The 49,251-nt window shown below is 60.1% G+C and carries 39 protein-coding genes and 1 tRNA gene; 24 read left to right on the plus strand and 16 right to left on the minus strand.

What is annotated here, in order from left to right; translation table 11 throughout:
- Positions 1-184 precede the first annotated feature (184 nt).
- On the plus strand, positions 185-508 hold the full coding sequence (locus HMPREF2894_RS03685; RefSeq protein WP_005507186.1) for a type II toxin-antitoxin system VapB family antitoxin: 324 nt from the start codon (positions 185-187) through the stop codon (positions 506-508).
- Between the two features lie 143 nt (positions 509-651).
- Here HMPREF2894_RS03685 and HMPREF2894_RS03690 read toward each other — a convergent pair whose 3' ends face one another.
- Together HMPREF2894_RS03690 and HMPREF2894_RS03695 are read right to left on the minus strand one after the other, a co-directional pair.
- Positions 652-1,347 carry a TetR/AcrR family transcriptional regulator gene (locus HMPREF2894_RS03690; RefSeq protein WP_005509262.1) on the minus strand — a complete coding sequence of 232 codons (696 nt, stop codon included), beginning with the start codon at positions 1,345-1,347 and terminating at the stop codon, positions 652-654.
- A gap of 109 nt (positions 1,348-1,456) precedes the next feature.
- Entirely contained in the window at positions 1,457-2,509 is a 1,053-nt protein-coding gene (locus tag HMPREF2894_RS03695) for an alpha/beta hydrolase family protein (RefSeq protein ID WP_070677853.1), read from the minus strand.
- 234 nt (positions 2,510-2,743) lie between these two features.
- On the opposite strand from HMPREF2894_RS03695, the gene HMPREF2894_RS03700 reads away from it, so the two are divergent.
- The 6 genes from HMPREF2894_RS03700 to HMPREF2894_RS03730 all read left to right on the plus strand — a co-directional run bounded on the left by HMPREF2894_RS03700 (position 2,744) and on the right by HMPREF2894_RS03730 (position 9,797).
- Positions 2,744-3,472: a queuosine precursor transporter gene (locus tag HMPREF2894_RS03700; protein ID WP_049327351.1), complete on the plus strand. Its 729-nt coding sequence runs from the start codon at positions 2,744-2,746 to the stop codon at positions 3,470-3,472.
- Positions 3,473-3,579: 107 nt separating this feature from the next.
- Positions 3,580-5,034, plus strand: a complete 1,455-nt coding sequence (locus HMPREF2894_RS03705) for an amino acid permease (RefSeq protein WP_070677855.1) — start codon at positions 3,580-3,582, stop codon at positions 5,032-5,034.
- Positions 5,035-5,266: 232 nt separating this feature from the next.
- Positions 5,267-6,772, plus strand: a complete 1,506-nt coding sequence (locus HMPREF2894_RS03710) for an amino acid permease (protein ID WP_070677857.1) — start codon at positions 5,267-5,269, stop codon at positions 6,770-6,772.
- A 346-nt stretch (positions 6,773-7,118) separates the two neighbouring features.
- Positions 7,119-7,631: an acyl-CoA thioesterase gene (locus HMPREF2894_RS03720; protein WP_049340311.1), complete on the plus strand. Its 513-nt coding sequence runs from the start codon at positions 7,119-7,121 to the stop codon at positions 7,629-7,631.
- Positions 7,632-7,742: 111 nt separating this feature from the next.
- Entirely contained in the window at positions 7,743-8,876 is a 1,134-nt protein-coding gene (locus tag HMPREF2894_RS03725) for a phosphoglycerol transferase (protein ID WP_070677859.1), read from the plus strand.
- A gap of 213 nt (positions 8,877-9,089) precedes the next feature.
- Positions 9,090-9,797, plus strand: a complete 708-nt coding sequence (locus HMPREF2894_RS03730) for a hypothetical protein (RefSeq protein ID WP_070599291.1) — start codon at positions 9,090-9,092, stop codon at positions 9,795-9,797.
- Between the two features lie 122 nt (positions 9,798-9,919).
- On the opposite strand, the gene HMPREF2894_RS03735 is transcribed toward HMPREF2894_RS03730, so the two are convergent.
- From HMPREF2894_RS03735 to HMPREF2894_RS03755, 5 genes are all read right to left on the minus strand, one after another.
- On the minus strand, positions 9,920-10,429 hold the full coding sequence (locus tag HMPREF2894_RS03735; protein ID WP_070677862.1) for an SRPBCC family protein: 510 nt from the start codon (positions 10,427-10,429) through the stop codon (positions 9,920-9,922).
- Between the two features lie 32 nt (positions 10,430-10,461).
- Positions 10,462-11,772 (minus strand): tRNA guanosine(34) transglycosylase Tgt, encoded by a 1,311-nt coding sequence (tgt, locus tag HMPREF2894_RS03740; RefSeq protein ID WP_070677864.1) that lies wholly within the window; start codon positions 11,770-11,772, stop codon positions 10,462-10,464.
- A 114-nt stretch (positions 11,773-11,886) separates the two neighbouring features.
- Positions 11,887-12,825 (minus strand): Dyp-type peroxidase, encoded by a 939-nt coding sequence (locus HMPREF2894_RS03745; RefSeq protein WP_070677866.1) that lies wholly within the window; start codon positions 12,823-12,825, stop codon positions 11,887-11,889.
- Positions 12,826-12,959: 134 nt separating this feature from the next.
- On the minus strand, positions 12,960-14,222 hold the full coding sequence (locus HMPREF2894_RS03750) for a glycoside hydrolase family 76 protein (protein WP_070677868.1): 1,263 nt from the start codon (positions 14,220-14,222) through the stop codon (positions 12,960-12,962).
- A gap of 162 nt (positions 14,223-14,384) precedes the next feature.
- A complete protein-coding gene (locus tag HMPREF2894_RS03755) occupies positions 14,385-15,491 on the minus strand; it encodes a pseudouridine synthase (protein ID WP_070677870.1) in 1,107 nt (368 codons plus the stop codon).
- 559 nt (positions 15,492-16,050) lie between these two features.
- Here HMPREF2894_RS03755 and HMPREF2894_RS03760 point away from each other — a divergent pair.
- Positions 16,051-16,635, plus strand: coding sequence for a TetR/AcrR family transcriptional regulator (locus HMPREF2894_RS03760; RefSeq protein ID WP_049327335.1), 585 nt, complete (start codon positions 16,051-16,053; stop codon positions 16,633-16,635).
- Between the two features lie 284 nt (positions 16,636-16,919).
- On the opposite strand, the gene HMPREF2894_RS03765 is transcribed toward HMPREF2894_RS03760, so the two are convergent.
- The gene (locus tag HMPREF2894_RS03765; protein WP_070677874.1) at positions 16,920-22,424 is read right to left on the minus strand and encodes a DEAD/DEAH box helicase; all 5,505 of its coding nucleotides are present in this window, start codon (positions 22,422-22,424) and stop codon (positions 16,920-16,922) included.
- A gap of 147 nt (positions 22,425-22,571) precedes the next feature.
- Between HMPREF2894_RS03765 and HMPREF2894_RS03770 the strand changes: the two genes are divergently transcribed.
- Positions 22,572-23,159: a malonic semialdehyde reductase gene (locus tag HMPREF2894_RS03770; RefSeq protein WP_070677876.1), complete on the plus strand. Its 588-nt coding sequence runs from the start codon at positions 22,572-22,574 to the stop codon at positions 23,157-23,159.
- Positions 23,160-23,311: 152 nt separating this feature from the next.
- On the opposite strand, the gene HMPREF2894_RS03775 is transcribed toward HMPREF2894_RS03770, so the two are convergent.
- The 5 genes from HMPREF2894_RS03775 to HMPREF2894_RS03795 form a co-directional block, all read right to left on the minus strand.
- Positions 23,312-24,244 carry a DUF4232 domain-containing protein gene (locus HMPREF2894_RS03775; protein WP_049350511.1) on the minus strand — a complete coding sequence of 311 codons (933 nt, stop codon included), beginning with the start codon at positions 24,242-24,244 and terminating at the stop codon, positions 23,312-23,314.
- 2 nt (positions 24,245-24,246) lie between these two features.
- Complete coding sequence (locus HMPREF2894_RS03780; RefSeq protein ID WP_005509285.1) at positions 24,247-24,567, minus strand: 2Fe-2S iron-sulfur cluster-binding protein; 321 nt, start codon at positions 24,565-24,567, stop codon at positions 24,247-24,249.
- A 293-nt stretch (positions 24,568-24,860) separates the two neighbouring features.
- Positions 24,861-26,126, minus strand: a complete 1,266-nt coding sequence (locus HMPREF2894_RS03785) for a cell wall biosynthesis glycosyltransferase (protein WP_070593010.1) — start codon at positions 26,124-26,126, stop codon at positions 24,861-24,863.
- The gene (locus tag HMPREF2894_RS03790; protein ID WP_049340329.1) at positions 26,126-27,712 is read right to left on the minus strand and encodes a DNA repair protein; all 1,587 of its coding nucleotides are present in this window, start codon (positions 27,710-27,712) and stop codon (positions 26,126-26,128) included. Before HMPREF2894_RS03790 ends, HMPREF2894_RS03785 begins: the two co-directional genes overlap by 1 nt.
- A gap of 376 nt (positions 27,713-28,088) precedes the next feature.
- A tRNA-Arg gene (locus HMPREF2894_RS03795) sits at positions 28,089-28,164 on the minus strand.
- 500 nt (positions 28,165-28,664) lie between these two features.
- Between HMPREF2894_RS03795 and HMPREF2894_RS03800 the strand changes: the two genes are divergently transcribed.
- From HMPREF2894_RS03800 to HMPREF2894_RS03810, 3 genes are all read left to right on the plus strand, one after another.
- Positions 28,665-30,515 (plus strand): phosphoenolpyruvate carboxykinase (GTP), encoded by a 1,851-nt coding sequence (locus HMPREF2894_RS03800; protein WP_070677878.1) that lies wholly within the window; start codon positions 28,665-28,667, stop codon positions 30,513-30,515.
- A 384-nt stretch (positions 30,516-30,899) separates the two neighbouring features.
- Positions 30,900-31,370, plus strand: coding sequence for an RrF2 family transcriptional regulator (locus HMPREF2894_RS03805; RefSeq protein ID WP_049354493.1), 471 nt, complete (start codon positions 30,900-30,902; stop codon positions 31,368-31,370).
- A gap of 646 nt (positions 31,371-32,016) precedes the next feature.
- Positions 32,017-33,198 (plus strand): FAD-binding oxidoreductase, encoded by a 1,182-nt coding sequence (locus tag HMPREF2894_RS03810; RefSeq protein WP_070677880.1) that lies wholly within the window; start codon positions 32,017-32,019, stop codon positions 33,196-33,198.
- A gap of 155 nt (positions 33,199-33,353) precedes the next feature.
- Here the strand turns inward: HMPREF2894_RS03810 and HMPREF2894_RS03815 are convergent, their stop codons facing one another.
- Positions 33,354-34,760, minus strand: coding sequence for a phosphomannomutase/phosphoglucomutase (locus HMPREF2894_RS03815; protein ID WP_070677881.1), 1,407 nt, complete (start codon positions 34,758-34,760; stop codon positions 33,354-33,356).
- Positions 34,761-34,897: 137 nt separating this feature from the next.
- On the opposite strand from HMPREF2894_RS03815, the gene manA reads away from it, so the two are divergent.
- The 3 genes from manA (at position 34,898) to HMPREF2894_RS03830 (ending at position 37,997) form a co-directional block, all read left to right on the plus strand.
- Positions 34,898-36,085 (plus strand): mannose-6-phosphate isomerase, class I, encoded by a 1,188-nt coding sequence (gene manA, locus HMPREF2894_RS03820; RefSeq protein ID WP_070677883.1) that lies wholly within the window; start codon positions 34,898-34,900, stop codon positions 36,083-36,085.
- Between the two features lie 277 nt (positions 36,086-36,362).
- On the plus strand, positions 36,363-36,632 hold the full coding sequence (locus HMPREF2894_RS03825; protein WP_005507158.1) for an ACT domain-containing protein: 270 nt from the start codon (positions 36,363-36,365) through the stop codon (positions 36,630-36,632).
- 9 nt (positions 36,633-36,641) lie between these two features.
- The gene (locus HMPREF2894_RS03830; protein WP_049354497.1) at positions 36,642-37,997 is read left to right on the plus strand and encodes a PFL family protein; all 1,356 of its coding nucleotides are present in this window, start codon (positions 36,642-36,644) and stop codon (positions 37,995-37,997) included.
- 114 nt (positions 37,998-38,111) lie between these two features.
- On the opposite strand, the gene HMPREF2894_RS03835 is transcribed toward HMPREF2894_RS03830, so the two are convergent.
- Positions 38,112-39,251: a DNA polymerase III subunit delta' gene (locus HMPREF2894_RS03835; protein ID WP_070677885.1), complete on the minus strand. Its 1,140-nt coding sequence runs from the start codon at positions 39,249-39,251 to the stop codon at positions 38,112-38,114.
- The gene (tmk, locus tag HMPREF2894_RS03840; protein ID WP_080974195.1) at positions 39,248-39,964 is read right to left on the minus strand and encodes a dTMP kinase; all 717 of its coding nucleotides are present in this window, start codon (positions 39,962-39,964) and stop codon (positions 39,248-39,250) included. The genes HMPREF2894_RS03835 and tmk overlap by 4 nt, the downstream gene beginning before the upstream one ends.
- A 159-nt stretch (positions 39,965-40,123) precedes the next feature.
- On the opposite strand from tmk, the gene HMPREF2894_RS03845 reads away from it, so the two are divergent.
- The 9 genes from HMPREF2894_RS03845 to rlmB all read left to right on the plus strand — a co-directional run bounded on the left by HMPREF2894_RS03845 (position 40,124) and on the right by rlmB (position 48,584).
- Entirely contained in the window at positions 40,124-41,326 is a 1,203-nt protein-coding gene (locus HMPREF2894_RS03845) for a trans-sulfuration enzyme family protein (protein ID WP_070677887.1), read from the plus strand.
- Positions 41,327-41,374: 48 nt separating this feature from the next.
- Positions 41,375-41,692, plus strand: a complete 318-nt coding sequence (locus HMPREF2894_RS03850; protein ID WP_005509299.1) for a DUF2516 family protein — start codon at positions 41,375-41,377, stop codon at positions 41,690-41,692.
- Between the two features lie 221 nt (positions 41,693-41,913).
- A complete protein-coding gene (locus HMPREF2894_RS03855; RefSeq protein ID WP_005507152.1) occupies positions 41,914-42,651 on the plus strand; it encodes a phosphoglyceromutase in 738 nt (245 codons plus the stop codon).
- Positions 42,652-42,818: 167 nt separating this feature from the next.
- Positions 42,819-43,961, plus strand: a complete 1,143-nt coding sequence (locus tag HMPREF2894_RS03860; RefSeq protein ID WP_246823468.1) for a sensor histidine kinase — start codon at positions 42,819-42,821, stop codon at positions 43,959-43,961.
- Positions 43,962-44,002: 41 nt separating this feature from the next.
- Positions 44,003-44,686: a response regulator transcription factor gene (locus HMPREF2894_RS03865; RefSeq protein WP_005507150.1), complete on the plus strand. Its 684-nt coding sequence runs from the start codon at positions 44,003-44,005 to the stop codon at positions 44,684-44,686.
- Between the two features lie 15 nt (positions 44,687-44,701).
- Positions 44,702-45,445, plus strand: coding sequence for a 2-C-methyl-D-erythritol 4-phosphate cytidylyltransferase (ispD, locus tag HMPREF2894_RS03870; RefSeq protein WP_070677889.1), 744 nt, complete (start codon positions 44,702-44,704; stop codon positions 45,443-45,445).
- A gap of 73 nt (positions 45,446-45,518) precedes the next feature.
- Positions 45,519-46,001: a 2-C-methyl-D-erythritol 2,4-cyclodiphosphate synthase gene (gene ispF, locus HMPREF2894_RS03875; protein ID WP_044150778.1), complete on the plus strand. Its 483-nt coding sequence runs from the start codon at positions 45,519-45,521 to the stop codon at positions 45,999-46,001.
- Between the two features lie 82 nt (positions 46,002-46,083).
- The gene (cysS, locus tag HMPREF2894_RS03880) at positions 46,084-47,502 is read left to right on the plus strand and encodes a cysteine--tRNA ligase (protein ID WP_049358237.1); all 1,419 of its coding nucleotides are present in this window, start codon (positions 46,084-46,086) and stop codon (positions 47,500-47,502) included.
- A 95-nt stretch (positions 47,503-47,597) separates the two neighbouring features.
- Positions 47,598-48,584, plus strand: a complete 987-nt coding sequence (gene rlmB / locus HMPREF2894_RS03885) for a 23S rRNA (guanosine(2251)-2'-O)-methyltransferase RlmB (RefSeq protein WP_005507146.1) — start codon at positions 47,598-47,600, stop codon at positions 48,582-48,584.
- Positions 48,585-49,251: the final 667 nt, after the last annotated feature.

Below are 49,251 nucleotides of genomic sequence, written 5' to 3' on the forward strand. Positions count from 1 at the left end.
GGCGCACGCCTGGAACGCGTGTTGGGTTAACACCCTCGGAGGTTCAAATCCTCCATCCTCCGCCACCGATCCCCGGTCTTAGAATCTAAGACCGGGGATTTTTTATACCCCTTGGTACTATTTCTTCAGAACCCCACGGTTCCGGGCGCCATCGGAGCGCCCCATACCTGCAGAAAGCACCACCATGATCTTCAAAAAAGTAGGCGACAGCCGCCCCTACCCCCAGCACGGCATGACCCATGCCGACTGGGGAGGAATCCCGCCGCAGCAGGTACGCCTCGACACCCTCATCACCACCCAAAAAACCCTCAACCTCGAGACCCTACTCGCCGAAGACTCCACCTTCTACGGCGACCTCTTCCCTCACGTCGTCAAATGGGGAGGCGAACTCTACCTCGAAGACGGCGTGCACCGCGCACTGCGTAACGCCCTGCACCGCCGCGCCGTCATGTATGCGCGCGTACTGGACCTGGACTCAATCTCCCCGGCGCTGCTGCCCGGCGCGTAAAAACCTACTCGCGTAAAAACCTAACCGCGTAAACGCCTACCCGAATACAGAAAATGCCGCGGACCGATGCAAAGAAGCATCAGGTCCGCGGCATTTTTGTGACGTATAACTGAGCTACGTTCCGCTACGCAGAGATACCACGCTTAGGACGCAACCTTCAGGCCCGCCTCCTGCACCGGGGATTGCTCCGGCAGGGACTCCTCGGAATCCAGGCGAACCGGGTTGCCCTCGGCGTCAAAACGCGCGCCCAGGCCCATCTGAATAAAACGGATAGTATTCAGAATCTGGCGCTCACGGGTTTCCTCATCCGGTGCGTCCTCGGCGCGACCGGCGCTTGAGGAGAGGGAGCCGTGCACGAGCATCGCCAGTTCGCGAATGTCGTTCTTCGGAATGTAGTTCTCGGCAATGGCGGCAGAAAGAATATGCGCGAGCACCATCTGCAGCTCGTGAACGTGCTTGCCGAGCTTCGCGTAGGACTCGGGGGAGAGCATGGAGCGCATCGCAGGGCCCGGAGGCAGGTGGCGGCGCGCCAGGTCGTTGATTTGCAAGCGAATGTAGACCGCGAGCTGGTCAATCGGGTTTTCGATGCCCTCCAGGCCGACGCGCAGCTCGTTGAGGAAGCGTTCGGTCTCGTCCAGGGCGTAGGCGACCAGTAGTTCGCCCATGTCGGCAAAGTAGTTGTAGACCGCGGTGCGACCGATGCCGGCGTTCTTGGCGACGTCGGTCATGGTCAGGCCGGAGAGGCCGCGGTTGTAGAGGATCTCGCCGAAGGAGTTGAGGATGGCGCGCTTGGTGTTTTCGCGCTGGGCGGCGTTGGTTGCTGCAGAAATACGAGGCATAGTGACACTCTACCCTAAATCGTCAGCAAATGACGAATTTATCGAATGTGTCACCAAGAAATTTGCGCAATCCATGCGAATTTTCTCAAATATGACAGAACGACCGGCACTACAAGAAGCCTAAACGCGTAGCCGCCGCCAAATCAGCACCCACCAACGACGCAATCGGATACCCCGTATGGCCACGCCCCGGAGTCACCTGCAACAAAGTCCGCGCACCCAACCCCTCGTAGAACGCACTACCCTCCTGCACCGCAATCCGCGCCGACCAGCTACCCTCCGCACTGGTCGCCATACGCCGACGACCCGACGGCGAACGACCATCCAACACACCCACATGCCAGCTCATCACCAGATGCGCATGCGAAGAAGGATTCAGAGCAGCCCGCTCACGCACCCGCGCGGGCACGCCGTCAGCGCCGCCGCCGCCGATGAAGGTCGCGCCACCTCCACGAATCCACTCAATATCGTGTGACAGCAGCTCGTAGCTGAGGAACTCGGCGCCACCCGAATAGCCCGCAAGCCAGATACGGCTCGTATCCACCCCGTACGCCAGGGCAATCTCCTCAATGAGGACGCGAACCATCCTGCCGTTTGAGCGGGCGCGAACCCACCAGTTGTAGGTCAGCGGAGGCGCATAAGAATCACCATCGGTCAGGCGCGGCTCCCGCAGACTACCCGGCGACAGCACCGGCACCGACAGCATATTGAACTCAGCCGCCACCTGCGCCAGCTCGGCACGCAGGGGGGAAGTTCGGCGCAACAGGCGGCTACCGGCACGCGAGAGATGATCACCATCAAAATAGAACAGCACACCGGGCGCAGACTCAGAATCGGTCAGAAGATACAGGTTATCGACCCGATAGTAGATATTGCGCCCGCGATGCGTAAACGATCGGTAACCGAGCAGCTCAGACGAAGCCAGAAGCACTGGCTCTAGCAGGGAAGCTCCGGTGCGCACAGCCTGCGCCGCATAGGTGAACAGCGGATGCAGACGCGGAATATGCGCGCTCAGCCGCCGCTGGTTACGGTGCCGCCGCCTCCGCACCTGCTGTGAAGAACCCCGTACCGACCGCCGAAGCGAGGCGCGTAGCGCACGCCCCGCCCCCAGCAGGGATACCACCTGCTCAGTGCGGTGAATTCCGTGGCCCAGATTCTTCATACATTTATTGTAAATGTGCGGTCAGGAAGGCTGGCGGGGTGGTCATGAGCGTCCACACTCTTGAACGAAGCCCGTAAACCTGCCGCCGCCACGGCATATAGGTACTATTAGATAGGCTCGGGTGGCAGGCGAGCCAGTGAGTAGCGCCCTGCATAGTGCACTCACCCACCACACGTGAGGGCTCGTACCTTGCGTGAAGAAACACATCGCATGAAGAAAGACTTGGGGAAAGTAATGGCTAAACCCGTTAGCGAATCTAAGGCTCAGACGAGCACCGTCAAGGTGCCCTGGGCTGGTCGCCGCGGCTACTTTGATCTGCTGCTGGGCGCGTCCTGCGTCATCCTGATCATTTCGAATATTGGTGCAACTAAGGGCGTGGAGTTCGGTCCCCTGCCCTTCGAACTGCCCCTCATTGGTAACACCATCGTCACCGACGGTGGTTTCTTCCTTTTCCCTCTCGCCTACGTTATTGGCGACCTTCTTTCTGAGGTGTACGGCTTCAAGCGTGCCCGCCGCGCGATTGTGGCCTCCTTCGCCTCAGCCGCTTTTGCTGCCCTGTGTTTCCTGCTGATCGTGCACCTGCCCGCTGCGAGCTTCTACACCGGCCAGGAGGCGTTCGCGCAGGTTCTCGGCCCGGTCTGGCAGATTTTTGTGGGCTCCCTGCTCGGTTACCTCTTCGGTCAGACCCTGAACGCCTGGGTCATGGTGGCAATGAAGAAGGCAAGCAAGGGCCGTTTCCTGTGGCTGCGTATGATTGTCTCCACCCTGGTTGGTGAGCTGCTCGACACCGTCATCTTCTGCTCCATTGCGGCACCGGTGCTTGGTATCGACACCATGGAAGCATTCATCAACTACGTACTGATCGGCTATATCTATAAGTGCCTGGTCGAGGTGATCCTCATGCCGATCAGCTACCCGATTATTGGTTGGTTCAAGCGTCACGAACTCGAGTACGTGGCATAAGCTAACCTCCTGACAGCTGATGTGCAGAGCCGCCCGGCCTAACGACTGGGCGGCATTGCCATTTCAGCTTTATTCAATACACAGCATGTCTAAGAAAGAGATACGTTATGTCTAAACTGCAGGGGAGCACCCCCGAGCAGTCGGAGAAGAACGACTCGTTGAATCGTTCCCTCTCCCACGGCCAGTTGACCATGATTGCGATGGGCTTGGCGCTGGGTACGGGCCTGTTCCTGGGCTCCTCCTCCGCCATTAAAATTGCGGGCCCTGGCGCAATCCTCTCTTACGCTATTGGTTCGATGATTGCGGCAACCATTGCTGCGTGCGCGGGCGAAATGTCCGTGCGTCACCCCGTCCAGGGCGGTTTCGGCACCATTGCGAGCCGATACCTGAACCCCTTTAGCGGCTACCTGACTCGCTGGGCGTATTGGGCGTGCACCGTGCCGCTGGCTGGTGCTGAGCTGGTGGCGGTTGGCCACTACATGGCGTACTGGTTCCCGGACGTTCCCCTGGCTGTGTTCGTCGCTCTCTTCGGTGCGATTATTCTGGTGCTGAACCTGGTGAGCGTGAAGTCCTTCGGCGCCCTGGAGTTCCTGCTCTCTTCGATTAAGGTTTCTGCCGTCATCGTGTTCATGGTGATTGGTGTGCTGCTGGTGTTCGTGGGTCTGCCCGGTCACGCTGCGGCGGGTACCGCAAACCTCGTGAACGACGGCGGCTTCCTGCCCAACGGCCCGGCATCCATCTGGATTTCGATGGCTGTTGTCATGTTCTCCTTCGGCGGTGTGGAAATGATTTCCCTCTCCGCAGCGGAGGCGAAGGACCCGGCACGCTCGGTGGCAACCAGCGTGAAGGCAATGATCTGGCGCCTGTCCACTTTCTACGTGGTGTCCATGGCAATTATTCTGTGCCTGGTGCCCTGGCAGACCGCCGCACAGAACTCGGAGCTGACCGAGTCGCCGTTCGTGCTGGTCTTCTCTGAACTGGGTATCCCCTTCGCGGCGGACATCATGAACTTCGTGGTGCTCGTTGCTGCGCTCTCTGGCGCTAATGCCTCCCTGTACGCGGCAACCCGCCTGCTGCACGCCCTGGGCTCTGACCGCATGGCTCCCGCAGTGGCTGCCCGCACCTCCTCGCGCGGCGTGCCGGTCGTGGCTCTGCTCATCTCCTTCACCGGCGTGGTCGTGGCAACCGTGATGGCTGTTGCCAAGATCGGCGACATCTTCGCTCTGCTCATGGCGCTGGTGACCCTGTGCATCCTGATTGTGTGGATCATGATTCTGCTGACCTACCAGGCGTACAAGAAGGACCAAAAGGACGCCTCCTCCTTCACCGTGCTGGGTGGCCGCGTCACCGCAGGTCTGGCTCTGGCGGGTGTCCTGGCGACCCTGGCGGCAATGTTCATGCTGCCCGGCTCGGGCGTTCAGGAATCCATCATGGTCGGTATCGTCTTCTTCGTGCTGATTTCTATTGGCTACGCCATCTCGTCGAAGGTTCAGGGCGGTTATGAGCGCCCCGACCTGGACGCTATGCACGCCGACGAGAACACCAGCACGGCACAGCACTAAATAGCGTGAAAGCCTCGCGAGGCTAAAACATAAAAGGCACCGGATGGGGGAGCACCCCCGTTCGGTGCCTTTTCGCTTCTGTACTCTAGACGGCGCCGTTCTGAGCGATGTGAGTGTGCCCGTAGAATAGTTAACTATTCGTACCCGTCAACGCGGCTAGAAGCCGCAGAAGCCGGGTGCGAGCACACATTGCACATCACGCCCCTAAGGCGTACTGACGGAAGGCACCTTCGTGTCCCACAACGACGATACCCGCAGCCACGCTGCAGCGGGGACCGCCGGATCGCGCACCCTGAAGCGTTCTCTGTCCCACGGACAGATGACCATGATCGTGATGGGTTCCGCGCTCGGTACGGGCCTCTTCTTGGGTTCGGGCACCGCCATTGCGATGGCTGGTCCCGCGGTCATTCTCACCTACGCTATTGGTTCTGCGCTCGCTTCGGTGATTGGCGCGGCAACCGGTGAAATGGCGGTTCGCTACCCTGTCCGCGGCGGTTTTGGCACTATCGCTACCCGCTACCTGGGCCCCTTCGCGGGCTTTTTGACTCGCATCGCATACTGGACGGCGACTGTTCTGATTGCTGGCGTTGAGCTGGTGTCGGTAGCGACTTACCTGAATTATTGGTGGCCGCAGCTTCCGCTGTGGGCGGGTATTGCCGCGTTTGGTGTGGCGCTGATTGTGCTGAACCTGACCAGCGTGAAGTCTTTTGGCATGCTGGAGTTCTTCCTGTCTTCGATTAAGGTCATTTCGATTATTGCCTTCCTGCTGGTGGGCCTGTGCCTGATTTTCTTCGGCCTGCCCGGTCACGCCGCGGTGGGTACCGCAAACCTCTTCAACGACGGCGGCTTCATGCCGAACGGCCTCCAGTCGGTGTGGCTGTCGCTGGCTGTGGTGATGTTCTCCTTTGGCGGTATTGAGATGATTTCAATCTCTGCTGCGGAGGCGAAGGACCCCTCCCGTTCGGTGCGTTCCTCGGCGAAGGCGATGATGGTTCGTTTGGCGACCTTCTACGTGCTGGCGGTTCTAATTGTTGTGGCTGTTATTCCGTGGCGTTCGGCATCGGGTCTGGGCGACGCTGTGGATGCTTCCCCGTTCGTTCTGGTCTTTGAACAGCTTGGCATTCAGGGCGTGGCGCACTTCGTGAACTTTGTGGTGCTGATTGCGGCACTGTCGAGCGCGAACGCAAACCTGTACGCGGGTGCGCGTCTGCTACACTCCCTGGCGGCTGACGGCATGGCGCCTCGCCAGCTGGCTCAGGTGAACCGTGCTGGCGTTCCGGCTCGCGCCGTGTGGGCGTCGACCAGCGGCATGGTTATTGCTATTCTGCTGGCGCTGTACAGCCCGAAGGAAGCGTTCCTCTCCATGATTTTTGTGATCATGGTGTGCGCGCTGACCGTGTGGGTTCTGATTCTGTTCGCCTACATCGTGTACAAGCGTGTTGAGCCTGCTGCCAATGGTTTCCGCCTGTGGGGTGGCCAGTTCACCGCGGCGGTTGGCGTTCTGCTGCTCTTCGCGGTGTGGGTTGCGCTCTTCATGGTGCGCGGTTCTATGGTTCCGGCAATTGTGGGCGTGGGCTACTTTGTGGTTCTGAGCCTGCTGTACTTTGCTCGTATCCGCCACACTCACATGATTGATGAGCAGACCTTTGTTGAGGCTCAGCAGGCAACTGCCGAGTATGACGCCATGAAGTACGACGCTGATCATGCCCTGGAGACTGCGGCTAAGCTGGGCCGTTAAGGTTCTGTAGCTGCCGGGAGAGCCGGTGCTGGGGCCTGCAGAGACTCCAACACAGTAATAAACGAAAAATACGGAAAATTTCTGGAATTCCTCGTAATAAAACCGTAAAAATGCAGTTGGCCCTCAGAGTGGGGTCTATCATAGACAGTGAACCGTATGATCTTGTATGCGTTCAAATGTCTGTGTGTTGGATGAGGCTCGAAAGCATCGTAGCTTTCGAGCCTCATCGCTTTAACTACCAAATATATTTCTAGCCCCCGAATCATCATCAGCTGATTCATTTGCTGTACCTTGCGGATTCGTACGAATAGCCCCCTCAAAGCGGCGGGGGAGTAGAGTTAAAACCATGCAAAGCCACGAAAAGAACCGCGAAAACACCCCCGCCCCTGAGGCCGGTACCACCGACGAACTGCTGGTGCACGTACCCGCACGCTGGGGCGATATGGACGCCTACGGGCACGTCAACAACGTTGCCATCCTCTCGGTCATGGAAGAAGCCCGCGTGGCGCTCTTCGGCCCACCGCCCTCCTCCGGGCAGAAGCCCACCGTGGCACCGCAGCCTCCGATTCCGCTTTTCGACCTGGTTGCCGAGGGTGTGCAGGCACTCATTGCCGAGCACGGCATCCGCTACCTGGCTCAGCTGCCCTACACTGGTGAGCCCGTGCCAGTGCGCCTGAGCGTGGAGAAGGTCAGCGCCGCATCCGTGCGTATTGGCTACTCGATTCTCTCCCCGGTGGACGGCCGCGAGTGCGTGCGTGCCTTTACCGTGCTGGCGTTCTGGGATTCGGTTGTGGGTCGTTTGACCCGTCTGAGCCCCGAGCAGCGTGAGCTGTTGAGCTCCTACCTGCCGCAGAAATAGGGGTAGATACCGGCGCTCCGCTGTAATAAACCGGTCTTGAACGGGGTCAAGCGTATGCTTTAAATACCTTCTGCAAAGGGTGCAAAAGGTTCATTCCCGGGAGAGATAACAATGTCGTTCCACCACACTCAGGCAGGCCCTGCCGGTTGGGGTCGCCGCACGATGCGCGCCACCGGATGCGCCGCCGCCCTGCTCCTTGCCCTGACTGGCTGCTTTGGCGGTTCTCAGAGCGAAAACTCCTCGTCGAACCCCAGCGCCTCCGGCACGGCTAACCACTCGAAGTACCCGCTACCGTCCTCGACGGCATCGCCGACGAAGAGCGCTGAGCCGGCAAAGAGTACCGAGCCGACGGTCACCGAAACCCAGGTGCCCGCCCCCGCAGAGAGCACCGAGGCGAAGGCGTCCGAATCCTCCGCACCCGCTGAGGCGAAGGAAACCCCCACCGCGGCAGCGACTCCTACCGGTGACACTCCTCGCGCGCCCGAAAAGGTGGAGGCTGAGCGCGCCTCCGCCGGCGAGCGCTGCGGACACATCGGACGTAAGGGCTACCTGAAGACCGGCGCGGAAATCATGGTGCTGCGCGGTACCGTGGACTGCGCCCACGCCCTGGACGTGCTGACCGAATACGTCACCACCCCGCGTGCCGACGACAACCTGACCCAGCACCAGGTGGCGAAGGTTCAGGATGCCACCTGCTACTGGAACCCGCAGTACGAGATGGCTGAGAACCGTCGCGAGGATCGCGGCGCCCCCGAGTGCACCATCGGTGAGGATGTCGCCTTTGTGGCTCGCCTGGACAATCCGGATGCTCCCCAGATTCCCTTCCTCATGGAGCCCTCCTACTACGATTCCGGTGCCGGCTACTACCGTTTCAAGAGCGATGACGAGCGCACCCTCTGCGAGCTGAACCCCGCGGACGGAACCCTGGTGTGCGAGCGCCGCACCGGCGAGCAGACCGGCAACGGTAACGGTGCTGTCGGCCGCACTTTTGCCGGTCCGGTGGAGGTGACTCGCATGAACTTCCTGACCGGCGCCAGCGAGGTGAATACCGTGAATGAGTCCTCGGCTCTGCACGCGGAAACCACCACCGCAAACACGAAGATAATGCACGCCTTGGATGTGGTGATCTTGCCCGTTGCTGAGGGCAAGCAGCTGACCTGCTTGGGCGAGATTGAGACTGGCTCGATGACCTGCCATGACGGGAACGGCCGCACTATTACGGTGGGCGGCAGGCACGAAGGCTAAACACCCGCGCCAGAGGCAATGAGTTGTCAGTGAGCTGTCAATGAGTTGTGAAGAGCTAAGGAGGGGCTCCCCGCAATCCCGGGGCGCCCCTCCTTTCGTGCTCTTGGGGCTACCTCGCGAGTTCTTGAGATGTCATATCCGTATAGCTAGCTCACAGGTAGCGTCTTTAGAATACTGGTTAGGAACCCGAACCGATGACGCAGAAAGGTCACCATGCATCCGGCACAGAAGCACTCTACCCAGACTTCTACCCAGGCTCGTTCTACTACGCTCCGCACCGCTAAGCGCTACAGCCCCGTAGCGCTCGGTGCCACGCTGTTGCTGGCGCTGTCGGCATGCTCCGGAGGCGCTACCACCGCCTCCCCGAGCGCCACCGCGACCCTTAGCCCCAGCGCTACGAGCGCGAAGGCGACCCCTTCGCCCACCCGCACCGCAACGGTCACTGAAAGCACCCCGACTGCCGGTACCGTGCACACCCCCACCGCGGCGGCTACCGTGAGCCCCGGAACCATCACCACCGCAAGTCCCGCGGCGACCGCGCAGGCGAGCGCGGCGTCGAGCCCTTCCGCATCGGCTAAGGCGAATACTTCGGCGAAGGCGTCGAGCACCGCGAGCCTGTCCAGCTCGGATGTTCAGTCTGCGGGCGGTAGCTGCGGCAGCATGGACGCTACTGGCTACCTGAAGCACAACGCTACGGTTCAGGTGACCTCGGGTGCGGTGGATTGCCTGTTTGCGCGTGAGCTGATCCGCCAGTTTGTGGTGCAGAACCCCGCCGAGGTGACCGATAAGGCGAATGGTGAGCGTACCGTCATGTCGGCGCGCTGCTACTGGAAGCCGGGCGACGGCGCGGATCGTGCGACCCCCGAGTGTGTGTCCCTGGATGGTGGCAGCACCGTCATTACCGTGAAGCTGACCAACTAGTTTACGATTCCCACCCGGCAAGGCACGGGTATTAAACACAAGCGCCGCGTTGACGTATCATTCGTCAACGCGGCGCTTTAGTATTCCCACCCGCAGGCGGGCAGAATCAGAGCTGGTGCGAGTTAGAACTCTCCGCGGGCACGGGTGGCGAGCACGTCATCCAGGCGGGCGAAGGTCGAACGCCAGGTGGTGCGCACCTCCTCGTGGACCGAGGCGGGCATGGGACCAATCTCAATGACGATGCGGGTACCGGAACCCACGCCGTCGGCGGTAATCACGGTTTCGGGGAAGAAACGGTGACGCTGGTACACCAGCACGCTACCGGGGTTGCCCAGGTGGTCGGGCAGCTGCTCGGCGTATTCGAGCTCCTTGAACGGTTCAATGCTCAAAAAGCGGCTCTGCAGAATGCAGGACACCGAGGGGTCAACCTCGTTGATCATGGACAGGCGCTGCATACCGCCGACGACGGGCTCCACGACAACGTCGGTGGGGCGCACGTGCCAGCCGGCGGGGCCGTACCAGCGGACCAGCAGTTCGGGGTCCAGGTAGGCGCCGAAGACGTCCTCGGCCGGGGCTGCGATCTCGTGGTCGAAGACGAGAAGCTCCTCATCGGGAACATGAGTGATGCTCATAGGGTTCTCCTTAAACGGGTTGAAGAGCGGGTTTAGGGCTTCTTGCCGGAGTAGTAGTTGCCGAGGAACTCGTCACGGTACTCGAAGTAGGTGCCGTCCTTGATGGCTTCGCGGGCGTCGTCCACCATGCGCACGATGAAACGCTCATTGTGGATGGAGGCGAGGGTCGCCGCCAGACGCTCGTCCGCCTTGAAGAGGTGACGCAGGTAGGCGCGGGTGTAGTGGGTGCAGGTGTAGCAATCGCAGCCCTCGTAGATGGGCGAGAAGTCCGCCTTGAAGCGCGCGTTGGTGATGTTGTAGCGGCCGGTGGGGGAGTAGACGGCGGCGTTGCGTGCCACGCGGGTGGGGGAGACGCAGTCGAAGGTGTCTACACCGTTCTCGATGCCGACGAAGATGTCGTCGGGTTCGGAGATGCCGAGCAGGTGGCGGGGCTTGGATTCGGGCAGCTCTTCGGCGCACCAGCGCACGATGGTACCGAGGTTTTCCTTCTCGAGTGCACCACCGATGCCGAAGCCGTCGAAGGGCATGGAGCCGAGATCCTGGCATGCCTTGCGGCGCAGGTCTTCGTACTGGGCGCCCTGAATCACGCCGAACAGTGCCTGGTAGGGCTTGCCCACGCGCTCTGCGGTGAGACGCTGGTGCTCAGCGATGCAGCGCAGCGCCCACAGACGGGTGCGTTCGAGCGCCTCCTCCTGGTAGCCGCGGGAGTTGTAGAGGGTGGTCAGCTCGTCGAAGGCGAACATGACGTCGGCACCAATCTGGTGCTGAACCTGCATGGACACCTCGGGAGTGAAGCGGTGAATCGAGCCGTCAATATGCGACTTGAAGTTCACGCCGTCGTCGTCAATGTGGGCGAGGCGTTCCTTGCCCTTCGCCACGTCGTCGTCGCCGAGGGGGCGGCCGTCGGCGCCCTTAGCATCCGCGACGGTACCCATATCGATCACCTTCTTGAAGCCCGAACCCAGGCTCATCACCTGGAATCCGCCGGAGTCGGTGAAGGTGGGGCCGTCCCAGTTCATGAACGCACCCAGGCCGCCTGCCGCGTCGAGGATTTCGGGGCCGGGCTGCAGGTACAGGTGATAGGCGTTGGAGAGCAGAGCCTGAGCGCCGAGCTCCTTCATGGATTCGGGTAGGACCGCCTTGACGGTTGCCTTGGTGCCCACGGGGGTGAAGGCGGGGGTCTGGATCTGTCCGTGCGGGGTGGTGATGACACCGGCGCGTCCGCGGAACTGTCCGCCGTTGGCTTCTACACGTTCAGCGCTGGGGGAGGCGGTGTCCGCCAGGCGGCTGGTGATGGTGAAGCCAAAGTCCTCGGTGGGGAAAGAATTATCTAGAACGCTCATTCTTCTCTCGATTGTTTGCTTTCCGTCTGAATGTCTACACCCTAGCCTACCGGAAAACCCCGCCTCTCTTGCCAGAGGCGGGGTTCACGAGAATTCAGCTGAGGGCAGCTGATCTTAGCCTGCGAAGTCGCCGAGCATATCCACGGTCGGCACGAAGAAGAGGGTGCCGGTCACCGCGGTGCTGAAATCCAGCAGGCGGTCGTAGTTGGCGCCATCCACTCCCATGAACATGTTCTTCAGCATCTTCCGGACGGTCGAGAAGGTGCTGGCGTAGCAGATGAAGTAGGTGCCCAGCTCGTTGTTACCCACGGTGCCGAAGGGCATGTTGTCGCGAATAACCTTGAAGTCGTCACCGATATTGGCGATAGCGGAGTGCGAGTTGGCGGGCTTCTCGTCCTCGCTCATCTCGATGTCGTCGTGCTTGGAGCGGCCGATGACCTTCTCCTGCTCGGCAACGGGCAGGGCGTTCCACGCGGTCATGTCGTGGATGTACTTCTGCACGAACTGGTAGCTGCCGCCCCTGTACATGGGGTCGCTGTCACCGATGATGCCGAAGTATTCGCGTGCCGCGGGGGTCTGCGGGTTTTCGGTGCCGTCGACAAAACCGATGATGGAGCGGCCGTCCCAGTAGCGGAAGCCGTGCACCTCATCCAGTACCTCAGCAATATCGCGCAGTGCCGCGGTAATAGCGGACGCCATATCGTAGGCGACGGACGGCTGAGTCGCGCGGATATGGAAGTGCAAATCGCCGGGAGTGGACACAGCGGTGTGCTTATGGCCCCTAATCTCCTCGAACTCCACGAGCTCTTGCGGCAGCGGCTTGGGCAGATCCAGGGTCAGCCACGCGCTGTGGCTGATACCCAGCACAACGCTGGCGTTCTCGGGAGAGTAGCGGTTCGCGGCGGTGTGGTTGAGGTTAATAACGAGCCCGCAGAGGTTCTGGAACCCCTCAACGAGCGCATCCTGGCTGATGTCTTCCTTGAACTTCCACACCATGAAAATGGTGTTAGCGTTCGGGCTGGCAGTGACCTGTTGTGATTCTGGTGCAAACATAAAACTCACCGTACGCCCGTGTGTACGCCCCCGCAATGAATCCAGCCCTAACCTTCTGCGCTGCTGGGAGAACGCACCGCTGGGAGAAGATTAGGGCTGGGGATAAAGAACAGCAGGGTTTTAGAAGCCGTACTTTAGAAACTGTGGGAGGCGAGGTACCGCGCATGCGCCAGACGCGCCGCCGTCTCAAAAATAGTCCACGCCTGCACCTGAGCGGACAGCTCCACCGGCGCGCCGGGCTTCACAACCTTGCTCATCGGCTCGGTGAATCGCGGGGAGAACTGCACGAGCGCCTTACCGCGAATCTCATTCGGGTCAATGCCGTACTCATTCATCGGCAGGTCGGGGTCGAACTCGCGGCGGCCCTCCCACAGGGCGCGTGCGGTCGAGTACACCAGGGTCGAGGCGAGCGCTCGCGCCTCATCACTAAGCAGCGGCGAGGATGCCGCCATGCCCAGGTAGCGCACGAGAATGCCGGTGAACAGGCCGCCGTCGCCGTCGCCGTGAGAGATGAGGATGCGGCGGCGCGCACCGGAGAGGAACTCCACCTCTTCGGTCATGTGCTTGACGATGCCGACGATGAGGCGCTCGGCGCGTTCTGCGGGGTCCACCTCGCAGGGCACACCGGATGCGGCGAGGCTCAGCAGGGCGCCCAGGGCGGTTCCCTGGTTGTAGGTGAATTCGCCGCGCTCGTACTCGTACTCGTCGCCGCGCACGTTCACGCCATCAATATAGAGCGAACGTTCTGCATCCCAGAGGGTTTCGTTCATCCAATCCATGAGCGCGGCGGCAGTCTTCGGGTCGCCCGCACGCACATACGCCAGAGCAGTCGGCGCGGTCGCCGCAGCATTCACAAAATCACGCTTGGACTTGCGCCAACTCATGCCACCCACCGGGGAGAAACCCTTCGCCAACTGCTCAAAGAGGGCCGCGCCAGCATCCTGGGCGGCAACATCATTCGCGCCGGTCAGCTCAATGCAGAAGGAGTTCATGCGGCCCACCGCGAGGGTCAGCCACGCCATATCGTCAAAGTAGTCGTTTGCGAAGCGGCCGTAATTACGCACGTTAATGCCGCGCAATAGTGCGCGGGCGCGGTGCAGCTGCTCCTGGGCGGCAGTAATATCGCCTTCGCGCAGGTGACGCTGACCGGCATCAATCACACAGTCCAGCAGGTGCGCCTGCCACCAGTAGTGCCAAGCGTTCAGGCGCTGGCTCAGCGGGCGCGGGTCGGGCACCTGCACCGAACCGATGAGGGCGCCGGGAACGCCAAGAATACGGTGCACGAAGGTGTCGGTGACGCTGGCGGCTGCGGCAGCGGCATGCGAGGAGGTGCGCTCGGCGTACTCGCTAATCGACTCCAGAGACTGCGCGTTGTGGGAAGACGGCTGGGAATTCATGGACCCTCTGTAGTTGCGGTGAAGTATTACGTCTGAATTATCCCACTTTTTGCCCTCTGAGCGCCCGGATGCTGTGGGCGGGCTCTCGGGTGTGATTCCTTTTCGAGAGACCGCCGAGAAGATGCACCGCAGGGAACGGGGTGAACGCCATTCAAAAACCAGTTAGGAGGCGGCAGTCAGCGAACGCCCGCTGTACAAATCCACTCGCTCGCCGGTGATGGGATGCTCAAAATGCAGACTGTACGCCAGCAACTGCAGCGGGTACTCGGGGCGGTCTGGCGCGTCGGGTAGCACCTGCGGGTAGAGCACATCGCCCAGAATGGGGGAGCTGAGCATATTCAGATGCGCCCGCAGCTGGTGCGTTTTGCCGGTGTGAGGCGCCAAATCATAGAGCGCCCATTCTCTATTCGGTTCCGCGCGCCACCCCTCAACCGCCTGCGCACTCGGAGTGAAAGTCCGCAGAATCTTCACGGTCGTCAGCGTATTCGGCTCCACACCCTGCGCCGCGCACTCTTGCTCAGAAAGCTGCTGAACCTGCAGCTGATCACGAATCTTCTGAATATGCGAACGCACCTGCAGCCCCTCCGCACTCAACGCCTGCTCGGCGGCGGCAGCATCGGCGGGAACCGGCGCCACGGCACGGTAGGTCTTTGACACCTGACGGTGCTGAAACATCATCTGGAAGGGGCGGCGCGCCTCAACCGTCTTAGCAAAAAGCAGCACGCCCGCGGTTGGGCGATCCAGGCGGTGAATCGGAATCAGTAGCGGGTTCTGCTCGCGCACCCGCAGCTTGGTCAGCGCGGTCTGCGCAATATAGGAACCGCGCGGGGTGGTCGGCAGAAAATGCGGCTTATCAATCGCCAGCACGTGCTCATCCTCGTAGAGCACCGGCATGTCGGAGGGTAGCTGTGGCTCATCCACAAGCTCGCGGAAATACCAGATGCGCTCACCCGGCATATAGGGGCTATCGCCGGTCAGGATCGTGCCGTCGTCCAGGCGCACCTCACCGGTATTAAAGCGGGCGTAAATAATCTGCGGGTCGTTCGGGTAGAAGCGCGCAATCAGATAGTCCGCAATGGTTGCCGGAGCCGTGCCATTCGGGGTGAGTTCAGCCGGGAGCTCCTTGGGCAGTGGCAGGATCAGCTGAATCGGGTCAATGCCGTTCTTCTGAGCTAGCGGAGGGGTCAGCAGACGGCGATGCATGCGGCGTGCCGGTTTCGACTGATAGGCGGTGCCGGGCTGCGTGTGGGCGGTGTTCTGTGCGGGCATGGCTCTACTCTACCGCCTGCGCGGGATTGGCTCGGCGGCGGTACGGATGAGTCAGACTGAGCTGCATGCAGGCGGAAATATTACCGTGGGTTTGGGTGTGGGGTTGCGGAAATCAGATTTGTCTGACACTCATGAATGTTTGTGTGAACGTGTGGTTGAGAAAACGAAAACTTCACAAATTTTTGAAATTATTGGATATTTAATTTAAAAAAACTGCATTAATTTTACAAAAAACAGCGTTTAAGTGCGATATTTTCGAAAATGCTGTCAAATCAGAAACTAATAACCCTCAATTTAGACCCTGTAGTTTTTCTAATTATAAAAGATGTAAAGCAAATAAAGACCTGCTAACCTGGGCATCCTACGTCATAAAGGCCGTAATAAAGGCTGGAAACCGCCTTAAAGCGGTACGATTAAGACACAGAAGTTCGATATTTCGAACGAAGGGGTCGAAATGGGACAGAAACAGCGCAAGGATGCAGAGGTTAAAGGAACACCCCCAAATACAGCGGTGCAATCGGACAATTCCAAAGCACCGGAAAATGCGATAGGAGAGGTTATGGAACATTCACAAAAGAATGCGGAGCCTCGCACCGGTGCCCTGCGTATGGAGCCGCACGAACGCGAAGAGCAAATTCTGAAAATCGCTGCAGAACATTTCGCTCGCCGCGGCGTGCTCGGTGCCTCCATGAGCGCTATCGCCCGCGACGCAGGCATCACCCGCGCCCTGCTCTACCACTACTTCCCCGGCAAGGACTCCCTGGCGGCAGCCGTCACCCGACGCGAAGCCAATGCAGTCCTTGAGGCTCTCGGCGAGCACCACGAAAACCCCGAGGAGGCCCTGCGCAATGCACTGCGCACCTACTTCCTCGTTGTAGCCGGTGTCCCCACCCCCGGTGGGGAGGACTTCCCGAACAACCCCACCGACTACCTCGAATGGATGCTTGAACGCACCGGCATGCCGATTAATGACCGCACCCGCGTCATCCTCGGAGGTTGGTTGCAACTCGTCGACTACTTCGCCCTGCACGTCGTGCAGCTCAACCCCCGCGATCAGCGCACCGTTCGCTCCCGCGGGCTCGGGCTTGAAGAAGCCATCGACCTGTGCCTGGGTGCCGTTGACACCCTCACCGGCGGCTACTAGCCGCCTCAAGAGGTGACAGGTCTACACAGGACTTCCCGCTCCGATGTTTGGTTACGTGCTCCACGGCAAAGGCGACGTGGACATCCGGGCGGTTATTCCTCCACCACGCCGCTTGCGACGTGGTGGAATCCGGGAACACCACCCGGTTCGTGAGTAGGGAAACATAATGCCCCGTACCCCCTTCAATGAGGGTGCGGGGCATTGTGATGCTCAAGTTGAGGTTGAAGAAAATAGTTTTATTCTGAGGCTAAGCTTGAGGCTCGGGCTAAATGGAACGGCGCAGTCTAAATGGAGCGGCGTAGCGATAAGCCGCGAACCGTCGCGTAGAACCCCTGCGCCTGCAGCGCCGCACGCAGCGCCTCCACCGGATGCTCTACAACCTCGCCGCCGGATGCGCCCAATGTGGATGTGCTCACCGTGTGGGTGCCCAAAAGCTCCACATCGTTGACCTTCTCCACCGAAATCTTCTCCGCGCCACCGGTGGACACCAGGCGCGCCAGGGCGGGGGCCGCCGCCTCCAGAAGTACCGGGTCGGTGGTGAAAGCCAACAGGGTCTTCGCGCCACGCTCCACATAGAGCACCGGTGCGCCGTCCACCAGCACCACGCAGGCGCCCGCCTTGCGTGCCGGGCGGTGCTTTACGGTGCCCTCGCCCTCGTGCGCAAAGGAGGGAATCGCGGACCAGCTCAGCGCCGCACCGTACGGGTTCGCGGGGTCGGTCGCCGCCAACAGGGTCACTGTGAACGTGCCGTACACCCGCTCCGTATCGGTACGCTGCGGGGTGTAGGCACTCGCACCAAAACCCTGTGTCGCGCCAAAACCCTGTGGACTTGCGGGAACACTGAGGCTATCGGCGGTAGAACGCAGCAGGTCCACCGTCGCGGGGGCGGCAAACTGCGCCGCGCCCAAACCCTCAATAAAGTAGCCGCGACGCACCAGCGCACGATCCTCAGCCGCCGAATAAATCCGGTACAGCTGCGAGAACCCGCCGGCAGAATCCTCCACCTGCAGGCACCCGCGAGTCAGTACACCGTAGCGGTCCAGCAGCAGGTCGGCGCGTGCGAGCGCCGTAACCGTCGCCTCCACCGGCTCCTGCAGCAGTGTGTCCACGCGTGAGAAGCGACCGCTATCCTGCGGGGCAACGGCGGGAGCGGCGCCATGGAACCCGCCGCGCAGGGAACGCAGACCGCGCCCGGTGGCAGCGCCGTATCCGCCCGCCAAGCCGTTACCCATGGAGGCGCGTGCCGCCGCAATACGGCCCGCACCACGGCGACCCACCCGCGACAGACGCGCAGGGGCTGCCGGAGTCGGATGCGCACTGCGGACGCCCGCAAGCATCGCCCGAACCGGCGCGAAACTATCGTTCGTCACCGCACCAGCCCACACCAGGCGCCACAGCGCTGCCGAAACCTCCGCCGCATCCGGGAAAGTCACCACCTGACCGGCAGGTGCCGCAGCGCTCATCAGTTGCGCCACCCGCTCACGTAGCGCCGGCACGAACAGGCCGCCATGAGCCAGCGCCTCATAGATGGCGTGCTCGAGCGTGCCCGGAGCCTGCAGCGCCTCCCAAAGCTCGGGGTTCTCCGCGCGTAACAGCTGCTCCGGGTAGTCCTCGCCCATGGTCAGCTCACCCAGAGTCAGCGAGGAACTCTCGCTCAAATGCAGGCGAATCCAGCCGTCAGACTTCTGCGCGCTACCGCCGCCGAGCTGACCGGCGCCGGTGAAGAACACCCTGCCGCTTGCCATCAGCTCGTCCAGCATGTGCGGCTGGTAGCCGGGCACACGCGCCGGGAGGATCAGCGTCTCCAGCGCGGAAGCCGGTACGCGCACACCCGCCAGCTGGTCGATGGCGGTGAGCAGATCCTCCGTGGCGGAGGCGGAATCTTGAGCCGCGCTATCAGCACTGTTTTCAGCGGCAGGGCTGAGGGGTGCCACCCTCTCGCCTACCACCGTGGCGGCACGGCGGGAGGGCATGAACGCACCGTAGGCGCTCGCCTCCGGAAGGGTCTGTGCAACCCGCACGGATAAAGAACGAACGTTCTGCCACGAGGGTAGGAATACACCATAGACCTGCGCCGATACCGGCTCAATCTCCTCACGCAACGCCGCCAGAGAACGGGCACGAATCGTGCGCAAAACCTGCGCATCCACCCACTCAACACCGGCAGACCCCAAGGCACGCAACACCTCGGGCAGGAACTCGCCGGAGCTCAGGCGGCGCTGCTGCTGAAGACGCTGCAACACCGGAGTCAGCACGCCCACGCCCACCGGGGTCAGGCGCGAAAAATGCTCCGCCGCCTGCTGCGCCGTAAAGGGAATGTGGGTGCGCGCATATCGAGAGACCAGATCCTCTAAAGGCTCCGCGACCGGCTCCAAAAGGGCAGTAGGAAGCGCCGCGGCGGGCATAATGCCCAGCCCATCGCGCAGACGCGCGGCATCCTCAACCACCGCATAGTACAGCTGCGGCTCGGCGGAACCGTCGGCAGCTCCCATGAACGAGAACGCGCGGCGCGAGCGCACCAGCTCTTCCGCCAGGGCACGCGCCTGATCCGTGCTGGCGTGCGCGCCGTACTCTTCGCCGTAGTTTTCAGAGTCCTCGGACTCGCCGAAATCTTGAGAACCTTGTGCCGCAGATTGAGCCCGCGGGTTGTCAGCCTGCAAGCGCAGACTCAACTCCCGCGCGCTCAACGGACCCAGCTGACGCAAAAGATCCGCCACGCCCTCCACGCCGCAGGCGCGGTAACGCTCATCCGTGCGCTGCAGACGCTGCTGAGTCTGCACCAGAACCGCCGGATCCAGCAGGTCGCGCAGACCGCTCGAACCCAGCAACTCAGCCAGTAGAGCCGGGTCCAGCGACAGCGCGGCGGCGCGACGTTCGGCGGCGGGTGCATCGCCGTCGTAGAGGTGCTCGGCAACGTACTCAAAGAGCAGGGTTCGTGCAAAAGGCGAAGGGTCGTTCGTCTCAACCTCCAGCATGGATACCGCCCGAGACTGCAACGAACGGTGCACCTGAACCAGCGCCGGAACATCGTACACATCCTGCAGACACTCGCGTGCCGTCTCCAAAAGCACCGGAAAATCAGGGTACTTACGCGCCACATCCAACAGCTGCGCCGCACGCTGACGCTGTTGCCACAGCGGGGTGCGCTTACCCGGATCACGGCGCGGCAACAGCAGGGCACGCGCCGCATTCTCACGGAACCGAGACGCAAAAAGCGCCGAATCGCCTACGCGTTCGGTGACAATCGCCTCCAGCTCGTCCGGGTCGAAAAGGAACAGATCAGCGCCGGGCGGCACATCCTCCATAGCGGGCAGACGCAGAATCAAGCCGTCATCACTCGCCATGACGGAAGCGTCCACCCCGTACCGCTCCTCAATGCGGGCGCGTACCGCCAGCGCCCAGGGTGCGTGCACCCCGTAGCCGAGCGGCGAGTGCAGGACCACGCGCCAATCGCCCAGTTCGTCGCGGTGCCGCTCTACAATCATGCGGGTATCGGAGGGGACCGCCCCGGTGGATTCGCGCTGCTCACGCAGGTAGGCGAGCAGGTTATCGACTGCCCAGGTGTCCAGTCCGAGCTGTTCGAGTTGCTGGCGGGCGGCGGCGCTATCGGTGGCGTCCAGGCTGGAGAGGGCGCGCGTGAACGTACCCGTCTGCACGCCCAGGGCGTAGGGGCGGCCCATGCGGTCGCCGTGCCAGAAGGGCAGGCGTGCGGGCTGACCGGGTGCGGGGGAGACCCGCACCGCGTCATGCGTAATTTCTTCGATGCGCCAACTGCTCGCGCCGAGGGTGATGACCTCGCCAGCACGGGATTCGTACACCATTTCCTCGTCGAGCTCACCCACGCGCTTAGGGCCGCGCTCCTCATTGCCGCTGACCAGGTAGACGGGGAAGAGCCCGCGGTCGGGAATCGTGCCGCCGCTGGTGACGGCGAGGCGCTGCGCACCCGGGCGGCCCTCAATACTGCCGGAGGGGGCTTCCTCGGTGGGGGTGCGGTCCCAGATGATGCGCGGGCGCAGTTCGGCGAATTCGTCGGAGGGGTAGCGTCCGGCGAGCATTTCGAGTACGGAGTCGAAGAGGGCGCGCGGCAGTTCGGCGTAGGGCGCGCTGCGGCGTAGCGCCTCGTACCAGGAGTCCACGCTGATGGGGCCCAACGCACAGGCGGCGACGGTCTGCTGCGCGAGTACGTCCAGGGGGTTGGTGGGGATGGCAAGCGGCTCGAGGGTTCCACTGCGCATTCCGGCGAGGGTGACGGTTGCGCCGAGCAGGTCGCCGCGGTGCTTGGGGTAGAAGAATCCGCGCGAAATTTCGCCCACGCGGTGTCCGGCGCGGCCCACGCGCTGCAGTGCGGAGGCAACCGATGGAGGTGCGGCCACCTGGATTACGAGGTCCACGTGGCCCATGTCGATGCCCAGCTCCAGGGAGCTGGTGGCGACCACGCAGCGTAGGGTTCCGCCCTTGAGCGCTTCCTCGATGAGGGTGCGCTGTTCCTTGGATACGGAGCCGTGGTGCGCGCGGGCGAGCGGTGGCACCTCGGCGATGTCGCAGATGCCCGCCGCGTAGTCTTCGGGGCTGATGCCCTGCTTTGCGAGCACGCGGTGTAGGTGAATATCGTTGAGTGCCGCGGTGAGCTTTTCCGCTAGTCCACGCGAGTTAACGAAAACAATCGTAGAACGGTTGTTCTCAATATGGTCGACGATGCGCTCCTGTACGCGCGGCCAGATGGAAGTCTCGGGACGCTCGCTATCGGCAGTTTCACGGAGTGATTCTTCCGGGATGGTGAGCGTATTTTTGGGCGCGGCGTTATTGCCCTGTCGCGCCGGGTTTGCCTGTCCGGTTTCTTGTCCGGTTTCTTGACCAGTTTCCTGCCCGGGGAATACGCCAATGGCATCTTCCAGCGTGTAGGGCGCGCTTGCCGGGGTATTCGCTGCGCTGGGGGCAGGCTGTGCCGCGCCCTGCGCCGAGCCGGCAGAAGTTGAGCCCCCGCCGCCCGGCACCTCCGAGGGCGCATATTCTGATGGGGCGTAGAGCCCCTGCCCGTAGTCGTTGGCGCCTCCGAGCGCCGCCATATTGGGTACGGGCACGCTCAGACGCAGGTCCCATTCTTTGGCAACCGGGCGGCTCATGATGGTCACCGGCTGAATGCCACCGAGGAACCGGGCGACCGCCTCCGGGTTTTCGACGGTTGCGGAGAGACCAATGCGCTGTGCGGGCTTTTCAAGGAGCGCATCGAGGCGTTCGAGGGATACTGCCAGGTGCGCGCCGCGTTTGGTGGCGGCAAGGTTGTGAATCTCATCCACGATCACGGTGGTCACGCCGGCGAGGGTGTTGCGGGCGGCGCTGGTGAGCATGAGGTAGAGGGATTCAGGGGTGGTGATGAGAATGTCGGGTGGGTTGCTGATGAGTTGGCGGCGTTCGCGTGCGGGGGTGTCGCCGCTGCGCACGCCCACGGTGATGCTCGGCTCGCCAGTGTCGTTGCCGCTCAGGCGGGTGATTCCGGCGAGGGGCGCGCGTAGGTTGCGTTCGACGTCCGCACCGAGTGCTTTGAGGGGTGAGATGTAGAGGATGCGCGTGCCGCCTGCAGTTCCGGCTTCGTGTTCGCGGTGTAGGGCATCGAGTGCCCAGAGGAATGCGGCGAGGGTTTTGCCGGAGCCTGTGGGGGCGATGATGAGGGTGTTGTTGCCGTTGCGGATGTTCTCCCAGGCGCCTTCTTGGGCGGCGGTGGGTGCGCTGAAGGTGGCGCGGAACCAGTCGCGTACGGGGGCGGAGAAGTGGGAGAGTGCGTCGGTCATGTATCTATTATGGCGGGGTTTATGGTGTGCGCCTCTTGAATTGTTGGGGGCTGGGGGAGGAAGATGTGCTTGACAGGTTCCTAACAAGCCCGTAATGTTTTACTTGTAAAGTAATTGACTGAGAGAACAACACAAAGGAGCACCACCATGACCCGCCTGAACGACGAACAGCTCATCAACCTCTTCCACGAGCCGCGCACCGTCTCCTCCTTCACCGAGGAGCCCGTCACTGACGAGCAGCTGCGCCGCATCCAGGAACTGACCTTCTACGGCCCCACCGCCTTCAACAGCCAGCCCCTGCGCATCACCTGGGTCAAGAGCCCCGAGGCACGCGAGCGCCTCGTCGCACACCTGGCAGACGGCAACAAGGCTAAGACTCAGGCGGCACCGGTCACCGCGATTCTCTCCGCAGACGCAAACTGGGTAGAGCATGCTGACACCTTCAACCCCAACGCTGCCGGCTTCATCAAGGGCTTCTACCCCTCCGAGGAGCTTGCTACCCCCGCCGCTGAGCTGAGCGCTCACCTGCAGGCAGGCTACTTCATCACCGCGATCCGTGCACTCGGCCTGGATGCCGGCCCCATGACCGGCGCAGACTTCGCCGGCATCAAGAAGGAATTCTTCGCGGACAACGCAGAAATCCCCTTCCTGGTCGTCAACCTCGGTCACGGCGAGGCGCCCGCATACCCGCGCGGTGCACGCTTCAGCCACGATGAGGTTGCCCGCTCCCTCTAAGAGTGCGCGGCTACCGCATAGCTAAAGCTAAACCCTAGGTTTATAGACAGTTCAAGGGCGGTTCCCCATCGAGGGGAACCGCCCTTGAACTATATGCGAACTATATGCGCACACAACGTGCCAGAGATGTTGTCACATCTGCAACGGGCGCGTTAGCGGGCACCAAATTGACCCACCGACAGCTGCGGAACAGACGAGGAACATGCGGTCGTATCCAGCGGAACAATCACGCCACCGGAACCGGAGGGAAGACCCACCAGGAAGCCCTGAACCGGGCGGCTACCGCAATCGTCACCGAAGCGTGCCGGGTACACCGAACGCAGTACCGCGGTGGTGCTATCGCCGGGGTTGAGGGTCACTCCCGCAGGGTTCATGTACTCAGCAGAGGCGGATGCCTCACGGCCGACCCAGGTTCCCGAGGGGCCCGCATGGACCACGCGCGGGTAGCCGCGCAGGGTGCAGGGGGAGTTCGAGGAGTTCTGGAAGTACAGGGTGTAGTTTCGGGCGCCGGGGGAGCCTTCTCCAATGGCAACCGAAACGTTCAGGTCGTCCAGATCGCACTGGGTCGGTCCCTCAGCAGCGTTATTGTTGGAGGAGTTAGAGGACTTCTCCGAAGAGCTCGAAGAATTCGAGGAGTTGGAAGAATTCGACGAGTTCGAGGAACCGGAGGAGTTCGAAGAGTTGCCCGAAGAGCGAGAACCCGACTGCGAAGACGAGTCTGAGCTCTTCTGGGAATCCTGCTGAGAATCAGAGTCGTCCGACTTGTTCTGCTCGGAACCCTCGTGGGAGGACTCAGAGGAATGAGAGTCAGAGCTCTGCTTCGACTCGTGAGTCTCGGTGTGGGAGGAAGACTCGTGGTGTTCCGCGTCGGGGGAGTTCACCACGGTAATGGAGCCCGGGCTCACCGAAGGGGTAGCCCCGTCGGAGGCTACTCGAATCGTGCCGGGCTTGACCGAAGCTGATGCGCTCGGATTTGCCGAGGTACCTTCAGCTTCCTGACCGGCCTGGGACGCGCCGCATCCACTGAGCGCTAGCACGCAACAGAGGAGGGTGGTTGATGCGAGTACCTGAGCCGATTTAAACATGATTACATCGCCGCCTGCATTTGGATTTCTGCTCCGTCCATACCGGGGGCGTACTCGACCTGGCAGCACAGGCGAGAGTACTCGTTGGCGACATCGTCGACCATGTCGAGCAGGTCCTGCTCAGCTTCGGTGCGCTCACCGGAAGCCTCGAAGTGCTCGGGGTCGATGAAGCCGTGGCAGGTAGCGCAGGATGCGTTACCACCGCAGGTTGCGAGGACCGGCACGCCGTTAGCCTGGAGGGTTTCCAGGAGGGTGTGGTGGTCTTCCCACTGAATGTCGTAGTTTACGCCTGCTTCGTCAGTGACCTTAATCGTTACGCCCATGCGTTCTCCTTCTTCTGTAGTGATGCGTTTCTATTGTAGAGGTAGGGGCTGTTATTCACCGTACTTTGTGGCGCATCCCCAACCCTACCGTCACGCATATCACGGGAACGCATATTAATTTTTATGCTGAATAGCATGTCTGTATTGCCCCCAGTCTACCCCGTATTGCCCTGACAACGCGGGATATAGGCGCATATGAATACTGCCCCCAGATGCAAAGACATGCTGGGGGCAGTATAAAGAACCGGCACGCGGGCGCGCTTCAACGGCTATGCTTCAACTGTGACGAAGAGCTACTCGGATTCCTTCTCCGCCGTCTTCTCCGCGCTCTTCTCGGCGTCCTGCTTTTCTACGCTGTGGTCATCAGTATTCTGGACGCTTCGTCCCGGACCGCGCACAATACCTCGCACGCTATCACGCGGGTCGGCGTAGCGCAGGTCGATACCGAAGGTATTGCGGATCTGGCGTGCCGAGTTCAGGTGCCAACGCTGCGAATCCGAGGGAGTCACCGAGGTGACCGCCTTCTGCCCCGGAGCCAGCTTCTCGTGGCGGATATCGTAGTGCTTACCACCCATGGTGATGGTGAAGCCGTGCTCCTGCAGTAGCTGCACGAACGCATCCACATCGTGCGGAATCTTGCGGCCGCGCTGCCTCTTCGTACCGCTCATCCTCGGCTGCGATTCGAAGGGGTTACGGCTGGGCGCGGTGCCGCGGCTAATACGAATCACCTGCTGGTCGGAGTGCGAGAACTCCACCTGGTAGCCGTTGAGCGAGTACACGGTGCGGCTACTGCCGGGAATCGGGCGGCGGTCCTCGGCCTCATCCAGGATGCGGGCAATGTACTCGCCGGTCAGTCCGAGCGATTTGAGCTGAGCCTGAGCCTCGGGGGAGAGCTGGTAGCCTCCGGCGAGAGCCTGCAGCGGGCGTAGCGCGAGCACCTCGGCGGTCAGGGGGTTGAGCACCACCTGGTAGCCTTCCTCTTCATGCGTGTAGAGGGTGACTTCTCGGCCGTAGCGGTTCTCTTGCGCGCTTTCTTGAACCACCGTGCTTGCGGGCGATTCGATGATGTCCAGCAGTAGCTCGTAGGTGAGGCTGTGGCGCATCATATAGTCCATCACGCCCGGGAGCACGCCGTAGATACGGCGGCGCGGCGGCACCTCGCCGTAGAATTCCTTCTCGATGCGCGCGGCAATACGCTGGTTCTCCAGCGGCACCTCGGTCAGCGGAATGAGGCGCTGGTTGGAGGGGCGAATCTTGGCGCGTGCGGCGGCGGGCTTGGGCGCCTGACGGTATGCGTCCACGAGTGCCTGCTGTTGCTCTACGAATTCCTGGGCGATGAGCGGCAACAGGGTGAAGTAGAGCTCTGCCGCTTCGGGCTTGAGCGCGCCGTTCTCATCGAGTAGGGACGCGCCGTCCTTGGAGAGCAAATCCCACGGCTTATCGTTTGCGGTGCTTTCTTCTGAGCCCTGGTTGTCCCGGTAGCTATAGGTTGCGAGGGAAGCAAGCTCCTGCAGGCGAACGTACACCTCAAGAGGAACGGTAATCTGCTTAGCGGACATTATTTCTCCTCCTCGGTGGTGTCTGCCCGAGCTGCTTTATCTTCTGCCTGCTTTGCCAGGGTGTTGCTGAGCTCTTCCAGCTGCACCTTGCGCAGGGTTTCTGCGTGCAGGTTGTGGAAGTCCGCTGTCTTCGCCAGAGCCATAACGGTCCGCTCATCGGGCGAGATTGCGATTTCCAGGCCCTGCGCCGCGTAGATGCGGGTCCAGCCTTCAGCCATACGCACGCTCTCGGGGCTGCTCAGCGTCTGGAGCATCAGATCGAAAACGAACGGCGGGTTCTTCTTCAAGAAGGTGCGGGCGCGCTCGCTGAACTCAAGTTCCAGGGCGTTGAGCGAGGTGTATTCGCCCTGAGCCAGGGAGGTTTGCGCCGCCTCGTTGTAGTCGGCGTCGTATTCGTCGATGACGGTAATGACTTCTGCGGAGGCGGTGTTCACGTCAACCCGGTAGTCGTCGTGGGTGAAGCGAATGGTCCAGTCGTTGATGCGTTCTGCTTTACCTTCGCGCAGGATGGCGCGCACGAGCTCTTCGCTGATGTTTTCGCGTTCAAGGCGGGCACGCAGGCTCGGACGCAGGCGGTAGGGGTAGGGGCGTTCGCGGTCCTCAGCGGTAATGGCGCGAGGTGCTGCGGCGACCGGCTCTGCGGCGGGAGCGCTCGGGGTAGGCGCGGCAGGCTTCGGCGCACCTGGTTTCGGCGCGGCAGGCTTCGGGACCGTAGCTATCGGTGCAGCGTGGCTGAGCACGGGCAACTCTTCAGCAGATACCTGTTCGGTACCCGCTACCGACTGCGCGGCTTCCGGGGCGGCGGCTTCGGCCGCCTGCTGGCGGGCGCGCAGACCCTCCAGGTACTCTTCGATGCGCGGCGGTCGGTAGGTGAGCGTGGACTTGCGGAACATACCGGGGGAGGGGGCACCGGGAGTCGGTGCGGCAGGCTTCGGCACTGCAGACGTAGGAGTTGCGGGTTTGGGCGCAGCTGGCTTCGGTACAGTGGGCTCGGGTGCCGCTGCTACAGACGTTGCAGCGGTAATCGTTGCCGGGCTCGGCACCGGTGCGGTCTTTTCTGCGGGTGCTTCTTCCGGCACGCTGGGAACCGGGCTGGGGGCTTGCGCTGCGCGGGCCGCAAAGAGCGCGGGGGAAGGCGCAGGCTTCGGGGCTGCAGGCTTGGGCGCAACAGAAGCGCTAACTTCAGCATCCTCAATTACTGCAGATTCTGTGGGGTTAGGTTCAACCTCAACATCAGCCGTAGAGTCTGCGGTAACTTTGGTTGTCTGCTCCTCATCGCTGAGCTCATCGTCGCCACGACGCAGAGCGGCAACGAGTTCCTGCCGGGAGGTATAGGGAATGATTTCCTCGGGAGAGTCGATATATCGGGGGAAGTTCTCGTAGAGAATCTTCGCCGCGGCTTCAAAGAGCTTCTCCGTGGTGGCGTTGGCGGCGGGTGCGCAGGGGCAGAGTAGTTCCTGGTGTTGCGCGTCATAGAGGGACCAGTGGGCGCATCGTTCGGTGGGCGGGAAGTAATCGAGTGTTCCCAGATCGGCTATATCGATGAGTGCACCTATCAGGGACTGCGGAATGGATAGCTGTGCCATAGTGCTCCTTCGCGTTGTCTGCTCTCCAACCTATGCGTGGAGGGTCTTCTTTCCATCCTATGCGTTTTTTGGCGGGTGTGCCCCGGGGCACGTCATCTGGGCGCGTAAATCTGTGGATTCACAGGTTGAAACGCACTTTTGCAACAGCTGTTGGGTGCGGATGAGGCGGTTGAAGCGTCTTTGCTACACCTCTATACAGGCGTCTCCTATATGGGCATCTCCATGCACTGTGGCTTCTGCGCGCCGCGCCGCCTGTCGTGAGCGCGGTGGTTTGCGTTGTATCCGGCGCTTGCGGCGAGGTACTTTCGGCGGGGCACTTTCCGGGCGTATTTCTGGAGACACAAAAAATCCCCGGTTCCGAAGAACCGGGGATCGTTGGTGCGCCCGAAGGGATTCGAACCCCCAACCTTCTGATCCGTAGTCAGATGCTCTATCCGTTGAGCTACAGGCGCATGTTCCTCGCTTCGGATTTCTTCAACCCGTCGCGGCAACAGGTACTACTATACGGATGTCCTCGAGGGTGTGCAAGCCGAAAAACTCGAAATCTGCCCAAAATTCCCTCCGAAGAAGCCGGAAATACCCCGTTTTACCGCGGAATTCCGGGGTTTTTGTGGTCACAAAATTTTTTCAAAATATTTTTATTGCGCACCAAAACCTACCCCGAAGGCACCCAAAAATACCCCTCTGCACCCTTCAGAAACATCCAGAAGTCCCTCAAAAAATCTTTTCGCCCCAAAAGAATGTGATGCGCAGAACGTAAGAAATAGCGTCATAGAGGGGTGTTCGGGTCATTAATGCGTTATTCTGTAAGCATCACGAGGAAGTGGAGACTGTCCAAGCGTGCATATTCACATTTGTTTGCACGCTTGTAGTGTTTAACTGCTTCTTTGTTACCGCAGACCTAACCGGATCAACGTAGTATCCGGGCCACCGAATGAAGGGGAAAACGTCAATGGCTGACACCTCAACTCGTACTCTCTCTGCTGAGCTCGAAAAGGAGCTGCAGAGCGCACCCACTACCCACCAGGGCCTTCTGGATTGGGTTCGCGAAGTTGCGGCCCTGACCCAGCCCGCACACATCTACTGGGTCGACGGTACCCAGGAAGAATACGACCGCCTGGCACAGGAACTGGTCGACGCTGGCACCTTTGTTCGCCTCAGCGATCACGAATTCCCGAACTCTTACGCAGCTTTCTCCGATCCCGATGACGTGGCACGTGTCGAGGAGCGCACCTTCATCTGCTCCGAGACCGAAGAAGGTGCAGGCCCGACCAACAACTGGCGCGACCCCGTCGAAATGAAGCAGACCCTCTCCGGTCTGTTCGAGGGCTCCATGCGCGGCCGCACCATGTACGTCATTCCCTTCGTCATGGGCTCCCTGAAGGCTAAGAACCCCAAGATCGCTGTTGAGCTGAGCGACTCCGCATACGTTGTCTGCTCCATGCGTATCATGGCAACCATTGGTAAGGACGTTCTTGCCAAGCTGAACGAGACCAACGGCTTCTTCGTCAAGGCTCTGCACTCTGTCGGTGCACCCCTGGAGCCCGGTCAGGAAGACGTTCCCTGGCCCTGCAACCCCGAGAAGTACATCGTCCAGTTCCCCGAGACCCGCGAGATTTGGTCCTTCGGTTCCGGCTACGGCGGTAACGCACTGCTCGGCAAGAAGTGCTACGCACTGCGTATCGCATCCGTTATCGGTCGCGACGAGGGCTGGATGGCAGAGCACATGCTCATCCTGAAGATGACCAACCCCGAGGGCAAGGTTCGCTACATCTCCGCAGCGTTCCCTTCCGCATGTGGCAAGACCAACTTCGCAATGATGGAACCCACCATTGACGGCTGGAAGGCTGAGATGGTCGGCGACGACATCGCATGGATTGAGTTCGACGAGAACCACCAGGCACGCGTGGTCAACCCCGAGGCTGGCCTGTTCGGCGTGGCACCGGGTACCGGTTACTCCACCAACCCGAACGCTATGAAGGCTATCGCCAAGGGCAACACCATCTTCACCAACGTTGCACTGACCGACGACGGCTCCGTCTGGTGGGAGGGCAAGACCGACGAGGCTCCCGCTCACCTGATTGACTGGACCGGCAAGGACTGGACCCCCGAGTCCGGCCGCCCGGCAGCTCACCCGAACTCCCGCTTCTGCACCCCCGCATCCCAGGTCGACATGCTCGCTCCCGAGTACTACGACCCCGAGGGTGTGCCGCTGAGCGCTATCGTTCTGGGTGGTCGCCGCAAGACCACCGTTCCGCTGGTTTCTGAGTCTGAGAGCTGGGAGCAGGGCGTGTTCCGCGCTGTCACCCTGTCCTCCGAGACCACCGCGGCTGCTAAGGGCGCTGTCGGCGTGATTCGCCGCGACCCGATGGCTATGCTGCCCTTCATCGGTTACAACGCTGGTGACTACTTCAAGCACTGGATTGACCTGGGCAAGAAGCACGGCGCTGAGAACATGCCGAAGGTCTACTACGTCAACTGGTTCCGCCGCACCCCCGATGGCGGCTTCGCATGGCCCGGCTTCGGCGAGAACTCTCGCGTTGTGAAGTGGATCTTCGACCGCCTGGACGGCAAGGCAGGCGGCCAGGAGACCTTCCTGGGCACCGTTCCCACCAAGGAAGACCTGGACCTGACCGGTCTGGAAATCTCCGAGGACGAGCTGAAGGCTGCTCTGGCTGTCTCGAAGGATGAGTGGGCTGCTGAGCTGCCCGGCATCGACGAGTGGCTGGCTAAGTTTGGCGACAAGCTGCCCGCCGAGGTTCGCGAGCAGCGCGACGCTCTGGCAAAGGCTCTGGAGGACTAAGACACTCCGGCTAATACCAAAGGTTTAGCGCCTTGAAGGGGCGGAATCTCCCGGTGAGATTCCGCTCCTTCCTTCTGTCTGTGGGGAAAATTTAAACCCCTATCAGATGGGGAATAATGGGTTTTCGCGCAAAGGTGCGAGTGTAAGGCTATGCAATCCACCTGCTCTTGAGAAATACTCTAAAGACATTGGGAGGGCTACGAGAGCATGATTATGGCTGGTCCTGATTTCTTGCCCTCTTGCTACCCCTATACAATGCCAATGTAAGATTTTGAGCGCTCTGAGCCTATGTCTTGGGCCTATGTCTGAGACTAGGCAGGTTTAGAGCAATAGTTGCCGCCTCCGTGAAGGTGCGGCAGCACGAGAAGGATAGAAGGAGTATCCATGCGTTTGACAGCATTTTCGGATGTCTCGCTCCGCGTTCTGATGCTCCTGTCTGCTCTGGAGCCCGGTCAGAAGCTTTCCACTCAGAAGATTGCTGAGGGAGTGGACACCCCCTACAACCACGTGGCGAAGGCTGTGGCTTTCCTCGTGAACATGGGTTACCTGGACTCGACTCGCGGTCGTTCCGGTGGCGTTATGCTTTCGGATGCGGGTCGTTCTGCGACCGTCGGCACTATTCTTCGCGCTACTGAGGGTGATATTCCCATGATTGAGTGCGAGGATGAGAACGGCCACTGCCCGCTGGATAAGTTCTGCCGCCTGCGCAATGTGCTGGCGAGGGCTCGCGAGGCGTTCTATGCTTCGGTTGATTCGGTGGTCATTAGCGAGCTGACTGCCGGTGCGCGCCCCGTTGGTCCGGTGTTTGTTGAGCTGGGCTTTGCGCCTCCGGAGAATGCGTTGCCTGCGCTCTAGGCTGGCACGCTGCAAGAAATATGTGATACCTGTGGAGCTTTCCGATGGGAGGCTCCATAGAGTTTTTAAGACGAAGTTTAGGGCGTTTCTGCGGTTGATGCGGGGGCTGCTGGGCGGTTCACGCGGGGGTCTCTCGGCTTTCTTGTAGGGGTTTCTTGCAGGGTTTTCGAGGGGAGTGGGGAGTATTTTGCCGCTGCCTGCGTGACTGCTGGAACCTGTGTGATTCCTGAATTTGTGCAGGAAATGCAGAAAATTGCAAACTTGCTTTTCAAATGCAGAAAATGTGACCATATTCATTTTTGCACTACACTGCATACTTTCCCTAGTAAATATATTTTCGGTCCAGAATTTTTATGCATACTTCGGGGCTAGTCACCCGGCGAACTCAAAAGCAGTGCTGAAAATATATAGTGTGACGCTCGGCTCTCTCTTTGAGTCAGGGTGAACCATAAGTAGCATCTGCAGCACCAAATAACCCCCGGGGCATGACCTGCACTCAGCGCAAACACCCCGCAAAATGCTACGGTAAGGGTGCTTTGTAAACACTCTGTCACCAACTGAGCTGTCCGAGTGAACGCCCCCGCATCACCCACATTAAGGGCGTCACCACAACGACCGAGGTGACCGCACAGGAAGAAGGCATGACATGCTCTCTGAGAAGTCCCGCCCCATTATTGAGGCAACGCTGCCCATCATTGCCGAGCGCATCAACGACATCACCCCCGACTTCTACCGTCGAATGTTCGCCGCTCGCCCCGACCTGATGGACGGCATGTTCTCCCGCTCCTCCCAGCTCGAAGGTACCCAGCCCAAGGCGCTGGCAGGCTCCATCGCCGTGTTCGCCTCCTACATCGTTCAGAACCCGAACTCCTACCCCGACGAGGTCCTCTCCCGCGTTGCACACAAGCACGCATCCCTGGGCCTGAAGGAAGAAGAGTACCCCACCGTCTACAAGTACCTCTTCGAGGCAATCGCCGCTAACCTGGGCGACCTGGCTACCCCCGAAATCGTTGAGGCATGGACCGAGGTCTACTGGCTCATGGGCAACGCCCTCATCAAGCTGGAGAAGGGCCTGTACGCTTCCCAGGCAAACGACGTCATGTTCGCACCCTTCAAGCTCGTTGAGCGCAAGGAGACCGGCGAAAACGTCGTCGTGCTGACCTTCGAGCCCGCCGACGAGACCCCCATGACCGAGTCCAAGGGCGGCCAGTACATCTCCATCATCGTTCCCGCACGCGACGGTCTGCGCCAGGCACGCCAGTACACCCTGCTGCCCAGCGAAAAGAACCAGCGCCGCATCGGTGTGAAGCTCGACCCCAACGGCGAGATGACCTCCATCCTGCACGAGCTGGAAGTCGGCGCAGTCGTCGAGATCTCCAACCCCTACGGTGACCTGACCCTGGAAGGCTTCGGCGACCCCGAGGCACCCCTGTACCTCTTCTCCGCAGGTATCGGCACCACCCCCATGCTCAGCTTCCTCTCCGAGCTGGTTGAGAAGGGCTCGACCCGCCCCGTGACCGTGGTCCACGCAGATCGCCGCCTGGACACCTGGCCCCTGCGCGAAGAGCTCACCGAGCTCGTCGGCAAGCTGCCCAACGCACGCCTCGTCTCCTTCATCGAAGGTGAGGGCGGCGACTACACCGGCCGCGTCGATGTCTCCAAGCTGGACGTTCCCTCCAACGCTAACGTTTACCTCTGTGGCCCGCTGCCCTTCATGCAGGGCGTACGCTCCGCACTGGTGGAGGCAGGCGTTCCCGGCAAGAACATCAACTACGAGATCTTCGGCCCCGACCAGTGGATGCTCCACGACCAGGCACGCGAGGCGTAAAAACCCCGTAAACCGGTTCGTCCGCTAGGTTTCTTAAACCCGGCTAGGTTCTTCCTCTTAGGCAGAAGAACCTAGCCGGGTTTTTAGAACTCAAAATAAAAATCCCGCCCCGCAGACGAATCTGCGAGGCGGGATTTTTAGTAGCTAGCTAGTGCTTAGCCCTGGCGAACCAGAGCCAGAACCTCGTCGCGGACGCGCTCCATAGTCGCAACATCCGGTGCCTCAAGGTTCAGGCGCAGGAAAGGCTCGGTGTTCGAAGGACGCAGGTTAACCCACCAGCCCTCTTCAGTGTTGGTGAAGGTGGTGCCGTCGGAGTCCTCAACAACCACGGGAGCGTCAGCGTAGTGTGCACGCACGCGGTCCACAGCGGCAGCCTTGTCTTCGATCTCGGAGTTGATCTCGCCGGAAGCAACGTACGGGGAGTACTTCGCGCTGATCTCGGAGAGGGGCTCCTCGCCGCCACCCAGAGCAGCCAGCACGTGCATTGCAGCGAGCATGCCGGTGTCTGCGTTGAAGAAGTCCTTGAAGTAGTAGTGAGCGGAGTGCTCGCCACCGAAAACGCCATTCTCCTCAGCCATAACAGCCTTGATGAAGGAGTGGCCCACGCGGGTCTTCACTGCGCGGCCGCCCAGCTTCTCAACCAGCTCAGGAACAGCCTTCGAGGTAATCAGGTTGTAGATGATGACGGGCTCTTCGTTACCCTCAGCCTTTGCACGAGCAATCTCGCGCTCAGCAACCAGAGCGGTCACAGCCGAAGGAGTGACGGGCTCACCCTTCTCATCGATGACGAAGCAGCGGTCAGCGTCGCCGTCGAATGCCAGACCAATGTCAGCACCGTGCTCAACAACAGCCTTCTGCAGGTCAACCAGGTTAGCCGGCTCCAGCGGGTTAGCCGGGTGGTTCGGGAAGGTACCGTCCAGCTCGAAGTACAGGGGAACGATTTCCAGGGGCAGTCCCGGCAGGATGGTGTCGCCCAGAACAGCGGGAGTGGTCATACCACCCATGCCGTTACCAGCGTCAACAACAACCTTCAGGGGGCGGATGGAAGACAGGTCAACCAGCTTGCGCAGGTACTCTGCGTAAGGCTTGAGGATGTCCTTCTCAGAAACGGTGCCGACCTTCTCCACAGAAGGAATCTCGCCCGCATCCAGGTACTTCTGAGCCAGGTCGCGAATATCGAACAGGCCGGACTCGGAAGACAGAGGAACAGCGCCTGCCTTAGCCATCTTCATGCCGTTGTACTCTGCGGGGTTGTGGCTAGCGGTGAAGGTAACACCGGCAGCGTTCTCAACGCCACATGCGAAGTACAGAACGTCAGTGGAGATCAGGCCGATCTTCTCAACATTTGCACCGCGAGCGGTTGCACCCTGGGCGAATGCATCCATGAATTCGGGGGAGGAGGGGCGCATGTCGCCACCGACCAGAATGGTCTGGCCCTCCAGGCCCAGAACGTCTACGAAAGCCGCACCAGTAGCGCGAACAGTCTCTGCGGTAATGGTCTCGCCGACGATGCCACGCACGTCGTACGCTTTGAATGAGTCATGTAGATTAATAGTAGTCACGCCTTTTATTTTAGCGGTAAAGAAGTGCAACTAGCCTCTATAATGGGCAGGTAAAACCTTATAAATTCCGCTGAATGTATGGGTTTTTTATCACTTCACTTACTTCAAACAACTCACGTCGAGAGGTATTTTCCCCCATGGGTGAGATTTTTTCCCTAAAAAACCAGATTCAGAATTATGCGTGGGGATCCCGCGAAATTCTCGGACGCATGCGTGGCGTGCCTGTCCCCACCGAACAGCCTGAGGCTGAGGTGTGGGTTGGCGCGCATCCGGCTGCGCCCTCCCGTGCCACCGTTGACGGCACCGAATCCCCGCTTAACGAGCTGATTCAGGCTGAGCCCTCCCGCTTCCTGCGCCCGGACCGTACCTCCGACTGGTTCCCCTTCCTCTTTAAAATCCTTGCGATTGATGCACCCCTGTCTATCCAGGTGCACCCCACCCCCGAGCAGGCTGTCGCCGGTTTCGAGGACGAGCAGGCGCGCGGTATCGCGATTGACGCGCCGCACCGCAACTACAAGGACCGCTACTCCAAGCCCGAAACCGTCATCGCCCTGACCCAGATGCGCGTGCTGACCGGTGTGCGTACCTCCGAGCAGCTGGCAGAACTGGCGAAGGCGTTCAAGGCTGACTGGCTGGCAGAGCGCGTGGAGCTTACCCCCAAGCAGCTGCTGACCGAGATTATTCGCATGCCCGAAGAGACCGCCACTGCGGCTGTTGAGCAGCTCGTTGAGGCGGCAGCACAGCTGACCGGCTCCGAAAACGCGCTCATTGCTGACGCGGCCGAGCTCGTACAGATTGTTGCCGGCAAGTACCCCGGCGACCGCGGCCTGCTGGTTGCCTTCGTCATGAACCTGGTACACCTGGCACCCGGCGAATCCGCATTCACCCCCGACGGCCAGGTGCACGCCTACGTCTCCGGCACCGCCATTGAGCTGATGAACCCCTCCGATAACGTGATGCGCGCGGGCCTGACTGCAAAGCACATCGACACCGAGGAGCTCATCAAGGTTCTCGGCGAAAGCCAGGACGCCCCCGTAATCCAGCGCCCCACCCCCGATAACGCACCTGTCGGCACCTACGCCATGTGGGATGAGCGCATGAGCGTGACCCGCATCCGCATTGAAGAGGGCAAGCCGCAGGAATACACCTTCGAGGGTATTAGCGCCGCACTGAGCGTATCCGGCGAAATCACCATTCACGCAGCAGACGGCAACGGTACCGAAGAGTTTGTCCTGGGTGCCACCGAGTCGGTACTGCACGTTGGTGAGCCCTCCGCGGCAACCCTGAGCGGCAGCGGCGAACTGTACATCGCTTCTTACGTCTAAAAACTTCTACGTATTAAAGGAGCGCCGAAAAAGGTGCTCCAGTACTGAAGAATTAAATACGGAAATTAATAAAGATTCACGTTCTTCTCCGCATTTTAAAAGGTGGGGGAGGCGTGGATTTTTTATGCCCCGTCAGCGTGAGTAGCGGCGGCTTTTTGTGTTCCCCCTGCAGAATGTGTTCTGGGTAACCTATAATTGCTCTTATAAATATGCGTATGTCTGTGCCTTTATGCGCGCATTCCTTGAGTACGCAACCCCAAACCACTAGGAGAACACCGTGAAGATTATCCTCACCGTCACAGGCATCGACCACGAAGGCATCATCGCCGCCGTGACCGCAACCCTCGCCGAGCGCAAGGTCAACGTCCTCGACGTTTCCCAGACCATCATGGGCGAATTCTTCACCATGATCATGCACTGCTCCTTCGACGAAGAGCAGCAGAACCTTATCGACCTGCAGGAAGCCATGGTTGGTGTCGAGCACGAACAGAAGGTCCAGATTCGCATCCAGGCAGAATCCATCTTCAAGGCAATGCACACCATCTAGGTAGCCACCATGATGAATGACAATATTCTTGAAACCATCCGAATGATCGAGGAGCAGAAGCTCGACATTCGCACCGTCACCATGGGCATCTCCCTGCTCGACTGCGCCGACTCCGACGGCGAAGTGGCCCGCCGCAAGATTTACGACAAGATCACCAGCCGCGCGGCAAACCTCGTCAGCGTCTGCGAAGGTATCGAAGCTGAGCTCGGCATCCCGATTGTCAACAAGCGCATCGCCGTCACCCCCATCGCACTGGTGGCAGGCGCCTCCAACGATGAGGACTACGTAGAGTTTGCTCGCACCCTCGACACGGCAGCCAAGGCAGTCGGCGTGAACTTCGTCGGTGGCTTCAGCGCCCTCGTCGACAAGGGCATGACCCCTGCCGACGAAAAGCTGATTCGCTCCATCCCGCGAGCGCTCGCAGAAACCGACGTTGTCTGCTCCTCCGTGGATATCGGATCCTCCCGCGCCGGCATCAACATGAGCGCCGTCAAACTCATGGGCGAAACCATCCGCGCCACCGCAGACCTGACCGCGGACGCACACGGCTTCGGCTGCGCCAAGCTTGTCGTCTTCGCGAACGCCGTCAGCGACAACCCCTTCATGGCGGGCGCATTCCACGGCGTGCAGGAAGCAGACACCACTATCTCCGTAGGTGTCTCCGGCCCCGGCGTGGCACACCGCGCCCTGCAGAAGGTCCGCGGCGAATCCTTCGACACCTGCGCCGAAGAAATCAAGAAAGCAGCCTTCAAGATTACCCGCGTCGGCCAGCTGGTCGGCACCCTCGCCTCTGAGCGTCTGGGCGTACCCTTCAACATTATTGACCTCTCCCTGGCACCCACCGCAGAGATTGGCGACTCGGTCGCGCACATCCTCGAAGAGATGGGTCTGGAAACCGTCGGTACCCACGGCACCGTTGCGGCACTTGCGCTGCTCAACGATGCGGTGAAGAAGGGCGGCCTCATGGCGTGCTCGAACGTCGGCGGCCTCTCCGGCTCCTTCATCCCAATCTCTGAGGACATCGGCATGATTGAATCCGCAGCCGCCGGACACATCACCCTGGACAAGCTCGAAGCAATGACCGCCATCTGCTCCGTCGGTCTGGACATGGTCGCGGTTCCCGGAGACACTCCCGCCGCCACCCTCGCCGCAATGATTGCCGACGAAGCAGCAATCGGCGTGATGAACCACAAGACCACCGCGGTCCGCGTCATCCCGGCGGTTGGTCTGGGCGTAGGCGACATGGTTGAGTTTGGCGGCCTGCTCGGTCGAGCACCCGTCATGCCCACCCACACCCCCAGCGCGGAGGCGTTCATCGCCCGCTGCGGTCGTATTCCGTCGCCGGTTCACGGTTTCCGCAACTAAGTTTGATTCCGCAACTAAGCCCTAGGTGCGCTGAGAACCAATAGAAAAAGGGGAGGCACCGAAGAATATCTCTTCGGTGCCTCCCCTGGTGCTGTATGAGCTACCAAGAAGTTACTAATACACGAAACGGCTCATCAACGCCTCCAGCGCCAGACGCGCATTCGCGTTCGTCCGCAGGCGACGCAGAGTCAGTTCGACCGCCTGCACATCCTCCAGCAGTTGTTGGGCGGAACGGCGGGTGCAGAACGCATCCAGAGGCTCCCGCAAATGCTCATTGACCAGCGGAGCCTGCGCCGACAGAGCCACCGTCAACGCATCACGCAGAACCGTCTGAACCTGCGCCACGGAACGCAGCAACGTATCGGAGGAAACGCGCTTAGCGCGGCGCTTCTGCTGCTCCTCCAGACGGCGAACCTGTGCACGCAAAGATGGCGAAACACGCTCGCCCTCGCGGATACCCAGCAACGCTAGAAGCTCCTGGCGTTCCTGCTCATCCTTGAGAGCGGAGACAGCCTGCGCGTCCTGGTCAGCAAGGTCGGTGAGCTTCTCAGCTGCATTGAAAGCCGAAGAAATAGAACGAACATTCAGAATCAGGGAAGTAATCAACTCTCGACGAGCCATCGCCTGCTCATCGGTCGCCAAACGGTACCCCTCCTGCGCATCACCCAGAGCCAGACGCGCCGCACGCTGCGCCAACGGGTCAGCCACACCGCGCGCCAGTAGGTACTCGTGCACCTGCGCATCGGTAGGAACCGGCAACTGCACCGGACGGCAACGCGAACGAATCGTCACCAGCACATCGGTGGGGGAGGGCGCCGTCAACAACCAAATCGTATGCGGCGGCGGCTCCTCAATCGCCTTCAACAACACATTGGAGGTACGCTCCGGCATGCGCTCGGTATCCTCCACCAAAATCACACGCCAACGACCCACGGTCGGGCGGTCCTGAGCCTTCATGACCAGCTCGCGCGCCTCATCAATGCTGATGTGCGTCGCCTCGGTACTAAAGTGCGTGAAATCTGCGTGCGAACCGTTCATGACGGTCACGCAGCCCTTGCACTGGCCGCATCCGCGGTTCTGCGGGTCGGGCTGCTCGCACAGCAGCGCGGCAGCAAAAATTTTTGCCGCCTCACGGTGAGGCGCACCGGTCGCGCCCGTGAAAAGCCAAGCGTGTGTGGGGCGGTTGGCGGCGGCATCCGTGCGTAGTTGCTGGAGCTTATCGGCGGGAATCAGCAGGGTATTCCAGAGGCTCATGAGTCCTCCTTACCGGTGCGGACCAGCTCACGGGCGGCGAGCAGAGGTTCGATCACCTTAAGCACGCGCGCGTGCACCTGCTCAATCGTGCCCACGCCATCAATAATGCGGTGCGAACCGTTAGCGTCCTCGCGGGCAATCTGCTCGAACGCACCGTGAATGCGGGCCTTGAACGCGGCGCCTTCAGCCTCAATACGGTCGACGGTGCCGCGCTGATCCATGCGCTCCTGCTCGGCGCTCAACGGCACACTCAGCAGTAGGGTCGCGTCGGGCACCAGATTGGCGGTAGCCCAGCGGCTCAAATCGACGATGGTTTCAACACCCAGGTCACGGCCTACGCCCTGGTACGCGGCAGAAGAATCAATATAGCGGTCGCTCAGCACGATGGCGCCCTCTGCGAGCGCGGGACGAATCAACTGGGAGGCGTGCGCTGCGCGGGATGCCGCGAAAATCAGCGCCTCGGTGCGGTCGTCAATGGTACCCTGACCCGCTTCAAGGACGAGGGCTCGCAGCTTCTCGCCGATCTCGGTGCCGCCGGGTTCGCGGGTGGTGATGACACGGTATCCGCGGGCGCTGAGTGCTTCATTCAGCAGGGCGAGCTGGGTGGTTTTGCCGGCACCGTCGCCTCCTTCGACCACGATAAAAAGCCCGCGGCGACCGGTCGGGTCGGCGGGAAGATTCTGCGCATCGGGGGTGTAGCTGAGAGTATCCATCACCTTTAAGGGTACCGGGTCTCTTAGCTGCACAGGTGCGGTTTTGGTGATACCTCCGCGTGGGATTGAGTGCGTATCAAGGTAAAAAACATGTAAATCCTGCGCGCCATCATCTGCGCGGGCGTGCGTTCTGGGCGCGGGTGTGCCAGGCTTAAAGACATGAGTGCAGATAACCACGACATGAATTACTCCGCAGAGACCTTCGTCGTCTCTGGCGGCCGCCCGGCACACGAGCATGATGCGCCGGTGAACCCTCCGATCGTTCTTTCTTCCACCTACCGCGGTGTGGACGCCGTCAATATTGAGCAGGACCGCGTGTACGCCCGCTTCTCGAACCCCACCTGGGAGGGCATGGAAGAGGTTGTGGCAAAGCTGGAGAACGCTACCCAGCCCGGTCTGCTGTTCCCCTCCGGTATGGCTGCTGTCGCTGCTGTCATCGACCTGGTGCCGGTTGGCTCCATTGTTCTGATTCCGAAGCACGCATACATGGCGTCGGTGACCCTGTGCAAGGATTTGGAGCGCCGCGGCATCATTGAGCTCGTTCGCGTGGACATTGAAGACACCGAGAGCGTTATCGCCGCTATGGAGGATGCCACATCCCGCACCGGCGTGACCCCGGAGAACGTGAACTACTCGGCACCGAAGGTCCTGGCGTGGCTGGAAAGCCCCACGAACCCGATGCTTGAGGTCGCTGACCTGCCTGCCCTGCTTTCTGCTGCTCGCCGCCTGGGCATTGTGACCGCGGTGGATAATACCTTCGCAACCCCGATTCTGCAGCGTCCCCTGGATTTGGGTGCTGACGTGGTGGTTCACTCCGCTACGAAGTTCCTCGCGGGCCACTCGGATGTTCTGCTGGGTATGACCTTGACCTCGAATGAGGAGCTGTACAAGGCGATGCTGCACCACCGCATCACCAACGGCGCAATCCCCGGTCCGGTGGAGGCGTGGCTTGGTTTGCGCGGTCTGCGCACCCTGGCGCTGCGCGTGGAGCGTGCTGTAGAGAACGCGCAGGTTCTCGCGGAGCGTCTGAGCGAGCACCCCTTCGTGACTGAGGTGCGTTACCCGGGTCTGGAGAGCGACCGCGGTCATGAGGTTGCGAAGAAGCAGATGGACGGTTTCGGTGCGATTTTGTGCGTCACCCTGGATACCGATGCGGCTGGTGCCCGTAACGTCGTGGAGGCGTTGAAGCTGTGGACCCCGGCAACCTCTCTGGGCGGCGTGGAGTCTCTCGTGGAGCGTCGTCGTCGCCACGGTAACGAGCCGGATTCGATTCCGGAGTCTCTGCTGCGCCTGTCGGTGGGTATTGAGAACGTGGATGACCTTTACAATGACTTGGTTGAGGCCTTTAAGGTTGTCCGCTAGGCACTTTGCTAGGGTTGTCTAGAGAAGCTGCTGATTCTAAGGAATACTATGTCTCCTATTCTGTTGGTCATCTATGTGACCACTCTTATCGATGTGCTACTGGCTGTTGCCGGCGCTGTGGTTGGTGTGCTGGCTTTTGTGCGTGCGTGGATGTCTCCGGCGAACGCGTACGATTTTGCCGGTAAGCGCCCGAAGAACACGTGGCTGGCTTTGACCGGTGGTTCTGCTGCGGTGTCGCTGTTTAGCGTTTTTGCTGCGGTGACTGGCGGCGGTAATACTGTACTGATTCTTCAGCTGATTGCTGCTGTGATTAGCTGTGTGTTCTTGGCTGGTGTGTGGCCTTCGGTGGGTCGCCGCCGTTTCTAGCGTTAGCTTGTGCGCTCGCTTTGTGCGATAGATGGTGAAGCCTCGTGCGCTGTCTGACGGGTTTGTCCCGGTCGGATGGTGTGCGGGGCTTTTCCCTATTTCTGGCGGGGTTTTTGAGCCTTTCGTTCTGGTAGAAAAGACCCTTATAAATTTTTGGGAGAATGCATATTTTCTAGGCTCTAAGGCATGACAAACCGGCGGGTAAATGAAAAAATAGAGGTATGACTTACAAACTAGTACTCCTGCGCCACGGCCAGTCCGAGTGGAACGAGAAGAACCTGTTCACCGGCTGGGTGGACGTTAACCTGACCGATAAGGGCCGCGCTGAGGCTAAGCGCGGCGGCGAGCTGCTGGCAGAGCGCAACATCCTCCCCGATGTTGTTCACACCTCCCTGCAGCGTCGCGCAATCAACACCGCAAACCTTGCACTGGATGCAGCAGACCGTCTGTGGATTCCTGTCAAGCGCACCTGGCGCCTGAACGAGCGTCACTACGGCGCTCTGCAGGGTAAGAACAAGTCCGAGATTCGCGAGGAATACGGCGACGAGAAGTTCATGACTTGGCGTCGTTCCTACGACGTTCCGCCGCCCCCGCTGGATGACAACGACCCCTACTCGCAGGCACACGACCCCCGCTACGCGGATGTCGAGAACGCTCCTCGCACCGAGTGCCTGAAGGACGTTCTGGGCCGTATGCTTCCCTACTGGGAGTCGGACATCAAGCCCGACCTCGCAGCAGGCAAGACCGTTCTGGTTGCTGCACACGGTAACTCCCTGCGTTCGCTGGTCAAGCACCTCGAGGGCATTTCCGACGAGGACATTGCTGGCCTGAACATCCCCACCGGTATTCCGCTGTACTACGAACTGGATGAGAACTTCCAGCCCGTCAAGCCCGGCGAGTACCTGGACCCCGAGGCTGCTAAGGACGCTATTGCTGCCGTAGCAAACCAGGGTAAGTAATACCTCCGGCAGGGTTTCACCCCTGTCATTGTGATGAGCCGTTCACCGGTAAGGTGGGCGGCTCATTGCGTTGTCTGCAAGGTTTCTGTACGGGGAGCGTGCCTGAGAAGAAGAGCATTCGCCTGAGTGCTGGGTATCGGCCACATTTATACTTATGGGGTACCCGAATGGAAGGGAAGTACATGGATGCCGGTCTGATCGCCTTTATTGCGGGCATGATAGGTCTGCTGGTGGGCGTCCTGAGCATGAATGCGGTGGCGCGTAGTGAGCGGGAGCAGGAGCGTAGTTTGGTGTCGGCGCCGGCGCTGCGTGATGGTGCCGCTCAGGTACTTGCTGTGATTGGTCGCGCCTACCTGGTGATTGATGAGGTGGGCGGCGTGGTTCAGGCTTCTCCGGGTGCGTACGCGATGGGTCTGGTGCGTGGTCATACGGTGGCGTCTGATGAGTTGGCGGATATGATTCGCACGGTGCGTCATCGCGGTATTTTTGCGGAGCGTACTTTTGAGATTGACCGCGGTGAGGGTGAGGCGCTGGTCTTGGATGTGCGTGTTGCTTCGCTGGGGGACGAGTACATTTTGGTGCTCGCGGATGACCGCACTGAGATTTCTCGTGTGCAGCGTATGCGTAATGATTTTGTGGCGAATGTGTCGCATGAGTTGAAGACTCCGGTGGGTGCGGTGAGTCTGTTGGCTGAGGCTATTGAGCAGGCGAGTGATGACCCGGAGGCGATTGAGTATTTTGTGGGGCGTCTTCATAAGGAGACGCGCCGCCTGTCTGCGCTGGTGCGTGACATTATTGAGCTTTCGCGTCTGCAGTCGACCGATGTGATTGCGCGTGGTGGTCCGGTGTCGGTGCCTTCTTTGGTTACTGATGCGGTGGACCGTTCGCATATTGTGGCGGAGGAGAAGGACATTCAGATTTCTACCCGCATCGAGGAGGTGCCCGAGGTGTACGGTGACGCCGAGCTGCTCGGTATTGCTGTGCAGAACCTGGTGGAGAACGCGGTGCGTTATTCTCCGGAGCATACGAAGGTGGATATTTGGGTGCATCGTGTGGCTGATCAGCTGCTGGTTGAGGTTGCTGATCAGGGCGTGGGTATTCCGGAGGACGAGCAGAAGCGTATTTTTGAGCGTTTTTACCGGGTTGATCCGGCTCGTTCGCGTCAGACGGGCGGCACTGGTTTGGGCTTGAGCATTGTGAAGCATGTGATGACTCAGCACGGTGGTAGCGTGACGGTTCGGTCGATGCCGCAGGAGGGCTCGACGTTTACGTTGGCGTTGCCGCTGAATGAGCCTCCGGCCGCAGTGTAGTGTTAGCGGTATAGGTTTTATGGAATCGAAGGAAGTTATTGATGTCTAAAATTCTGATTGTTGAGGACGAAGAGGCCCTCTCGGATCCCCTTGCGTTTTTGCTGGGTCGTGAGGGTTTCCAGACGATTGTTGTGGACAACGGTCTGGACGCTCTGCCGGTGTTTGACCGCGAGGGCGCGGATTTGGTGCTTCTGGATGTGATGCTTCCGGGCATGTCCGGTATGGAGGTGTGCCGTAAGCTGCGTGAGGTGTCTTCGGTCCCGATTATCATGTTGACCGCTAAGGACTCTGAGCTGGATAAGGTGCTGGGTCTGGAGCTGGGCGCTGATGACTATGTGACGAAGCCGTATTCTGCGCGTGAGCTGATTGCTCGTATCCGCGCGGTGTTGCGTCGTCGTTCGGCGGAGACTGATTCTGCTACTGAGTCGGTGCTGCAGGGCGGCCCGGTGCGTATGGATATTGACCGCCATGTGGTGACGGTTAATGGTGAAGAGATTTCTATGCCGCTGAAGGAGTTTGAGCTCCTGGAGATTCTGCTGCGCAATGTGGGTCGTGTGATGACTCGTGGCCAGCTGATTGAGCGTGTGTGGGGCGCCGACTATGTGGGTGATACGAAGACCCTGGACGTGCACATTAAGCGTCTGCGTTCGAAGATTGAGCCGGATTCTTCTGCCCCGCAGTATGTGGTGACGGTTCGCGGCTTGGGCTATAAGTTCGAGGCGTAGGCGGGCTTGAGACTGATGAGTTCTGCTTCTGCGGCGAATACTGCTGTGATTGTTTTGGCGGCTGGTTCGGGTACTCGCCTGGGTGAGCCGATCCCGAAGGCCGCTGTGCGTGTGCATGGTCGTACCCTGCTGGATTATGCGTTGGAGGGTGCGCTCGCTTCGGGCGTTGCTGAGCATGTGGTGGTGACTGTTCCTGCTGATTGTTCGGCGAGTTGCCCGGAGCTTTTGGAGGATGCCCGCCGTGCCGGTGCGTTGATTACTGCCGGTGGTGATACTCGTACTGCTTCGGTGGTTGCGGCGTTGGATGCTCTGAAGGATGCGCAGGTTCCGGTGGATTATGTGCTGATTCATGATTGTGCTCGTGCTTTTACTCCGCCGCAGGTGTATCACCGTGTGCTTGAGGGGCTGGGTTCTGAGAGCCCGCAGGGTGTTGTGCGTGCGGTGATTCCTGTGTTGCCGGTGGTGGATACGGTGAAGACCGTGGATTCTGCTGGTTTGGTGACGGGTACTCCTTCGCGTGCGCAGATGCGTGCGGTGCAGACTCCTCAGGGTTTTGAGGTGGCTGCTCTGTTGGCGGCGCATGAGCGTAGCCGTTCCCTGCCTGCTGAGGAGGCTGAGCTGCTTACTGATGATGCGATGGCGATGGAGGCGGCGGGTGAGCCGGTGTTGACGGTTGCCGGTGCTGCGGATGCGTTTAAGGTGACGACTCCGATGGATTTGCGGGTTGCTCGTGCGCTGTTTGGTGATTCTGCTGCCTAACCCTGCCGCCTAACGCCTCTTTTGCCGAGGCGCTGCTGCTGAGAAGATGTTTGATCGATTGAAGGGTCCTGTGATGACTGTTATTCCTCGTGTTGGTACCGGTGTTGATGTCCACGCTTTTGGTGAGGAGGGCACTCCTCTGTATATTGCTGGTCTGCATTGGCCGGGTGAGTGTGGTTTGAGCGGCCATTCTGATGGTGATGTGGTGGCTCATGCTGCCGCGGATGCTCTTTTTGCCGCCTCCGGCACGGGGGATTTGGGCTCTAATTTTGGTGTGGACCGCCCGGATATGAAGGGCGCTTCTGGTGTTCGTATTCTTTCTGAGGCTGCGGCGATTGTGCGTGCTGCTGGTTTTGAGATTGGTAATGTGAGCGTTCAGCTGGTGGGTAACCGCCCGAAGTTCTCTCCGCGCCGTGATGAGGCGAACCGTGTGCTGAGCGAGGCGGCGGGTGCCCCGGTGACGGTGATTGCGACGACTACTGATGGTTTGGGTTTGACGGGCCGCGGTGAGGGTGTGGCTGCTATTGCGACGGCGCTGGTGTATCCGCGTTCGTAGGTGTTTGGTTGCTTCGAGCCATTCTGTAACCTATCGCTGATTTACCGCCCCGGCGTTTGAACCGACCCCGTAGAATGAGAGTGTGACTATGCGTTTTTATGATTCAGCTTCCGCGACTATTCGTGAGTTTGAGCCCGTCGTGCCCGGTGAGGCGCGTATCTATTATTGTGGTGCTACGGTGCAGGGTGAACCGCATCTGGGCCACATCCGTTCGGCGTTGGTTTTTGACCAGTTGAGCCGTTGGATGCGTTACCGCGGTTTGAAGGTGACGACGGTCCGCAATGTTACTGATATTGACGACAAGATTTTGGCGAAGTCTGCTGAATCTATGGAGCCCGGTTTTGAGGGTGAATTCCCGAATGAGCAGTGGTGGGCGCTCGCGTACCGTTTTGAGAAGGTTTTTGCTCAGGCGTATGCGGCGCTGGGTATTGATCCGCCGACCTATGAGCCGCGTGCGACCGGTCATATTCCGGAGATGTTTGCTCTGATTCAGCGTCTGATTGATCGTGGCCACGCGTATCCTGCGCTGGATGATTCTGGTGATGTGTATTTTGATGTGCGTTCGTGGGATAAGTATGGTGCGCTGACGAATCAGAGCGTTGAGGATATGCAGGATTCTGCGGATGCTGATCCGCGCGGTAAGCGTGACCCTCGCGATTTTGCCCTGTGGAAGGGTTATAAGGAGGGTGAGCCGCTGACTGCTTCGTGGGAGTCTCCGTGGGGTCGCGGCCGTCCGGGCTGGCATCTGGAGTGCTCGGCGATGGCTGGTAAGTATTTGGGTTCGCGTTTCGATATTCACGGTGGCGGTTTGGATTTGCGTTTCCCGCACCATGAGAATGAGCTGGCGCAGTCGACTGCTGCTGGTGATGATTTCGCGAACTTCTGGATGCATAACGGCATGGTCACCTATGAGGGTGAGAAGATGTCGAAGTCTATCGGTAATACGATTTCGCCGGCGCAGATGCTGCAGATGGCTCGTCCGCTGGTGGTTCGCTATTACCTGGGTAGTGCGCATTACCGTTCGATTCTTGATTACCGTCCGTCGTCTCTGCAGGAGGCGGCAACCGCTATTGAGCGTGTTGAGGCGTTCCTTGCTGCAACTCAGGATGTGCTGAAACCGGGTCGTGAGGTTCCGGAGGCTTTTGCTGAGGCTATGGATGATGACGTGAATATTCCGCGTGCTTTGGCGGTTCTGCATGAGCAGACTCGTGCGGGTAATGCTGCGCTTGCTGCCGGTGAGGACGCTTCGGAGGCGGCTAATGCTGTGATGGCTATGGCTGAGGTGCTGGGTCTGGCGCAGCTGATGAGCTTTAATGCTGAGGGCACTTCGGGTGCTGAGCATGAGGCTTTGGATGCGCTGATTCAGGCTGTGTTGGCGGAGCGTGCTGATGCTCGTGCTCAGAAGGATTGGGCGAAGGCTGATGCGATGCGTGATCTGTTGGCGTCTGCTGGTGTGCAGGTGAAGGATGGCGCGAATGGTTCGAGCTGGAGCGTTGGCTAGAGGGTGATGTGCCCCGCGTTTGTGCGTAAGGCTTAGGTCGAGCGGGTTTCTCTCGCGTAGACTCGTATTCAAAACTTTGACGAAGGAAGAGAAGAATGGCTAAGGCAGGTTCGCGCCCGGGCGCTACCAGCAAGAAGAAGGGTGCTACTAAGGGCACTGGTGGTCACGGTCGTAAGGCGCTTGAGGGTAAGGGCCCTACTCCGAAGGCTGAGGACCGCGTTTATCACAAGGCGTATAAGATGAAGCGCGCGGCGGAGCGTCGTGCTGCTACCGGTACGAACCGTAAGTTCCAGACTCGTCTGGGCGGTAAGCGTGCTAGCGATGAGCTGGTGACTGGTCGTAATGCGGTGCTTGAGGCTCTGCGTACTGAGATTCCCTCGAAGCACTTGTACATCATGAGCCGTGTTGAGGTTGATGACCGCGTTCGCGAGATCATGACTATTGCGAATAAGCGCAATATTCCGATGCTGGAGATTCCGCGTAGCGAGCTGGATCGTTTGACTGATGGTTCTGTGCATCAGGGTGTTGCGATGCAGATTCCTCCGTACAAGTACCCGGACGCTACTGACCTGGTGCTGGATACTATGGAGCGTTGGCACTCGGGTAAGCTGTCGACTCCGCCGCTGTTTGTTGCTTTGGACGGTATTACTGATCCGCGTAACTTGGGTGCGATTATTCGTAGCGTGTCCGCGTTTAGCGGTGATGGCGTGATTATTCCTGAGCGTCGTTCGGCTGCTGTGACTGCTGGTGCGTGGAAGACTAGTGCTGGTGCGGCTGCTCGTATTCCTGTTGCGATGGCGACTAATCTGACTCGCGTGATTCAGCAGGCTAAGGAGCAGGGTATTTTCGTGATTGGTCTGGATGGCGGCGGCGATATTGAGTTGCCGGCTCTGGAGCTTGCGAATGAGCCGCTGTGCGTGGTGGTTGGTTCTGAGGGTAAGGGTCTGTCCCGCCTGGTGACTGAGAACTGCGATCAGATTGTGTCGATTCCGATTGATTCTGCGATGGAGTCTTTGAACGCGGCGATGGCTGTGGGTATTACTCTGTACGATGTTTCTCGTCGTCGCGCTTCCGCGAACTAAAGTTTTGAAGCTAGCGAGCTACAGCCTGTAGCTCTGTAGTTTGAATAAGGAGGGCGCCCCCGTGAGGGGTGCCCTCCTTTTCTGTGCTCTTCTGCGCTCTCCCCATATGTAGGTGCTCATATATAGGGAGGTGCAGAACGGGGGAGTGCAGCGGTACAGAAATACGGCGGTATGAAATACAGAGATGGGGGAGGGGCGGAGCCCCTCTTCCCATCTTTTCTTCCCGTCTTCTCTTCCTATCTTCTTGATGCTGAGGGGCTCTTCTGCCCTTCTATATGGGCTCTATAGGGAGCTTCTGCAGGTTTTCGAGGTCTTTTGAAGGTTTTTAAACTTTTTTTGAAGAACTTTCGGGAGGCTTATCCTGCGTTGACTAGGGGTTTTGCTGTTATGTTTAGGTCAGGATGAACCTAAACCCCCGTATTTGTGCTCTACTTCACCCATTTTCGGGTTGCAGGGCTGTTTGGTGGTCTGTATAGTTGTATGAGTCGCCGCGGCGAGGAGGAAAAAACGAAGAGTTTTCTTCGGTGTTTCTCCTAGTCAGAAGCGGTTTGACTGTCTTTCAATTGTATAGTGTTTTGGTTTCTTGCTTAGAAGAATCTCAGGTTGCCGGTTGGTGATGGTGGAGGAGTTTAGGGAAGAAACTTTGTGGTGTGAATCACGGAAAACG

Origin of the sequence: Rothia sp. HMSC066G02 (genome assembly GCF_001813145.1) — a bacterium.
Taxonomy (GTDB): Bacteria; Actinomycetota; Actinomycetes; order Actinomycetales; family Micrococcaceae; genus Rothia.

Excerpts from the sequence above, each read along its gene's own strand:
- HMPREF2894_RS03855 (WP_005507152.1), top strand. The coding sequence starts at position 41,914 with ATGACTTACAAACTAGTACTCCTGCGCCACGGCCAGTCCGAGTGGAAC.
- HMPREF2894_RS03690 (WP_005509262.1), bottom strand. The coding sequence starts at position 1,347 with ATGCCTCGTATTTCTGCAGCAACCAACGCCGCCCAGCGCGAAAACACC.
- HMPREF2894_RS03760 (WP_049327335.1), top strand. The coding sequence starts at position 16,051 with ATGGAACATTCACAAAAGAATGCGGAGCCTCGCACCGGTGCCCTGCGT.
- HMPREF2894_RS03730 (WP_070599291.1), top strand. The coding sequence starts at position 9,090 with ATGCATCCGGCACAGAAGCACTCTACCCAGACTTCTACCCAGGCTCGT.
- manA (WP_070677883.1), top strand. The coding sequence starts at position 34,898 with ATGGGTGAGATTTTTTCCCTAAAAAACCAGATTCAGAATTATGCGTGG.
- HMPREF2894_RS03695 (WP_070677853.1), bottom strand. The coding sequence starts at position 2,509 with ATGAAGAATCTGGGCCACGGAATTCACCGCACTGAGCAGGTGGTATCC.
- HMPREF2894_RS03780 (WP_005509285.1), bottom strand. The coding sequence starts at position 24,567 with ATGGGCGTAACGATTAAGGTCACTGACGAAGCAGGCGTAAACTACGAC.
- HMPREF2894_RS03785 (WP_070593010.1), bottom strand. The coding sequence starts at position 26,126 with ATGTCCGCTAAGCAGATTACCGTTCCTCTTGAGGTGTACGTTCGCCTG.
- tmk (WP_080974195.1), bottom strand. The coding sequence starts at position 39,964 with ATGGATACTCTCAGCTACACCCCCGATGCGCAGAATCTTCCCGCCGAC.
- HMPREF2894_RS03830 (WP_049354497.1), top strand. The coding sequence starts at position 36,642 with ATGATGAATGACAATATTCTTGAAACCATCCGAATGATCGAGGAGCAG.
- ispF (WP_044150778.1), top strand. The coding sequence starts at position 45,519 with ATGACTGTTATTCCTCGTGTTGGTACCGGTGTTGATGTCCACGCTTTT.
- HMPREF2894_RS03865 (WP_005507150.1), top strand. The coding sequence starts at position 44,003 with ATGTCTAAAATTCTGATTGTTGAGGACGAAGAGGCCCTCTCGGATCCC.
- HMPREF2894_RS03720 (WP_049340311.1), top strand. The coding sequence starts at position 7,119 with ATGCAAAGCCACGAAAAGAACCGCGAAAACACCCCCGCCCCTGAGGCC.
- HMPREF2894_RS03735 (WP_070677862.1), bottom strand. The coding sequence starts at position 10,429 with ATGAGCATCACTCATGTTCCCGATGAGGAGCTTCTCGTCTTCGACCAC.
- HMPREF2894_RS03790 (WP_049340329.1), bottom strand. The coding sequence starts at position 27,712 with ATGGCACAGCTATCCATTCCGCAGTCCCTGATAGGTGCACTCATCGAT.
- HMPREF2894_RS03775 (WP_049350511.1), bottom strand. The coding sequence starts at position 24,244 with ATGTTTAAATCGGCTCAGGTACTCGCATCAACCACCCTCCTCTGTTGC.
- HMPREF2894_RS03860 (WP_246823468.1), top strand. The coding sequence starts at position 42,819 with ATGGAAGGGAAGTACATGGATGCCGGTCTGATCGCCTTTATTGCGGGC.
- HMPREF2894_RS03725 (WP_070677859.1), top strand. The coding sequence starts at position 7,743 with ATGTCGTTCCACCACACTCAGGCAGGCCCTGCCGGTTGGGGTCGCCGC.
- tgt (WP_070677864.1), bottom strand. The coding sequence starts at position 11,772 with ATGAGCGTTCTAGATAATTCTTTCCCCACCGAGGACTTTGGCTTCACC.
- HMPREF2894_RS03810 (WP_070677880.1), top strand. The coding sequence starts at position 32,017 with ATGCTCTCTGAGAAGTCCCGCCCCATTATTGAGGCAACGCTGCCCATC.
- HMPREF2894_RS03800 (WP_070677878.1), top strand. The coding sequence starts at position 28,665 with ATGGCTGACACCTCAACTCGTACTCTCTCTGCTGAGCTCGAAAAGGAG.
- HMPREF2894_RS03700 (WP_049327351.1), top strand. The coding sequence starts at position 2,744 with ATGGCTAAACCCGTTAGCGAATCTAAGGCTCAGACGAGCACCGTCAAG.
- HMPREF2894_RS03770 (WP_070677876.1), top strand. The coding sequence starts at position 22,572 with ATGACCCGCCTGAACGACGAACAGCTCATCAACCTCTTCCACGAGCCG.
- HMPREF2894_RS03850 (WP_005509299.1), top strand. The coding sequence starts at position 41,375 with ATGTCTCCTATTCTGTTGGTCATCTATGTGACCACTCTTATCGATGTG.
- HMPREF2894_RS03705 (WP_070677855.1), top strand. The coding sequence starts at position 3,580 with ATGTCTAAACTGCAGGGGAGCACCCCCGAGCAGTCGGAGAAGAACGAC.
- HMPREF2894_RS03745 (WP_070677866.1), bottom strand. The coding sequence starts at position 12,825 with ATGTTTGCACCAGAATCACAACAGGTCACTGCCAGCCCGAACGCTAAC.
- HMPREF2894_RS03755 (WP_070677870.1), bottom strand. The coding sequence starts at position 15,491 with ATGCCCGCACAGAACACCGCCCACACGCAGCCCGGCACCGCCTATCAG.
- HMPREF2894_RS03805 (WP_049354493.1), top strand. The coding sequence starts at position 30,900 with ATGCGTTTGACAGCATTTTCGGATGTCTCGCTCCGCGTTCTGATGCTC.
- HMPREF2894_RS03845 (WP_070677887.1), top strand. The coding sequence starts at position 40,124 with ATGAGTGCAGATAACCACGACATGAATTACTCCGCAGAGACCTTCGTC.
- HMPREF2894_RS03765 (WP_070677874.1), bottom strand. The coding sequence starts at position 22,424 with ATGACCGACGCACTCTCCCACTTCTCCGCCCCCGTACGCGACTGGTTC.
- HMPREF2894_RS03835 (WP_070677885.1), bottom strand. The coding sequence starts at position 39,251 with ATGAGCCTCTGGAATACCCTGCTGATTCCCGCCGATAAGCTCCAGCAA.
- HMPREF2894_RS03750 (WP_070677868.1), bottom strand. The coding sequence starts at position 14,222 with ATGAATTCCCAGCCGTCTTCCCACAACGCGCAGTCTCTGGAGTCGATT.
- HMPREF2894_RS03685 (WP_005507186.1), top strand. The coding sequence starts at position 185 with ATGATCTTCAAAAAAGTAGGCGACAGCCGCCCCTACCCCCAGCACGGC.
- ispD (WP_070677889.1), top strand. The coding sequence starts at position 44,702 with ATGAGTTCTGCTTCTGCGGCGAATACTGCTGTGATTGTTTTGGCGGCT.
- rlmB (WP_005507146.1), top strand. The coding sequence starts at position 47,598 with ATGGCTAAGGCAGGTTCGCGCCCGGGCGCTACCAGCAAGAAGAAGGGT.